The organism is Paenibacillus massiliensis 2301065 = DSM 16942, from assembly GCF_000377505.1.
Classification (GTDB): Bacteria; Bacillota; Bacilli; order Paenibacillales; family Paenibacillaceae; genus Paenibacillus; species Paenibacillus massiliensis.
Map to the genome: position 1 here is coordinate 173015 of NZ_KB898194.1, position 42830 is coordinate 215844.

The window sequence follows — 42830 nt, forward strand, 5'->3', positions numbered from 1 at the left end:
GACTGTGGAACGGAGCTGGAACCCTCTTCCATCCAGACTATTGCGATTGAATTTAGAGAGGTAGTAATCGTATACCTTGGCAGCGTAGGCATGGGCATCGACAGCCGCTCCATCCGTCCAGACATTATCAGAGTCGGTCATCAGCGTACCTGGAAAGACAGTTCTTCTATTCGCTGTATAGGTCAAGATTCCATTGCCACGGGTCGTGTCTCGCAATTGATAGGTGCTGCCGGACTGTGTGGTTGTGAACGACTTGGTATCACCCAATACGCCTTTTCCTGTGCCGGTAGCCATGGTCAAGATATCGTACTGGTACACAATACTTCCGTCCAGGGCATCAATGAAGTAGCGTGTGCGAAGCAGAACAGGCTCAAGCAGGTTGACCTCTGTCATATATACAAGTCGTGCAGAATCCTTTTCGGGATAAATGTACAGCTTTGCAGTAGGCTTCACAGCGTGTTCGGCGACGTCAGGGTCTGAAAGTGAAATTTTCCCATCATTTGCACTCGCTTCGGCGTAGACGTCATTTGTTACCGCATCATTTGTGATGGCTTCCTTCGATACAGCTTCATCCGACACGACTTCCTTGGCGACCGAATCTTCGCTTGCCTGTTCCTTATCAATCAGCTTAAGCTCCTTGGATATACGCTCTGAAGCTTCAGCTTCTGCAATATACACGGCATCTGTTGCGCTGATTTTGGGGCTTGTCCCGCCAGGGATATTTTGATTGGATTTGGTGATCGTGGCGCCGAGAAGGGAAGTAACCTGCTCATTTTTATCCAAATGTACAGTCTGTACTGCGCCATAGACCGGGATGCCATCAATGTATTGCTGCAGACGATAATGATTCAATCCGTTGCTATCCTTCTCATGATTAATGATTTTCAGTTGCTTCTGTACATCTGTGCTGTTCAAGCCGAGTGATTTGGAGGAGTTCTGCAGATAATTCCATACCTTCTCCTCATTAGAAGCGGATTTCGGGGCATTAGCAACCTCGGCTACAAAGGCTGGCGTTAACTCAAATGGGCTGTCGCCTGAAGGCGCAGCACCCGCACCTGATGCAAGGGCGCTGAACAGCAGCGTACCTCCTGCTATAAGTGCAGTCGTTTTTTTCATTTGCATGGTTTATACACTCTCCCAAAAGAAAATTAGTTGTCTCTAATCTGCCGATCTAGCATCAGTAATGCTAGACGGTCACTCTAAAACGAAGCATCTTTAGCAGGTACGGGAAGAAAAGTGAAGTAACGCGTGAAGAGGAATAACTAAGGTGCAGAAGAGTTGTGAATCTGAATACAGGAGTAAGAGTCGTGGCAAGTAAGCCGGGCACTCCTCCCTTCAAGGATCGGATGGGTGCGGAGCTGGGATGAAGAAGGGGTTAAGGTTCGTTGATACATAAAAGTAATTATTTGTAAACCCTTCGAATCTGAAATTGATAGTATCATAGAATTATAGTTTCGAAAAGAGGTTTTTTTGAAATTTTTTGTAAAAAATCCGTTATAAGGAGAATGTAGTGTGTGTCGAAACAAGAGCTGAAAGGAAAACAAGCTGAATTTCCTGCTTCCAGCGAATGATGGGATGATATGGCGTGGAGGTGTAATGCCATTGTGAACGAAGGGAAGCGGTAGGCTCGATAAAAAGCCTGCAAGAGAGAATCCTGCAAGCTCAATGACTATATTTCTTCTCTTTGCTTCTTCGTAGCAGTTGGGGCATTTCGAGCAACAATTTATCCATGGTGATTGGATCATCGAAGTTCCATTTATTCTCGGAGTAGAACATTCGCTCCCTTTGAAGCGTTCTCCAGTAATCACTTTGCAGCATTTGACGGTACTGCTGTCGAGTCAGCGGATGATTGTCAGTCAACAAGAAATATATATCTGCTTCGTAGATTTGGGCATAAGCAATGTCCGTCAGGTGGAAAGGTATTCCGTCATTAATCAATTCCTGTACTTTGGTAGAAGGCCTCAGCCCTCCTGTGTGATAGACAGTTAGCGAGAAGCCTTTCATTCCCATAACGTACAGGCTCCCCTCGACCATGGAGAATACCGTGGCAGTCTGTCCCACATCCATATAGCGAGCTGCTTCATGCCACATTTCCTGGCAAGCTACCTGATGGAACTGAACCCATCGCTTAGCCTGTTCTTTTTTTTGAAATAACTCGGCAACCTTCATAATCCGCTGGTATACAGGCTCATAGCGATTGATTAGTACCGTAGGCGCGATCAGAGCCAGCTCATCTATCCACTCCTGTCGAAAGCCGCTGTGCACGATAAGATCTGGCTGTAGCTTGCGTATTTTGGACGGCTCACCCAGCAGGCCAATATCTTGCACACCGCTTAATTGATCCTTGTAAATAGCTCGCTTCCCGATAATATCCGTATCCGCCCCGATCGGCTGCACCCCCAGAGACAGCATGTCTCCAAGGGAATAACCCACAGCGACCACTCTATTGTACTCTGTAATAGCTGATGATTTGACGAACAGCTGCCTGGACGTTGATGCAACGTATTGCCTCGGTGTTACTCCTTCGATTTGCCTAAATTTTCGTATAAAATAGCTCTCATCCCTAAAGCCAACAGACTGCGCGATGTGTGAGAGGGTATCGTTTGTTTGCAGCAACAGCTGTTTGGCATGACGAATGCGTGTCTCCGCCAGATAATCCAGAGGCTTTTTTCCAGTAAGTGTCTGGAATAGCATGCTATACTGCCATTTCGCCACGCCAGCAATGCGATACAGCTGCTGCGCTGTGATCGTCTCATAGTAATGCTGGTCAATATAGGCGATGGTCTGCTCAACAGCCTGTATGCTGTCAGAGACGGTCTGATTTCTTTCCCGATTTTCCATAAGAAGGACTATCAGCTCTTGCATATGAATCTGTTCTTTTAACTTGGATACCTCGGATATTTCAGACTGGTCGTGTAGCGACTCATATAGAAGGTCCAGCAATTGAAGCAGCTTGGCTTCATCGGCAATATCGATTCGGGTCTCGTAAGAAAGGGAGGAATGGATCTCGATGGCAGGTTGAGATATTCCGGGCTGGAAGACATAGAATTCAATAATGACAGCTCCGAGCTCTGGGGCTGCCGATTCCAAGCCTGGGCTGTTCACATCTGAGTCGGAGAAGGGAGTGAACCGGATACTTGCGTGTGCTTCGGGAGCCAACAAGTAGGCTTGATTATAGTCAGCTTGTATCAGATGCTTCCTTAATTGCAGCACTCCGTGGGATGCTCTGAACAGAATAATTCTATGAGTTCCCGGGCGAGCCGGTATGACCTGTTCGCAGGATAGCTGCTGTATGTTAAAGATATTTGCAGGAATATATAAATAGACACCATCGAGGCTTGTTCGATCAGTGACTTCATCCTTGCTATAAGAATAACTCATCCCCACATCTCCTTTTCTTGGCTGAACATAGCTGTTCTGTTATCAGGAGCTGAATTTTGTGCTATGAAAAATCAGAAATCCAGTCATTGATCAATTATAGCAAACCCCATACTATAAATTGAAGATGATTTTCATTATCAATAGAGAGCCTGGGGGAGAAGCTACAAAATGAATTGCACAAGAAATCATAAATTATGGGTCAGTCTGATGCTCGTCGCTGTAATACTGGTGATAGCAGCATGCTCGAATACAGGGGAGAAGACTACCAATAGCCAGAAGGTACAGAACGAAAATGGTGAGCAATCCATTACCGTGTCATGGATGAGGGATCTGGGGCCGTCCAATCCACATGCCTATTACCCTTCACAATTGTTCTCACAGTCGATGATCTATGAGCCTTTGGTGGCTTACGGAAAGGGTGGGGAAATCAAGCCTCATCTGGCAAAGGATTGGAAGATCAGTGAAGATGGGAAGGAGTATACATTCTTCTTGCGTGAGGATGTGACTTACTCTGACGGCACACCATTTAATGCGACTAGTGTAAAACGTAATATGGATGCCATTCTGCAAAACAAGACCACGCATAGCTGGCTGGGAACTGCAAAATTGCTGGAGCGGGCCGAGGTTGTGGATGAATTTACTGTGAAGCTTGTTATGTCTGAGCCGTATTATCCTGTACTGCAGGATTTGACAACTGTTCGTCCATTCCGTTTCCTGGCTGATGCAGGTTTTCCCGAGGATGGCAACACACTGGAGCATATAGTGGCACCTATTGGGACGGGACCCTGGATCCTTCAGGAATACAAGCAGGATGAGTATAGTGTGTTTGTTAAGAACCCCAACTATTGGGGGGAACAGCCTGCCTTGGACAAAATCACCGTGCGAATTATTCCCGACGCGGAGACGAGGGTGATGGCTTTTGAGAAGGGTGAGCTGGATCTGATTTTTGGCGAGGGCTCCATTAGTCTGGACTCCTTTACCGGACTTCGTGATGATGGACGGTACAAGACGGACCTGTCTGGGCCAGTAGGAACACGCAATCTAATTATCAATACGCAGAACGAGAAGCTGGCGGATATACGTGTGCGATTGGCCTTACAGCATGGATTTGACAAGGTAGCTCTGGTCAAAGGGATTACTTCTGATGTAGAACAGGTGGCTGATCAGGTGATTACCACAGACTATCCGTATGTGAAGCAGACTTACGCGCCACTCAGCTATGATACGGCCAAAGCTGAAAGCTACTTGGAGGAGGCAGGCTGGAGGCTCTCAGCTCCAGGTGGTGTGCGCGAGAAGAATGGGGAGCAGCTCAGCTTTGAATTAATGTACGATACGACAGATCGGATTCAAAAGGCCATGGGTGAGGCGCTGCAAGCGGAATGGTCGGCTATTGGTGTGAAGGTTAAGCTGACAGGAATAGAGCTAGCCGAGCAGACCAAGCGCTTCCGAGCAGGAAATTACGAATTGAATTTCTGGTTCAACTCGGGCGTGCCCTATGATCCTCATACTTTGGTCAACGCTGTGGCAGAGCCAACCTTTGGGGTGGCGGAAGCTCACACGAATATACCTGACAAGGATAAGCTGGACAAGCAAATACATCAGGTGCTGGCATCTGTTAACGAGCAGGAAAGGCAGGAGCTATATGACGCGATCTTAGACACCATTCATCAGCAAGCGGTCATTGTTCCTTTATCGTATATTCGCCAATACACGGTCTACAATGATCGTCTGGACAATGTGACATTCCCGGATAGTCGATGGGATCATCCGTTCAACAGCATCCGCTTGAAATAAGGGCAGCGTATGAGTAGGCGTTCACAGCGGGAAGGGGACTCTCAGTCCATCTCTTCAGGCATGTATCGGCTATATGCTCTTACATTTTTGTTTTTCAGTGTCAATGCCTTCACGCAGGTGGTTCTTCCTTTGTATGGTAAAAGTATTGGTCTGGATAACCGTACGATAGGTGTATTGCTTGGTGCCTATCTTCTGGTCAGCATGTTGTTGCGTCCATGGGCAGGGGCCGTTGTTGAACGAGTGGGAGTTCGGCGTATGCTGCAATGGATTCTGCTCTGTCATCTGCTGGTGGTGCTGCTCTATGCGTGGCTCGATCAGACAGCATACGGTCTCATTCTGATCCGGGGATTGCAGGGGGCGATAGCAGCTTTCTTCTCTCTGACTTTACAGATTGCTGTAGTGGATACTCTACCAGAGCGTGAAAGGGCACAGGGACTATCCCTATATTTGCTGTTCGGTATGCTGCCCTCGGTTATGGGACCTGCGGTTGCGTTATGGATCTGGGAGCATGCGGGCTTTCGCGGATTTATGATGAGCCTCCTGCTGGCTGCTGTTATTACGTGGCTGACAGGTCTCACAAGCCGGCTGCCAATAGGGAGCAATTCACATCGTTTGCCGTCGCAACGACATGAAAATAAGCTGCCGTCGGAGAGAAAAATGCATGCACTGCGCAGGGCTATCGTCAATCGGAGCTTTATCATGAGCAGTGTGGTGATGACAATGGCAGCCACAGGATTTGGTGCTACCACAGCATTCCTTGCTTTGTACGTTGACTACACGAGAGTAGGCCACGCTGGAGTCTATTTTGCGATTCAGTCTGGTGTTATTGTGCTGGTGCGCTTTGCTTTCCGCAAGCTGCTTCCCTCGGATGGTATCTGGCATAGTCGATCTATCGCCGTCCTGCTCGGTTCCATGGCCATAGGACTACTATGCACGGTTATGGCACCTTGGACAGGAAAATCCATTGTTCTGTACATGGGGGCGGTGACAATCGGTTTTGGGATGGCTCATATCTATCCTATTTTAGCAGCCTACCTGAGCATTGCTCTTGAGCAGACTACTCGCAAAATCTGGATGGGATTATTTATATCCATGGCAGATCTGGGAGCGGTCATCGGTAGCATAGGGATGGGGCTGGTCGCTGATTATACCGGATATGCATATGTGTTCGTCATATGTGCGGGCATGCTTGCGTGTACAGGCCTATTGGTTGCAGCAAGCAATGGCTTTATGAAGAAATCAGTCTAAGGCTTCTTGGCCATCATATCGTCCATTGTATATGCAACAGGCTTGATTTGGCTAAATAGTCGTTCGATTTGACTATGGTTCTACCGCAGGGACAGTGCTAGGATTAGCCTATCTGAATACTTGCGAAATGGATAACAGAATTAGATAACAGAAATGAATAGCAATAGTAACCAACATACAAGGAGGCTCTATACAAGGAGCTTCTTTGTGACTTCATTTGTGTAAGCGTTTCAAATGCATTGTGAAAGCCTGACGCTGATATGCTGAGCCATTAACCATGCTCTTATCGAACGTCCGAGCAACGTTATCACGCTATCAATCTGGTAATCCTGAGGAGGGTACATATGATGACTAACCCTGTTTCCGAGCCATTAGAGCACATGAAGGCACATGGCTATGATGCTTGGTTAAGCTACGAATCGTCGTTGCCTATCGCTGTTGCGGCTCAATATCGCCCCTGGTGTGGTGCGATCCATGTCAGCGAGCCACATGCGACCATAGAGGCCGCCGCTACAGAGCTGCATCGGGGGATTATATCCATGCTGGATGTTCATACCGAGATGAGCAGCGCTACAACGGATCAGCCGCATATTGCGCTGGGAACCTTCAGCGGAATGTTTGGGGAAGATTCCAGTTATCCGGCGGAGTTATTTACCTCAACAGATCGTGAATCTACTGGAGTAGAAGGCTTTATCATCCGTACATGTCCTGCTGAGCGCTGCATTGCCATTGGAGCTGCTGAGCCTGTCGGGGTACTGTATGGTGTGTATCATCTATTACGTCTTATGGGAACAGGACGACCATTGGATACGCTTGATGAGGTGGTTGTCCCGGTCAACGGTCTGCGAATGCTCGATCATTGGGACAACATGGATGGCAGTATTGAGCGGGGCTATGCAGGTCCGTCCTTTCTGTACGAGCAGCATCAGTTCACGGCCAATCAGGAACGATTACGCGATTATGCCAGATTAATGTCCTCTATCGGTATCAATGCGATTTGTATCAATAATGTGAATGTCCATCAGCAGGAGACACAGCTGATCACTCCGCGGTATCTTCCAGATGTTGCGAAGCTTGCGGAGGTGTTCCGAATCTATGGTATTCAGCTATATCTGAGCATTAACTTTGCCAGTCCGCTGGAGTTGGGTGGCCCTGAGACGGCAGATCCCCTGAATGATGCAGTCCGACAGTGGTGGACGGAAAAGGCTGCAGAAATCTATTCATTCATCCCGGACTTTGGCGGTGTTGTGGTCAAGGCAGACTCAGAGAATCGCCCTGGTCCATTCACTTATGGGCGCAATCATGCGGATGGGGCGAATATGCTGGCAGAGGCGCTCCAGCCATACGGCGGTATCGTCATCTGGCGCTGCTTTGTATACAATTGCAAGCAGGATTGGCGGGATCGCTCAACAGATCGGGCCCGGGCGGCGTATGATCATTTTAAGCCGCTGGACGGTCATTTCCACGACAATGTCGTGCTGCAGATCAAGAATGGACCGCTGGATTTTCAGGTACGGGAGCCTGTGTCACCGCTGCTCGGCGGCATGGAGCATACTCATCAAATATTGGAGTTTCAGATTACCCAGGAATATACCGGGCAGCAGCGACATGTCTGCTATCTGGTACCGCAGTGGAAGGAGATTCTGGAATTCGATACGTGTGCACAAGACAAATATGCTCCATTGAAGCATGTGGTGGATGGGTCGTTGTGGGAGCGGGCACGAAATGGGATAGCGGCCGTGACGAACGTAGGCGCAGACTGGAACTGGACCGGGCATTTGCTGGCACAGGCGAATCTGTATGGCTATGGACGGCTTGCCTGGAATCCTGACTTGAGTGCAGAGGCCATTGCGGAGGAATGGGTGAAGCTAGTCTTTGGTCTGGATGAACTCGTGGTCAGTGCCATCACGCAGATGCTGATGGATTCGTGGCCGATCTACGAGTCATATACTTCCCCGCTCGGAGTAGGCTGGATGGTGAATCCGGATCATCATTATGGGCCCAACGTGGACGGATATGAATACTCGAAGTGGGGCACATATCACTACGCAGACAGCAAAGGGATTGGAGTTGACCGCACAGTCCATTCTGGTAGCGGCTATAGCTCACAGTATATGGGGGCGAATGCCGAGCGTTACGAGTCACTGGAGCGATGTCCAGATGAGCTGCTGTTATTTTTCCACCATGTTCCCTATGAGCACCGCTTGAAGTCAGGTACAACCGTCATTCAGCATATCTACGATACTCATTTCGCAGGTGCGGACAGAGCAGCAGCGCTGCTGTCCACTTGGAGGGAGCTACAGGGACGCATGAAGCAGACTTATTTCGAGCAGGTGGAGGCTAGGCTGGAGGAGCAAGCGGAGCATGCCAAGGAATGGAGGGACCAAATTAATACGTATTTCTACCGTAAGAGCGGTATTGAGGACCGCGAGCGGCGAATGATTTATTAAGCCTGTCTATGTGGCAATAGCTGCGAACGCGTGGGGAGATTTCCCTCTAGGTAGCACCTTGCCTGAATATGATTTCAGTATGTAGTCTGTAATTATTGTCCTTGGTATGTAATTATAGCCTTGGTATGTAATTATAGCTTTAGTATGTAATGATAACGTAGTATGTAAGATAACTATAGATAGTAAAAAAGGAAGCCTGCACTACTCGTGCAGGCTTATTTCTCGTTGAAGTATGGCTCCAGCAATTAGTTACCTTTGATCCCTCGAACGAGCTTGGGAGTCAGCTCCGTGAGATAGTAGAGCAGTGCGATGAATGGCATTGCCACGCCTATAAGGGCTGTAGGTCCCCAGCCGCCATGTGCGTAAGACCATCCTCCAAGAAAAGAACCAGCAGCTCCGCCCAGGAAAAAGATGGCCATGAACAGCCCATTGAGTCGGCCCCTGGTCTCATTGCCCAGAGAATAGATGGTACGCTGTCCAAGCACAAGGTTACCGGATACGGCCATGTCCAGCGTAATAGCAGCAACGACAAGGAGTGTGAGGGAAAACGTGGAGCTGCCTTGATTCAGGTAGGCGACCAGGAATGACAGAATGGCGATGATGAATGCCAAACCGGTCAATGGCTGGGTCCATCCTTTGTCTGCGAGTCTTCCGGCTATAGGGGCAGCGATCGCTCCCGCTACTCCAGCTAGTGCGAACCATGCGATCCCCTGCTGCGACAGGCCGAAGTGGTCCGTCAGATACAGGGGAACTGCTGTCCAGAACAGACTGAATGCCCCGAATAGAGAGGCCTGATAGGCTGCACGACGACGCAGGGCTGGCTGTGTCTTCAACAAGGTCCAGAGTGATGCGATCAGCCCCTTATAGCTCAGGGATGGTGACGGCTTGCGGGTAGGAAGGGCACGGGACAAGAGGATAGCGAGCACGGCAATGGCTACGGCCGAGATCCAGAATACGGACTGCCAGCCCCAGACATCCGCTACGAAGCTGGCGACAGGCCGTGCGAACATAATCCCTAGCAGTAACCCACTCATTACATTGCCAACGACACGTCCTCGTTGTTCTTCAGATGCCAGATAGGTGGCGAAAGGCACTAATATCTGGGCCACGACACTGCCTAAGCCGAGCAGCAGCGAGAAGGTGAGGAACAACGCTGCGTTCGGAGCCAGAGCTGCACCGATCAGAGCAAATACAACAGCGACTAGGGCGGTAATGACAAGACGGCGATTCTCGAATAGATCACTGAGTGGCACGATGAACAGGAGTCCTATGACATATCCGATCTGGGTAATAGTTACGATGAATCCGGCAGTCTCGGCACTTAAGCCCGTTGCTGCACTGATCGGACCAACAAGGGTCTGGGAATAATAGAGATTGGCGACGATGAGCCCGCATGCGGCTGCTAGCAGGAAGACCAGACCGTTAGAGAGCGTTGCTTCTTGGGGGACACGCTTTTTTATCATGAGAATAACCTCCTCGATTTAATGAACGGTTAGTTCACTAATTTGTATGAGTAAATAATATACTGAACGTTTCGTTTTGTAAATAGGCTGATTTTTTGATATACTACACATATGATTTTAAGGACCGAAGCCACTACGCCACGCGGGAGACTACAGTCAAATGAGAACAACAGCATTCCAATATCACCGAGCAAGTAGATCTACTTATCACCGAGCGAGTTGAGCTAACCAAGAAATCGAGTCCGTATTGGATCTTCGACTGGCGAAGAATTGAAGGAGGATGTACGGTATGAGCGGCAAAAGAGGAAGACCGCGCAATCTGGAGACGCAGCATGCGATTCTCAATACGTCATACGAATTATTGCTGGAGCATGGCTTCGGTGCAGTAACGATTGAGAAGATTGCGGAGCAGGCGCAGGTGAGCAAAGCAACGATCTATAAATGGTGGCCGAATAAAGCAGCGGTGGTGATGGATGGCTTCATGCATGCTGCTTCGGCCCGATTACCGATTCCCGATACAGGTAAGGTCACCGAGGATATACTACTGCATGTATCCAATCTGGTCCGGTTTATGACAAGTCGTGAAGGACAGATTATTACGGAGCTGATCGGGGGAGGACAATTCGACACAGCCCTGGCAACGGAGCTACGTTTGCGTTATATCCAGCCACGTCGCCAAGAGGCAGGACAGCTGCTACAGAGAGGAATAGAGCGCGGAGAACTGCCAGAGCATCTTGATGTGGGAGTCACTATTGATTTGGTATACGGCCCGATTTTTTATCGTCTGCTGGTTACTGGTGATCCGCTCGACGAGGGGTATGTTCGCAGCCTGGTTGATCTTACGATCCGCAGTGTTCATCAATATTTTGCATAGATTCATTAGAGAGCTTCTAATGTACCTGGATGAGAATTGGTTGTGCAAATGCACAATCAATTTCGTCTTTTCATCAATATTTTTTTGTGGCGCAAACTCTTATACTGAAAGCGTGTTCAACAAGAGCAAGCTAGGAGGCTGCAAGGAATGGAAGGATTAATGATTGGATGGTATGGTGCATTGGCAGGGTTGGCGCTTGCAATCATTCTCATACTGAAGAAGCTCAACCCCGTATATGCTCTATTTTTGGGAGCGATTACAGGCGCATTAATCGGTGGTGCGAATCTGGAGGAGACCGTAGGCGTTCTTGTAAGCGGTACACAAAGTGTAATCGGAACCGTACTGCGGGTTCTGGCGGCTGGCGTGCTGGCTGGCGTCATGATGGAATCCGGTGCGGCTGAGACGATTGCACAGGCGATTGTGAAGAAATTTGGCGGGAGCAAGGCCATTTTGGCACTGGCGCTGGCTACGATGCTAATTACAGCTGTAGGCGTATTCATCCCTGTCGCTGTATTGATTGTGGCGCCCATTGCCTTGTCTGTCGGCAATAAAATGGGGATCTCGAAGCTGGCATTACTGGTAGCGCTCTCGGGGGGAGGGAAGGCAGGCAACATCATTTCACCTAATCCCAATACGATTGCTGCTGCTCGCGGGTTCGAGCTTGACTTGAGTCATGTGATGCTCGCAGGGCTTCTGCCGGCAGTCTTCGGTCTCGCAGTTACAGTCATTGTGGCATCGTTGCTGAAGAAGAAGGGAACCATGGTGTCGGGGGATGAAGCGCAATATAGCGAGAACGAGAATAATGATTATCCACCACTGGGGCGAGCGATTGTGGCACCACTGGTTGCTATCGTGCTACTAATGATCAATCCTATTGGCTCGCTGTCTGGCATTGAGCTGTTATCCAATATGAAGGTCGATGCTCTGTATATTCTGCCAATCGCGGGAATCATCGGGCTGCTGGCCATGGGTAAGGGGAACAAGATGCTGGAATATAGCGCGTCTGGTCTCAATAAAATGACGGCAACCGTACTGATTCTGATCGGTGCTGGCGGGATTGCTGGGCTCATCGCTGCTTCGGATCTCTCCACGCAGGTCGTAGCTCTGATTGAGGGATCAGGTATCGCCGGGACATTCCTTGCGCCGATCTCGGGTATTCTGATGGCGGCTGCCACAGCTTCTACTTCAACCGGTGTAATTCTAGCTACGGGTTCCTTCGGACAGGCTGTCCTGAATATGGGGACACCACCGCTAGCTGCATCCGTAATGGTGCACACAGGTGCTACAGTTATTGATTCCCTGCCACAAGGCAACTATTTCCACGTAACTGCGGATAGCATGAAGATGTCGATCAAGCAACGTATGGGTGTAGTTCCTTATGAGGCGATTGTGGGCGGAACGATGACGATTGTCGCTACCGTAGTATACGGCTTCTTACTGTAGTGAAGCGATGTGAGCCACGTAGCCAAGTGAGATAACCAAGCTAAGTCAGCTATAACCTGAGTCAGCTATAAGCTAAATAAGCTACAGGCTAAATAAGCTACAGGCTAAATAAGCTAAATCAACTACGTTAAGCCACGTAAGCTGTGCTAAAACAATGACATGATGATTGAGTGAGACTATACAGATACAAGGATTGTCGACAGTAATGTGTCTACATTAATGATGGGGTGAGAGAGAATGCAATACAAGAATTTTGTACTGGCGCCTGATTCCTTTAAAGAGAGCATGACCGCCAAGGAAGTATGCGTAGCCATGGAGAAAGGACTACGGAAAGTGTATCCTGAAGCCAATTATATTCATGTGCCAATGGCAGATGGCGGTGAGGGAACGGTACAATCTTTGGTAGATGCTTCAGACGGACAGCTGCTGTATGCTGAGGTGACGGGTCCGCTGGGTCAGATGGTAACGGCTTCCTATGGCATTATGGGAGATGGAACGACAGCTGCTGTCGAGATGGCGTCAGCCAGTGGTATCCATCTGGTGGAAAAGTCAGCTCGTAATCCGCTGATTACGACCACTTACGGTACAGGCGAGCTGATACGCGAATGTCTGGAGCGTGGTGTCCGCAAGATCATTATTGGGATTGGTGGAAGTGCGACAAATGACGGTGGCACAGGAATGGCTGCTGCGCTAGGGGCTCGCTTCCTGGATGCTGCAGGCGAAGAGCTACCATGGGGGGGAGGAAGTCTCGGTCGTCTGTCTTCCATTGACCTCACTGGACTAGACCCGCGATTGCAGGAGGTACAGCTGATCGTGGCTTGTGATGTGACAAATCCGCTCTGTGGTCCTACAGGGGCCTCGGTTGTATTTGGTCCACAGAAAGGCGCTACACCAGACATGGTGCAGCAGCTTGATGCCAATCTCGCTCACTATGCAGAGGTCGTGAATCGCAAGCTGGGTAAGAATGTATTGGATGTACCAGGTGCTGGTGCTGCAGGCGGTCTTGGTGCAGGCCTGTTGATTTTTACGCAGGCGGTATTACAAAAAGGGATTGATATTGTCATCGAATACACCGGGCTTAGCGATAAAATAGCTACGGCTGATGTCGTATTCACAGGCGAGGGCGGAATTGACTTCCAGACCAAATTCGGGAAGACACCCTACGGCGTAGCGAGAGCCGCCAAAGCTAAAGGCAAGAGGGTAATTGCTCTGGCGGGTTATGTCGGTGCCGGAATCGAGACGTTGTATAATGAGGGCATTGATGCGATCTTTGGGATTGTCCCTGGAGCTTCTGCTTTAGAGCATTTGCTGGCCGAGGGTCCCGAAAATGTAGAGCGTACAGCCGAAAATATTGCGCGTGTGTTGCAATTCGGCAAGAGCTTATGCTAGAAGAGGATTCACTGACTGCTTCAACTCTGGATTGAAGATCATTTAACCATGACATGTGGACTCATTGGCTTGACCTCCAATCGCTTCATTACTTATTGATGCATCCGCAGTAGCTCATAGATCAACTCGGTGAGCTGTAGTAGATCGCGTGGATCTCGCCCGGTGATGGCATGAATTCGCTTCAGACGGTATTGTAAAGTATTGCGATGTATATTCAGGGATTCGGCGGTCAGAGACATGCTTCCATTGTGATGAATGAAGCTTCGGAGTGTGTCCAGCAGCTCAGGTGTATCCTCCAGCTTGTGAGTGGTATGGGCAGGGCCATCAAGCCTTGCCTGACTCCACTGGATGAGGAACTCCACTTCATCGTAGGTCGTTACCTGCTGTGAAGGCCATAGCGCGAACAGGATGGACATGGCAGCCTTAGCCTGAGCATAGCTACTCGCAATACTGGCTTCGTGCCGTCCCCTGGAGATCCGAATGCTCGGATGATCAAGGAGCAGTCTTCGAATATGCTTATCCACATCCTCAGGCTGCTGCACTAGCAGAAGCCATGTATCATTTTCCACCTGAAAGGCAGTCTTGAATAGTAGCAGTATAGAGTCCTCGCTAGCTAGTGAGGAACTCTTCACATACAGGACCGTTGTCTTTATGACGAGATCTAGCTGATAGGCTATGGCTTCTTTTCTCAGCTTCTGGGAATAGGCTCCATGATGGGAGAGCAGCAGCTCCACAAAGGCCTTCTTGCGATTCGCCTCCTCCGCACGATGCTCCAGCATGGTGCGCTGTTCAATGAGCAGGGACACCGTCGTTCTGACAATACTGCAAAAGGGGCGCACCTCATCAGGATTGCCCGTAATTCCGATGACCCCGACACAGACGTTTCCTATGAAAATCGGCTCGTTTGTTCCTTGCTTCTCGTTGGTCCCATCCTCCCATACCTCAACCATGTGTCCGGTGGACAGAGCCTTAACGGCACCCTGATGGATGGTGCCCACCCGCTCCCGAGTCCCGCTACCCACGATAATCCCTTTTGCATTCATAATGTTAATGTTGTAAGGAATATCCTTCATCATCTTATCGACAATATCCTGTGCCTGATTCTCCGAAAGCTGGAACAAGGAATGGCCCCCTCCACTGGTTCATCTAATAGTAGCTACTGTCAACATATGTATTGTGCATATGAACAACATTATAGCTTTTTCATCCTCCATATTCCAACATGAATACAGACAAGAGAGCCGCATAACTGGAGGAAGACATTGTATTCCTCGAAATTTTCTACTCCTTATAGCCATCACAGGAAGTATAATGGTCGATGACTGTCGTTTTTTGTTGTATGATGGATTTATGAAACGTTGGTTCCCCGAACCTAGGAGGGTGTCTTTTGTTTAGTCCAATGAAGGCCATGTTTCCCCAGCGCAAGAAGCTTAGTCTCACATCATTGCTAATCGGCCTTGTGACGCTTGTCGTAGTACTCACCTCTACGATCCTTCTGGCAGGCTCCTATGTGTCCAAGAAAAATTCGCTAATCGAGACTACCCTACGCTTGAATTATAATAATGCCAGCGGCAAGGCCCAGACATTGAATTCCTTGTTCATCTCCATGAGGGAAAGTCTGCAGTATAGTGCCAATTCACTCACGGATGTGGAAGGCATGACTGCCAAGCAGCTCGCTGACTATCTGAATCTTATGCGTAATTCCAGCAACTTTTTCAATTCCCTGTATCGTATAGATGAGAACGGGCAGATCCGTGGAATCTCTCCATATAATCCCCAGAGGATCGGAGGGCATCTCACCACGAAATATGCACTTGATGCTTTGCTTTCCCAGCGGCCCTATATTTCTTCTCCCTATGTAACACCCAATTCGCACAGACTTATTGTGTTCATGAGCCAGCCCTTATTTGATCAAAATAGCAATTATACCGGATTCGTTGGAGGTTCGCTTTATTTACAGGAGGACAATATTTTATCAAGTATTTTTGGCAACAATTCTGTGGATGATTCCGGTTCATATTATTACATTGTGGATGCTCATGGCCGTGTCTTGTATCATCCAGACAAGCAGGTGATTGGTTCGGATCTGGCCCAGGAGGAGGTCGTGCAAAGTCTGCTAGAGGGCAAAAGTGGACGTCAGCTCACAGTGGACCATCTCGGTCGGCAGATGATCGCTGGCTACTCCTATGTGGATTCGAATGGCTGGGGAGTGGTGGCGGTATCCCCGCTGGAGCGAATCCAAAAAGAGCTTATGGACAACTTGTACACCCAAATTCTGGTGTCTAGTCTGCCATTCATGATTTTGCTCATCGGTGTCATTCTGATTGCGCGTCAATTGGCCCGTCCTTTCGTGTATCTTGCAGATTTAATGAGCAAGCTCGGCAAGGAAAGGGTGGTATTGCCTGAAGCCAAATCACACTGGAACAGAGAGGCTGATCTACTGACGAAGGCGGTATTTCTGGCTGTCGCGGATATCCAGAAGCAACAGGACCAGCTTGCGCAGGATGCTGCTACAGATGGCTTGACCGGGCTACTGAACCGCAGATCCCTTGAGCAAATGATGCAGCAATGGCTGGAAGCGGGCACTTCCTTCTCGCTGATTCTGCTCGATGTGGATCGTTTCAAGCCGATCAATGATACCTATGGTCATCTGGTTGGTGATCGAGTGCTCAAGCATGTGAGTGATAAGGTGTTGAGCAATGTACGTCCGACAGATGCGTGTTTCCGATTTGGCGGAGAGGAATTCATCGTGCTGCTGCCGGATTGCGCTAAGGAGGAAGCTTTCGAGCTGGCAGAGATCATTCGTAAAGACATCGAGAGCAGTGCAGCGCCGATTCCTTCACGAATTACGATATCTCTCGGTGTAGCACATTGCCCTGATGATGCTGCGTCTGCTGAGCAGCTTCTACACAAGGCTGACCAGGCTATGTATTTGGCCAAATCCCAAGGTAGAAACCGGACGATGCTGGCAAAATAAAAAGCGGAAAGTCAACCAAGGCCTATGAGATTAGAAATCATAGCAGTGCCACCTATATGTAGGGGCACTGCTATTTGTCTATGAGAATAGGTGGCTTGTAATAAACTCCGTGATAATTAATTGTATAAATGTTCTAAATTTAATTATTTGTTATAATTATCTATGTAAGCGGTTTCTAATGAATTAATCTAATATGGAGGGATGACACAAAATGAAGGCAGGTATTCGTTGGAGGCGAGGTTGGATGGCCGTATTAAGTGTAGCTCTGTTGGCGGCTACATGGTATGTGCCAGGAACGGGAAGCGAGATTCAGGCAGCAGAGCAGGTCAATGTGCGTGACTTCGGGGCACGTGCGGGGGTGACGGAGGATCAGTCGGCTGCTTTTCACGCCGCGATGAAGCATTTCTATGACAAGGGGCAAAAGGGTACGGTCTATATTCCCGCAGGCACCTATTACGTCGATAACGGTCTTCGTTTCCACGCTGGTGTGAATCTGGTAGGGGATGGAATAGGGCGAACGATTATTAAGAAGACAGGTAATGTAAGCAGCTACGTGGTGGGGAATCCGGTACTGCGCTCCGGCTCCAATAATCTGGAGGTCAGTGTGTCCAAGCTTACGATTGATGGAGATCGCACGAACCGTGCAGCTCGTGGTCTGGGACAAGTCGGGGGCATTAACATGGATGTGGATGTCCGCAATTTGACGTTGTCCAATATGGAGATCAGAGACACCACAATAGGCGCTCTCCTTCGTCGAACCAAGGATTCAACGATTCAGGACAGTGTGTTCGATCGCACAAGTGGACATGCTATCGCAGCCGGACATGAGAGCTTCCCTGTGGGTGAATTCAGAAATGTGACCATCACAGGTAACAAGATTACGAACTCAAGCGGTGGTAGCGGAATCAATCTGTCCCGTGCAGCTCGTGCTACGGTTACGAATAATGAAATTGTGAACAGTGTACAGCAATCAGACACCTATGGAGGCATTCGGATTCCAAATGGTGGCGAGAACAATATTATTAAAGATAATCGAATCGTGAACTATCCACGCGGAATCTTCGTACTTACAGGGGCAACTAATAATACCTTCGAGAATAACACGATTGTGAACTCTCGTATTCAGGGGATGCTGATTGAGGCGAATGACAATACGATCAAGGGCAACATTATTCAGCAGACAGATGCTTCCCTCAGCCCCGAGCTAATTCGTCTGTCTGGCGCGAATGGGAATGAGATCTCCCGCAATCGGATGGAGACGCACTCCCGCTTCAGCAACTTCGGCATTCGCCTGACGAACTCCAGCAATAATCGCATTGTGGATAATATCACCGATACTTCAGGGACTTCCGTCAGTGTTGAGGGTGGCAGTGGCAACACGGTCAGCGGTAACACCAATAGGAGATAGCTAATTAAAGTGGCTATTAGAGATAGTTATTAAATATAGCTGCTAAAGATAGCTACTAAAGATAGCTGAAATCATAGAACGCTTTCCTGAGCTTTGTACGTGCTTAGGAAGGCTTTTTTTATGGAAAAGATAGGACATGTCAAGCTCGGTGGGGAGAAGTCTTGGGTGTGAATTTCTTTGGTGTATAATATAATAAATTTTAGCCGTACACAGGGGCGGAATTTCATTACATATGCTCAGGAGGCACGAAGCCATTGAATTATTCATTTTCCAACCGTTTCACAGCTATGCAACCCTCCATTATTCGCGAGATTCTCAAGGCCACATCAGGTCAGAACGTCATTCCGTTCTCTGCGGGTAATCCCGCACCCGAGACTTTCCCGGTCGAGGCGATCCGGGCCTATACACAGTCCATTCTGGAAGAAATGCCAGTAGCTGCTCTGCAATATGGAATTACAGAAGGCTACGCGCCTTTGCGCGACGTCCTGAAGAATCATTTGCACACCCGATTTGCCAGCGGTAAAGACATGGACGAGCTGATGATCGTCTCCGGCGCGCAGCAGGGTATTGAGCTCGCTTGTAAAGTATTCTGCAATGAGGGAGATACCATTATTTGCGAAAGTCCCAGCTTCATTGGGTCCTTGAATACATTTCGTTCCTCTGGCGCGAGACTGGTAGGGGTTCCTATGGAAACCGATGGCATCCATATCGGCTTGCTGGAGCAGGCGCTTCAGACCGAGAAGAATGTCAAGCTCATCTACCTGATCCCTAGCTTTCAGAATCCGACGGGTATCACGACATCACTGGAAAAGCGCAAAGCGGTCTATGAGCTGGCCCGACGCTACGGGGTTATGATTCTGGAGGATAATCCATACGGAGAGCTCCGCTTCCGTGGTGAGGATGTTCCGACTATCAAGTCCATGGATGAGGAGGGACTGGTCATCTATGTGGGCTCATTCTCCAAAATATTGTCGGCAGGTCTTCGTGTCGGCTATGTGTTGGCCCCAGATGAGGTAGTCTCCAAGATGGTGGTCGCCAAGCAGGGGGAGGACGTGCATACAGCGATGCTTCCTCAGATTCTGGCTCATAAATTCATGACAGAATACGATTATGCAGGCCATATCGCCAATATACGGGATATTTATCGCCGCAAGTGCGACCTGATGGAGCAGAGTCTGGAAGCCCACATGCAGCAGTCTGTCACGTACACGAGACCAGATGGAGGGCTCTTCCTCTGGTGTGAGCTGCCGTCCGGGATCTCCATGCTGGACTACTGCAAGACAGCGGCTGAACGAGGCGTAGCAGTCGTGCCTGGTACCGCCTTCCTGGTCGATGCGACAGCTTCCTGCAATGCCTTCCGTCTGAATTTCTCGACACCTTCGGATGAACAGATTCGACAGGGAATTGAGATACTGGGCCGTATATAGTCTTGTGCTGTTGTATGTACAGGCGAAAAATGGTATAGTATTGATTATTTGCTGAACGGTATTTCCTGTGAGAGTATCCAGTAACGAAGCCGGCTCCGGACTCACGGGGTCGGCTTTTGTGCTTGGCTCCTGCTGGAGCGCATGGACAGCCCGTACGTACATGATTTTAAACAGGTTAGGGGAGAATGAAAGTGTTCGGTAACGATTGGGATGAGGTATTGCATGAGGAAATAAACAAACCCTATTTTAACGATCTGAGATATACGCTCGCTAAAGAATACAAGCTTCATCAGGTATATCCGTCCAAGGAGAATCTGTTCTCTGCGCTTAAGCTTACTTCCTTCTCGGGTACCAAAGCCGTCATTCTGGGACAGGACCCATATCACGGCCCAGGACAGGCTCATGGACTCAGCTTCTCGGTTATGCCTGGTGTCAGAGTACCACCTTCACTGAAAAATATATATAAAGAGCTACAGTCGGACCTTGATCTGCCTATTCCTGACCACGGCTATCTCATTCCATGGGCAGAAGAAGGCGTATTGCTGCTGAACAATGTACTCACGGTACGCCAAGGACAGCCTCAATCCCATCAAGGCATGGGCTGGGAGCAGTTCACCGATGCCGTCATTGCAGCGCTCAATGAGCGTGATGAGCCAATAGTGTTCATCTTATGGGGCAGTCATGCACAAAAAAAAGGTGAATTCATTAACGAGAGCAAGCATCTGGTCATTAAATCCAGTCACCCCAGTCCCTTCGCGGCACATCGAGGATTCTTTGGTAGCCGTCCATTCTCGCGGACGAATGAGTTCCTGCTGAGCAAGCAGCAGCAACCGATTAACTGGGAGCTTCAGAACCTATGACGAACGGAGGGGGGCACATGCGCCACTGGATCGGCCGCCATGTCATTGTGTCCTGCGGACCAGAGGGCAAGCGCAAGCTACGGGGAACCTTGGAGCATATTAATTATTCACAGCAAAGTGTGGTCCTTGCCCCGCGTATGCTTCAGATCCCCTTTCAGGATATTCTGACGATTCAGGCAGCCCCACCGTTAAAGGAACGTCGTCTGCCTTCTGTTGCGGCTCCGCATGTGGTGGGTTATATCATGAAGGAATCCTTGCAATTTGATAATGCGGTGTATTTCCAATCGGTCGTGACGATCTGGGAGGGAGATCGAATTCTGGCCTATGCGTGCAGACTACGCAGTCATGGACCGAACGAAGTGGTGCTGCAGGATGGACGTAGGCTGGATAAGCGGCATTATACATTTGTGGTGCGATCTTTAAGAGGGCAAGGTAATTAGCATGTGTTATCTGAAGTTGTTCCTGGCTATACAATGACAAAAGCAGCATGAGGCCGAATAGGCACCATGCTGCTTTTGTTGACTCTGTTGCTACTATGTGATTACTCTCTGATCTACGATTACTCTACGCCATCCTTGTAATGGTTGGTCCAATTCTTGTCGCCTTTATGCATGAAGTCCTCTACCGTCTTCTCTAGCGTAGCGAGCAGCTGTTGCTTGATGTCATAAATGGTGGTGCGGAAGAGTTCCTCCTCGCGGCCGACCACTTTCTCTCCATATAGTGCCTGGGCAGCGATAAATTTGCGGTGCTCCTCTACCAATTGATCAATGGATTCCAGAGCATGCTCCACATAATGGCTAATTCCTTGTTGCTCGCGTGGAAGTAATGATTTCAAATATTGCACTTTCTCGATAGTAGGCATATCGAATTCCTCCGTTCAATTAGTTAATCCGTAAAAACCCCCGGAACAGCGAACCGTCTCTCATCTTTATGTCACTAATTATACAATGTTTTCGGAAAATTTTCATTACTTTTTTATGGGAATGTGATTTTTTTTATATTCTTATTTTCGAAAAAAAGAAACGAGAGCGTGTGTGAGAGGCTGCGGACCGAGCCAATGGACTACTTGCAATCATGCTTACAAGCAGAACAGCAAAGTTAGAGGGAGGAAGTGGATGCAGGACCTAAGCAAGCTGTAGGCCCTGTGGCTGCCATATGTATGTATCGTAGAGCAGAAGTATGTTTGGCCCGACTGGCAAGGCTGTGTGATCCATGATGCGTAAGGTCAGGGCCAGGCATTTTAGATTTAAGAGGAATTCGTGCTATAATTGCATAAATTTCAGGAAAGGTTGACTGGTGAGATGAAGCTTTTTAAAGGTATGTTTTGGGGAATCCTCATCAGCATTGTATTATGGATTGCCATATTCGGGCTGATTCGGGGACTGCAGTAGCGCTGGCTCAGCTTCGGCAATATCCCACCATTTAGACGATAACCTTGGTAACGCTCTTGATGTCCTGATTGGATAGTTGATACATATTATGATCGTCATACAGTATCCATTGATCCGTTCCTGGTAGCGGTCGTAACCATCCGAATACGATGGTCTCATCAACCAGCTTGAGGATGACTGCCTGGGGATGATCCAGTACGGAATGATTGTGCTCATGATCATGCTCATGCATTACAGTGTGCCTCCTTTCCGATTCATACTATCATTTTCGACGAAAAGCAATTTATTGTTTATAGATATTCAGCCAATGAATCAAATTTTACATATCAGGATTATAAATAATTCCAAATCGCATCCCCAGGCCTCGCTACAAGCTTGTCCACCGTGAGCCCCCACGTAAATGAAGGGGTTATGTTCAACGTTGCCGTCTTCTATTCCATTCGTCCAGCAGCGTGATGTCATACAGATCCGCATTAATAGGCCCTTTCTCGTTACTATACTTGATTTTGATTAAGGACAGCAGATCAAACATGTCGCTTAGTACGCCAAAAAAGGAGCCGAGAATGGCTAGGTCATCCGCCGAAAGATCGTCCAGGAACTGTAAGCCGTTCGATTGTGAAGGAGCTGCTTTCTTGCCGGAATTCCCCTTTTTCGCCAAGTCAATCACCTGCTTCCGGGTAAGTTATGCGGACTTTGGATACTCAGGATAGTATATGTCCGTAGACGGAGACACTCCTATGCCTTTACCCAAAAAAAGCGAGATTTAAGGCATCTTTTCGCTGTGCACTTGTCCGAAATGCGTATGAGTCGGCAACTTACAGTAGCCCAGAATGGCTAACCCGACTATGATTTTGTTCGCAGTCATCCAGCACGGGCCCGTCTATGATGGGAATTGGCTCATTGTATACGCAAAGGCCTACAATCGTGTCAGAGGAGGATGACCATGAGTACGCATGTGTTTTACGTTCCGCCCGTGAATGTGATGGGTAAAGGTTGCCTGCAAGAGATTGGACCTAGCCTCAAAGAGATGAAGCTCTCCAAGCCACTGGTAGTTACTGATGCATTTCTGTTGAAGAGCGGCATTGCCGGTAAGGTACTAACGATTCTGGATGAAGCTGCTATTCCTTATGCAGTCTATAGTGATGTAAGACCCAATCCTACCTGCAAAAATGTGCATGATGGTGTTGAATTCCTGAAGTCGCAAGGCTGCGACTCGCTGATCTCCATTGGTGGAGGCTCACCACAGGATACAGCGAAGGCCATAGGAATCATTGCCACGAATGGTGGACATATCAGAGATTATGAAGGCGTTCACAAATCCGTGCATAAATCGCTCCCTATTATTGCGGTGAATACGACAGCAGGTACCTCCAGTGAGGTCACCATCAACTACGTTATTACGGATGAGGAACGGAAAGTCAAGATGGTCATGGTGGACAAGAATAGCCTTGCCTCCATCTCGGTCAACGATCCGGAATTAATGGTCGATAAGCCGGCGGATCTGACAGCAGCAACAGGTATGGATGCGCTTACGCATGCCGTTGAAGCCCTGGTCACGCCAGGAGCTTATCCTGTCACAGATGCTACGGCTCTGGCTGCCGTGGAGCTCATCTTCCAGTACCTGCCGCGTGCCGTGGCGAATGGCCATGATCTGGAGGCGAGAGAGCAACTGGTCTATGCTGTATTTCTCGGCGGTATGGCGTTCAATAATGCTGGTCTTGGCTATGTACATGCGATGGCACATCAGCTGGGCGGCGTGTATGATCTGCCTCACGGGGTGTGCAATGCGATGCTGCTGCCCTATGTGGAGGAGGAGAATGCCAAGCATGTGCCACACCGCTTCCGCGGGATTGCAAGAGCGATAGGCCTGAATGTTGAGGAGCGGACGGATCAGGAGTGTGCGGATTATGTCATTGAGTCCATCAAGCAGTTGTCACAAGAGGTGGGCATTCCGGCCACATTGTCTGAGCTGGGTGTGAATGAAGTCGATCTGGAGCTGCTGGCTGACAATGCAATGAAGGATGCCTGTGCACCGGGAAATCCTTTTACGCCTACCAAGGATGAAGTTATTGCAATGTTTCGTAAAATTCTGTAATTAACCAAGTGAATAACAGAGAAAACGAAAAAAAATAAAACCGTAATGAACCATAGTGAGGTTTGTTACGGTTTTATTTTGAGTTTGAGAATAAAATCACTTTGAATATTTTTGTTTATTTGTGTTTTCAAAGACAAACAAAGATGATATAGTCTTTTTAAGTTCATGATAACGCTAACAAATAAAAATATTCGGAGGTATGGGTATGGTACAGAGTTTGTGGGACGCACAGAAGGCATCTGGGATCCAGGAGGGACTGGGACAGCTGGTATACCGCTCCAATCTGCTGGGGACAGACCGCCGGGTATGTAACTGGGGTGGAGGCAATACCTCCAGTAAGACGGTAATTCAGGATTTCCGCGGTCGCGATATCGAAGTCATGTATGTGAAGGGTAGCGGCTCTGATCTGGCTACAATGAAAGAAGGTAATTTCACAGGGCTTCGGATGGAGGATGTTCGTCCGCTATACGAGCTAGATGAAATGTCTGATGAGGATATGGTTGCGTATCTGGCGAATTGCATGGTAGATCCGAAGCATCCTCGTGCTTCCATTGAGACGTTGTTACATGCGTTCCTGCCGTTCAAGCATGTGGATCATACACATCCGGATGCGATCATCAGCTTGTGCTGTGCGGATAATGGCCAGGAGATCGCGCGTGAGATTTTCGGAGATAGCTTTGTATGGGTGCCTTACATCCGTCCAGGCTTTACACTATCGAAGATGATCGCTCAAGGGGTACGGAATAACCCGCAGGCAGAGCTTGTGTTGATGGAGAAGCACGGTCTGGTTACTTGGGGCGATACGGCTGAGGAAAGCTACGCCAAGACGATCGAGATGATTAACAAGGCTGAGGCGTATATCGAGGCACGTGTAAATGAGGAGCAACTCTTCGGCGGAGCCAAGAGCAAGCCACTGCCAGCGGAAGAGCGTAGCCATATTGCTGCGGCCCTGATGCCATTCATTCGCGGAGCTGTCAGCGACGAGAAGACGATGATGCTGACCTTTGACGATGCGGACGACGTGCTGCAATTCGTATCAGGTAAGGATGCGCCGCAGCTGTCGCAAGTAGGAGCAGCTTGTCCGGATCATCTGGTGCATACGAAGGTCGTGCCGCTGTTCATTGACTGGACTCCAGATGCCAGCGACGTAGAAGGTCTGAGAAAGCTGTTGGTCGAAGGGATTGCTGCATACAAGGAGCAATACAAGGCTTACTTCGAGCGGAACAAGCATGAAGGAGATGTCATGTTCGAGGCAGCTCCGCGCGTCATTCTGATTCCGGGGATCGGCATGATCAATACGGGTAAGAACTGGAGCAACTCGAAGGTCAGCGGAGCGTTGTACCATCGGGCCATTGCGGTGATGCGTGGTGCGACGGCGCTCGGTAATTTCGTATCGCTGAGCGAGAATGAGTCGTACAACGTGGAATATTGGCCGCTTGAGCTATACAAGCTGTCTCTGGCACCGGCTGAAGCTGAATTCTCCCGTAAGGTGGCCCTGATCACAGGCGGCGCAGGCGGAATCGGTAGTGAGACGGCACGTCGCCTGGTCGAGGAAGGCGCACATGTAGTGCTGGCTGACCTGAACCTGGAGGGCGCTCAAAAGGTTGCCGACGAGATCAACGCCCAATTTGGAGAGCATCGTGCTCTGGCTGTACGGATGGACGTGACGAATGAGGAGCAGGTTACAGCAGCCTATGCTGAAGCAGCACTTCATTATGGCGGTGTGGATATCCTCGTGAACAATGCAGGACTCGCCACCTCCAGCCCATTTGATGAGACATCTCTCAAAGAATGGAACCTGAATATGAATGTGCTCGGTACAGGCTACTTCCTGGTAGCACGCGAGGCCTTCAAGACTATGAAGGAGCAGGCGCTGGGCGGGAGCATGATCTTCATCGGCTCTAAAAACTCCGTATTTGCCGGCAAAAATGTAACTGCCTACAGCTCTGCCAAAGCGCTGGAGGCACATCTGGCACGCTGTATTGCAGCTGAAGGTGGAGAACTTGGCATTCGGGTCAACACGATTCTGCCAGATGCGATTCTGCAAGGCTCCGCGATCTGGAACTCCAACTGGAGAAATGAACGAGCTGCGGCCTATGGCATCGAGCCTGACCAGTTAGAGGAGCACTATCGCAAACGTACGACGCTTCTGGTCAACATTTATCCAAGAGATATCGCAGAGGGCGTTGCTTTCTTCGCTTCCTCCAAAGCAGCGAAGACGACGGGCTGCATGATGACCATTGACGGCGGTGTACCAGCGGCATTTACACGCTAACATGTCGATACAGCGGGAAGTCACGTCCTGAGCGGTGAGATAACTTCAAGATTACGGGGATCAAGCTATTCTCAGAGCATTCATAAAATGATGAATTATTATGTAGTAATGAATCGTTGTGCCATACACAAGCCATACACATGCAGGAGTGGCGGATGGAAATGAAGGACGTTACGGATCATGGTTACACGAAATCAGTTCCGAATATTTCCTTGCATCCGCTGCTCCAGGTCATATAGAACGATAATCAGAGGAGGACTTCAGCATGTCGGATAAGGCATATCAACTATTTGAAGAAATACAGCAGGCCAGAGGAGTTCAGCTGGATGTAGTGAAGGAGAAGCTGAAGCAGCTGCAGATCGAGACCCCATCATGGGGCTATGGAGATTCAGGGACGCGCTTCAAGGTATTCCAGAAGACAGGGGTGCCACGCAATCCGTTCGAGAAGCTGGAGGATGCGGCCCAGGTACACAAGGTAACAGGCTTGTGTTCCTCAGTAGCGATCCATATTCCTTGGGATAAAGTCGACGATTATGGTCAGCTTCGCAGTCATGCAGAGAGCCTGGGGCTCAAGATCGGTGCGATCAACCCGAACTTGTTCCAGGAAGACGATTACATGCTGGGTAGCGTGACGAATGCGGATGCAGCGATTCGCAAGAAGGCCACCGAGCATCTGCTGGAGTGTGTAGACGTGGCCAAGGAGACGGGGTCCAGGGATATCAGTCTTTGGTTCGCGGACGGTACGAATTATCCGGGGCAAGGGCATATTCGCAAGCGCAAGCAATGGATGCTGGAGTCGCTCCAGACCATGTATAATGCACTGACTCCACAGATGCGCATGCTGATCGAATACAAGGCATTTGAGCCGGCCTTCTATCATACAGACATTGCTGACTGGGGCATGGCCTTCAACTACGCGCTCAAGCTTGGACCACAGGCACAGGTGCTCGTTGATACAGGTCACCACCTGCCGGGAGCGAACATCGAGCATATCGTAGCCTATCTGATTGATGAACAGCGTCTGGGTGGATTCCATTTTAACAGCTATAAATATGCTGATGACGACCTCATTGTGGGTGCGATCAACCCGTATGAGCTGTTCCTGATCTTCTATCAGATTTTGGATGCAGCTGGAGATTCGGATCAGGCGATTCAGGATACCGTGAGCAATATTGCCTATATGATCGACCAATCCCATAATATTGAACAGAAGATTCCGGCCATGATTCGTTCTGTATTGAACGTACAGACTCAATATGCGAAGGCGCTGCTGATTAATCATGCAGAGGTAGTGGAAGCAGCGGAGCGCGGGGACGTGCTTGCAGCCGAGGATGCTGTCCGTCAAGCCTTCGAATTCGATGTGGCACCGTTGCTGCGAGCTGTTCGCGAGGAGCAGGGGTTGCCTGCAGATCCAATGAAGGCGTATTTGTCTAGTGACTATGCCCAGCAGATTACTGTCAGAGGCAAGGGCGGTGCCAGCTGGTGAATGTACTCGCCTATGATCTGGGAGCAAGCAGCGGCCGAGCGATCCTCGGACGTCTGACAGACGACCGCATCGAGGTGGAGGAAATTCATCGCTTTTCCAACGACCCGGTCAAGGTCGGCGACCGTCTGCATTGGGATATATTGCGCCTGTATCACGAATTGCTACAAGGATTACTCAAGGCCAAGCATATGCGGGTACAGCCAGCGAGTCTTGCCATTGATTCCTGGGCGGTGGATTTTGGGCTGATCGGGAAGAGCGGTGAACTGTTGGGTAATCCCTATCATTACCGTGATCCCCACACGCAGGGAGTGATGGAGCAGGTCTGCTCTCAGGCGGGTGCCGAGTATATTTTTGAGAAGACAGGGATTCAGTTTCTGCCGTTCAATACCATCTATCAACTGGTGGCTATGCAGCAGGCAGGTTCACCAATGGTTAATGAAGCTGCACATTTTCTCATGATTCCGGATCTGTTACGGTATTTCCTGACGGGCGAGATGCTTAATGAGTTCACCAATGCAACTAGCACGCAGCTCTACAATCCGCGTCTAGGCGATTGGGACCGAGAGCTGCTCGGTCGGGTGGGAATACCTGATTCGTGGTTTGGCTCCGTGGTAGACCCGGGAGCTGACGCTGGTCAGTTGCGACACAGCATCGGAAGTGACCTGGGAATAGACTCTATACCAGTCATTGCAGCAGCTGAGCATGATACAGGCTCTGCGGTAGCTGCTGTGCCGGCTTTGGAACGCTCCTTTGCCTATCTGAGCTGCGGCACGTGGTCCCTCATGGGCACGGAAGTAGAGCAGCCAGTGATTACGGAGACGGCCTTCCGCTATAATTTCACCAATGAAGGTGGTGTGGGTCGCACCTACCGCTTGCTGAAGAATATTATGGGCCTCTGGATTTTGCAGGAGCTGAAACGGGAGTGGGATCGTGAAGGGAGCGTATATTCCTTCCCTGAGCTGGTTCAGCTGGCGGAGCAGGCACCTGCGTTCGCTGCCTTGATCGACCCGGATGATGATCTGTTTCTGGCAGCGGGTAGCATGACCACGCGCATTCAGCAGTACTGCAGTCAGACGGGGCAAGCTGCACCAGAGACACCGGGAGCTTATGTACGCTGCATTTTGGAGAGTCTGGCCTTGAAATATCGCTATATTCTAGAGTTGACGGAGAGGGTGTCGGGACAGCGCTTCAATGGTCTGCATATGGTCGGCGGTGGCATACACAATGCCCTGCTATGCCAGTGGACTGCGAACTCGATTGGAAAAATCGTATGGGCAGGTCCGGCAGAGGGGAGCGCAATCGGCAATTTAGCGGTACAATGGATGGCACAGGGTGTGTTCTCCGACATCTGGGAGGCGCGTCGTGTGATCCGTCATTCTTTCCCCGTCACGGAATATGAGCCTAGGGACATTGAAGCCTGGGAACATGCTTATGGGCGGTTCGTGGATATGGCCGGATTGCAAATTTCAGAGTTGGAGTGAGTGGAATGCTGGTTGCAGAGCGATATGAGCTGATCGTACAGCTGGTCAATGAAAAAGGAAGTATACGTGTATCCGAGTTAAGCGAGCTGTGCAAGGTGACCGAAGAGACGATCCGTCGTGATCTGGATCGGCTTGAGGAGGCGGGAAGACTGCGGCGTTCCCATGGAGGAGCCGTCAGCATCAAGGAGGAGCAGCCAGAGATTCCATTTTCCGAGCGTGAAATCATGCATGCGGAAGAGAAGCGTCGTATCGCGGAAGCGGCGATCCAGCTGATCCGTCCCAAGGACCGTATATTGCTGGATGCAAGCTCTACAGCCTGGTATATGGCTTCCAAGCTGCCGGATGTGCCGCTGACCGTGCTTACGAATTCAATTCGTGTAGCGACTGAGCTAAGCACCAAGGATAAAATTGATGTGATCTCGACAGGCGGACTGCTGGTCCAGCGCTCGTTGTCCTTCGTAGGGCCTCTAGCGGAGCGTTCCCTGGATACGTATTACGTGGATAAAGTGTTTTTATCCTGTAAGGGCGTTCATTTGCAGCGCGGCGTAAGTGAATCCAATGAGCTGCAGGCGAGAATCAAGCAAAAGATGGTTGAAATTGCCGACGAGGTTATTCTGCTGGCGGATTCCAGCAAATTCGGACAGCAAGCGTTGACGCATGTCACTGATCTCTCGCGAGTGAATACCATTGTTACAGATCAAGGAATACACGAAGATATACTTGCCGGGCTGAAGGAACGGTCCATAACCGTTACGACAGTATAGGGGCATTTTCCGGGTTCGCTTGCTTATGCTGTTAGAGTCACTCCGTGTATCGTGGAGTCTGACTCGGCATGTGACGGCGCTAAACCCGGAGAGCTGTCCAGGCTACTGACAGGAGGCCAGGTCCGGTAATGGGCATGGCTTCCTGCTATATCAGGGCTACGAGGCGGCAGCAGATGAGAGAGGTGAGATGATGAAAGTATCCCTGTTTATTACCTGTTTGAGCGATGCAGTCTATCCCCGTGTCGGCGACGCGATGGTCAGACTACTCGCGCGCTACGGCGTACAGCTGGAATTCCCGCAAGTGCAGACATGCTGTGGTCAGCCCGCTTATAATAGCGGCTATTGGGACGAAGCAAGGACAGCAGCAAGAACTATTGTAAGTGCTTTCGAGGATAGTGATTTTGTTGTATCTCCTTCCGGCTCGTGCACCTATATGCTGCACCATTATCCAGAGCTGTTCAAGGATGAGCCTGAGTGGCTGGAGAAGGCGCGGGACTTGGAACGGAAGACCTATGAATTCACACAGTTTCTTATTAAAGTGCTGGATGTAAAGGATCTGGGGGCTGTATTTCCACATAAGGTGACCTATCACCCCTCTTGTCATGGCAGCCGTCTGCTGGGAGTAAAGGACGAGCCCTTGGAGCTGCTTCGCTCCGTCAAGGATCTGGAACTGGTACCTCTGCCATTTGCGGAGGATTGCTGTGGCTTCGGTGGTACTTTCGCGGTGAAGATGCCGGATATATCGGGAGCTATGGTCACGGAGAAGGGTGATCATATCCTGGAATCCCAAGCGGAGGTACTGGTAGGCCTTGATATGGCCTGCCTGATGAATATTGCGGGTCATCTGCGCTATCGCAATGAGCCGGTGCGTGTCATGCATCTTGCAGAGCTGCTGTATGAGGGGGTGCAGTCGTGAGTACAGGCAAAATGATGACCGAGGATGTGAAGGACCGCGCAGAGTTAGCGCTAAATAATGATTTTCTGCGCAAGGCTGTACGTTTCACGACCGAACGATTGCGCAATGGCAAGAAAATGGCCTCTGAGCAGCATGGTCATTGGGAGGAATGGCGCGAACGCGGCAGACAAATCCGATTGCATACAATCGCTCACCTGGACTATTACCTGAATCTGTTCACAGAGCAGGCACGAGCGAATGGGGTTCATATCCATTTCGCTGAGCATGCAGCTGAGGCTGTACAGATCTCCCTTGATATAGCTAAGCGCCGCCAAGCACGAACGGTCGTGAAGTCGAAGTCGATGGTATCGGAGGAGCTCCACCTGAACCATGCACTCGAATCTGTAGATATTGAAGCGATAGAGACGGATCTTGGTGAATACATCATTCAGCTTGCTAATGAACCTCCCTCCCACATCGTAATTCCGGCTATTCACAAGAATCGCTATCAGATCGCCGAGCTACTCTCGAAGGAGGCCGGGGAGACGCTGGAGGCGGATACGACGATCCTGGCTGGCTTTGTACGCAAAAAGCTGCGGGAGAAATTTCTGGAGGCCGATATTGGCATGACGGGCTGTAATTTCGCGATTGCAGAGACGGGCTCTATGGTGCTGTTCGAGAATGAAGGCAACGCGCGTATGGTCTCGACACTACCGAAGACGCAGATTACATTAATGGGAATGGAGCGGATCATACCGTCCTGGGCTGATTTGGAGGTTATGGCGACGCTGCTGCCTCGTTCGGCTACGGGTCAAAAGCTGACCATGTATATGTCAGGCATTACAGGGCCTCGCAGGACTGCCGATGCAGATGGGCCAGAAGAGATGCATATTATCATCGTCGATAATGGTCGCTCTCTGCAGCTGGGGAACCCGGAATTTCAGGAGCTACTGAATTGCATCCGCTGTGGTGCCTGCTTGAATGCCTGCCCTGTGTACCGCCATATCGGTGGGCATGCCTACGGTGGGACATATAGCGGCCCAATAGGTGCAGTGCTGACACCTGCACTTAATGGCAACGTGAATGAATGGAATGATATCGCGAGCGCCTCTAGTCTATGCGGAGCTTGTTATGAAGCTTGTCCGGTCAAGATTCCGCTTCATGACATGTTGGTATACCTGCGTCGGCGCAAGGTGGAGCAGGGACACGGCAACAAGCTGGAGTCTATCGGCATGAAGGGCTTTGCCGCTGTCATGACAAGTTCACGGCGCTTCACTGCTGCTGTTCGACTGGGTCAGCTCGGCCAGAAGCCGCTGGTCCGGCAGGGTGGTATCTCGCTGCGACTGGGCCCGCTTCAGGGCTGGAACAGCTATCGTGTCGCCCCGTCACTTGCGGATCGCTCGTTCCGCCAAGGCTGGCAGACACTGGAGCAGGAGTTGCGTGAACACACCCGGCCAATGCAGCAAGAGACGTTAAGGCGCATGGAGCAGATCAAGCAGGAGCGTATTCAGCAAGCACAAGCAGAGAAGGGAGGCGGCAAGCGTGAATAGCGAGCATCAGGAATGGCTGCAGAAGATGGAGGAGCAATCCAGAAGCAGACAGAAGCAGTTCATGCAGCACATTGCCGACCGACTCGGTCGACCGCGCGTGACGGAGCCTCCTCGTCATCCATTTCGAGGCTCACCTGCCTTCTGGCAGGAATTCGAGTGGAGCGAGGAGGAACGCATTGCTGAATTCACATCCAACTTTCTGAGTGTAGGTGGTCAGGTTGAGCGGCTCACGGATTGGTCAGAGGTGGGGGGATACATCCAGACGCTGGCGGAGCAGATGAACGCACACTATATCGTAAGACAGCATCAAGACACCTTGGCTGCCTTGAAGCTGGAGGAGCGCTTGCCCCATTCCCAAATCTCCGTATGGAATACGGAGAAAGACACAGCCTGGATGAGTCGAGCCGCTGAGGCTGACTTTGGCATCGTCGTAGCAGATCACGCCGTCGCCTACACCGGCTCCGTAACGGTATTATCCTCGGCGGATAAGGGAAGATCGGTGAGCCTGTTACCGACAGCGTTAATTGTCATCATTCCTGTGGAACGATTGGTGACCCGGCTGGGAGAGGTCCTTACGACATTTGATGAGGCCGGGCGTGAGCAGCTGCCAGCCGGTATACATTTTATATCCGGGCCTAGCCGATCTTCTGATATTGAGAATGATCTGACCATCGGGGTACACGGACCAGGGATTGTGCATGCGCTTCTGGTTGGTTAAGATGAAATATACAACTCAACGTAGGATACGAGATCTCCTAGAATCTTGACTGAATATGATAACGACCAAGCCGATTTGGGATCACTGTGGTGATTACTGAGTCGGCTTTTTTGATGTTGGTGTCGAGTCTTCAAGTCCATGTTAATGTGGATGTAGATATGGATGTAGATGTAGATGTAGATGTAGGCTGTTGTCATCCTCGTCTCTCTATGCCCAGACATCAGCGATATGAGTTCTGATATGAACATATTGACATCATAACGATATATCGTATACAGTAATCTTATATTAGCTTTACGATATATCGTAATCAGATACAGATTGAAAGTTCTGATGAGCGTCGTCGTTAGCGGAAAGTGGGAAAGCCTTAGAGAAACGACGAGTCCGCCTTTAAGCTTACTGTTCAACCGCGGTGTTCTCTGCGAGCAAAGAACAGCAAGCTTAACAACGGTCGACAGAGCTCCCCGCTTACAGCGACTCCCGCTCCAATTTGATTTAGTCAAGGTATTAAGTGGTTACTCCTAAGCTATTATTTGAAATGAGGTGAGTTACTTGCGTCATGGACATATGCATTCCAATCGTCGCTTCTTCGGGAAGGGTAGAATTAAATACGCCCTACTGGACCTGCTACGCACTGAGCCAATGCATGGCTATCAGATGATGAAATCACTGGAGATCAGATCGGGTGGACGCTATATTCCAAGTCCAGGCTCGATCTATCCAGTGCTGCAAATGCTGCAGGAACGCGAGCTAATCAGTATGGAGGAGCAAAATGACAAGAAGGTCTATTCTATCACTGCAGCGGGAGCGGCCTTCCTTCTGGAGCATGAGCAGTGTCATCCCGCGGAGAGTCATGTACCCAAGCGTCCGGAGTTCCTAGGCAATACGGATCGTAAGGATTCGGATTGGAAGGACCCAGACACAGAGAGCGGCAAGCTGGTACGCTGCATCGCTGATGCAGAGCTCGACTATTGGGATGAGCCTGAGCGACTGGCCGAGCTGAACCGACTCTTCGGCAAGCTGAGACAAGAACTGATGGAATGGCTGGAGCAGCAGCCTGCCCGTAGCGATAAAGACTCCAATACAGAGAAAGAGGAGCGCTAGTATGTGGAAATTGAGATCGTTCATGAAGCCTTATTGGCTTTTTTGCATTCTGGCGCCCTTGTTAATGGTGCTGGAGGTGTCGATGGACCTATTGCAGCCTCTGTTGATGGCGAGCATAGTGGACGACGGGATTATGAAGGGAGATATCGCACACATCCAGCGGAACGGACTGCTGATGATAGGCGTTGCCTTCGTTGGTCTGCTGGGGGGTGTGGGTTGTAATATTTTTGCTGCCATGGCCTCACAGAATTTTGGTAATGACCTGCGCATTCGATTGTTCGAACAAATTCAGTCGTTGTCTTTCCGTAATCTCGATCGTCTGAAGACTGGCTCACTGATTACCCGGTTAACCAATGATGTGGTGCAGCTACAGAACTTTTCCCAGATGATCCTGCGTATGTTTGTGCGTACTCCCATGCTGCTGATCGGAAGTCTGATCATGGCGATCGCAATTAGTCCGAGCCTGACTTCGGTACTGCTGGTATCGGTGCCTGTGCTGATTTTGATCCTGTTTTTTCTCATCAAGCGTTCGTTTCCCTTATTCTCGGCCATGCAATCTAAGCTGGATGGGGTCAATACGGTGCTACAGGAGAGTCTGCTCGGTGTTCGGGTCATCAAGGCCTTCGTTCGGGCAGATTACGAGCAAGACCGCTTCGATCAAGTGAATAATGAATACACGGGGACTGCAATCAAGGCGGTACGGCTCATTGCGCTGAATCTGCCTGTCCTTACTCTGGTTCTAAATGCCAGTATTGTGGCGGTCCTGTGGTTCGGCGGACTGCAGCACTGGGGCGGCACGCTGGCTGTCGGCAATTTGATCGCCTTCATTAACTATATGACACAACTGATGATGTCGATGCTCATGTTGGGCGGTATGCTGGCCTTCATCTCCAGAGCCAAGGTATCTTCGGATCGTGTCAATGAAGTACTGGCGACCAGCTCTGAGATTACAGAGGAGCCGGATGCAGCAACAGCTGTGATCCACAGAGGGCGACTTGAATTTGAGCATGTGTCCTTTGCCTACGATGAGGCAGGAAGTGAACAGGTGCTTAAGGACGTAAGCTTCACGGTAGACCCTGGCCAGACTGTAGCTATTGTCGGTGCAACAGGCTCCGGGAAATCGTCACTGGTCGGGCTTATTCCACGCTTCTATGATGTGAGTGCAGGTGAAATTCGGATCGATGGAACACCGTTACCAAGTATGCAGCTGGATCATCTACGCGGGAGTATCGGGATGGTCATGCAGCAGGTACTTCTGTTCAGCGGCACGATCCGTGACAATCTTCGCTATGGTCGTCCGGAAGCAACGGATGAGGAAGTAATCACGGCGGCAAAGGCGGCACAAGCTCATGATTTTATTACGAATATGCCTGAAGGCTACGATACGCAGCTTGGACAACGGGGCGTCAACCTGTCCGGGGGGCAGAAGCAACGACTCTCTATTGCTCGTGCGCTCCTGACGCGCCCCTCCATTCTCATCCTTGATGACAGCATGAGTGCAGTGGATCTGGCGACGGAGGCGCGTATCCAGGAAGCTCTTGAGGACTTGATGAAGGATACGACCTGCATTGTTATTGCACAGCGTCTGTCTACAGCGGCTGGAGCTGACCTGATACTCGTGCTGGAGGATGGGCGGATTGCTGCGCAGGGGACACATGAAGAACTGCTGCAAACAAGCTCGATCTATCAGGACATCTACCGATCACAGCATAGGGAGGAGGGGCATGGCTATGTCACAGCCGACGGAGCACAAAGCTAGCGATAATAGAGCTCAGGCAGGCTTGCCACCAGCCCAGAGAATGTTCGTTCCCGGTAGAGGACCTGGTGGTGGTCCTGGCCCCGGGCAAGGTCCGGTCCCCGTAGTTCGTGCGGAGAATTCAATCGCTACGCTAAAGCGGATCTGGACTTATCTGGGACGCCAGCGGGCGGGACTATTTATGGTGTATGCGGCTACGCTGCTGGGAGCCTTGGCCACGCTTGCAGGCCCATATTTCATCGGGCGAGCCATTGATGATTATATTATCCCACGTGATTATTACGGCTTGGTGCGTATATGTTTGCTGATCCTAGGGGTGTACCTGCTGAGTAGCGCCCTAACCTGGATTCAGGCCTATGTCATGTCCAGCGTCTCCCAGGGAACGGTCAAGGAGCTGCGTCGTGACCTTTTCGCCAAATATCATCTGTTGCCTGTGCGGTTCTTCGACACTCGCAGTAATGGTGAGCTGATGAGCAGGGCGACTAATGATATTGAGAATATATCCAACTCCCTGAATCAGAGCGTTACACAGCTATTGAATAGTGTGATTACGCTGATCGGCTCATTGGTTATTATGCTGCTCTTGAATGTTCCGCTTACAGCCGTGGCGCTGCTAAGCATCCCACTGGTGCTGCTGGTTACCCGTCAGATTACACGTGCAACCCGAAAGTATTTCAAAGAGCAGCAGCGCCACCTTGGAGATCTGAACGGATACATCGAGGAGATTGTCGGTGGTCAGAAGGTCGTTAAGCAATACGGGCGCGAGCAGGACGAGATCACTCGCTTTCGCACCATTAGTCAGCAGGTCAACAGAGTAGGTAAACGAGCCCAGATCTATTCCGGTATGGTCGGGCCCGTGATGAACCTCGTGAATAACTTTACCTTTGCGCTGATCGCAGCTATTGGAGGCTGGATGGCCTTTCATGACTGGACTACGGTCGGTGTCATTGTGAGCTTCCTGAACTATTCCAAACAATTCGGTCGCCCCGTAACCGAGCTTGCCAATCAGTATAATCTGATCCAATCCGCAGTGGCCGGCGCGGAAAGAGTGTTCGAGATTATGGATATGAAGACCGAATATGATGAGCGACAGACCGAACGGGAAGAGCATCATGACAGGCATTCTGATCAGAACCGTGTGATCCAGCATGCGAGTAGGCCATCCCATGCTCTAGCGCACACTAGAGAACAGGTCCAGTTGACCAGCACTAGTAAGCTAAAGGGTGATGTCGTCTTCAGCAAGGTGTGCTTCAGCTATAGTGCAGACAATCCTATACTGACGGATGTATCCTTTGAGGCGAAGGCAGGGCAAAAGATTGCTCTTGTGGGACCTACGGGCGCTGGGAAGACTACGATCGTCAACCTGCTGACACGCTTCTACGATATCGACAGCGGAAGTATTCGTATTGATGATATACCGATTGAGGAAATGGACAAAAATAGCCTCCGCAGACAACTGGGCATGGTGCTGCAGGACGCGCATGTCTTCTCGGGCTCCATCCGGGAAAACATTCGCTTTGGACGACTGAATGCGAGCGATGATGAGGTGGTACAGGCGGCACGTCTGGCGAATGCTGATGCTTTTATCTCACGTCTGCCTGATGGCTATGATACCGATCTGGGAATAGCTGGAGGCAATCTGAGCCAAGGGCAACGTCAATTATTAACGATTGCCAGAGCGATTCTGGCCGATCCTGCCATTCTGATTCTGGATGAAGCGACAAGTAGCGTGGATACGCGTACCGAAATGTATATTCAGGATGCTATGAAGACATTAATGGAAGGCCGAACGAGCTTCGTCATTGCCCACCGTTTGAGTACCATTCAGGATGCGGATCTGATTCTTGTTATGAAGGATGGCCGAATTGCTGAGCAGGGTACGCATCAAGAGCTGCTTGAGCGTAAGGGGTTCTATGCATCGTTGTACACAAGCCAATTTACAAATGTCAGCTAATGCGTATGATTCATATCAGAAGCGGTAGCTTTGAACTCTTAGTCTAAATGGGGCTCGTCAAGGCTGGAATCATTCTATATAATGAGAAGAAGTGTCAATACCATTAGCTGTTAGCTATACAGCGACTGTGCCATTTTGATTGCAGAATAAGCTTATGGTCAGTCTGTACAGATTCAGCTCACGTAAGATTTGTGAAATGTTGGCATAGCTTGTATAGCTAGAACATTTTTAGAATTCAGGTGCCTTTGTGATCTCACAAAGGGTAACAGGGAATAGGGTGAGAATCCCTAGCGGTCCCGCCGCTGTAACCGGGGAGCACAACTCCAAGACAAGTCACTCTGCCAATTGGCCGGGGAAGACAGGAGACTGTGTATAGATCCGGGAGCCAGAAGACCTACCTGAAGTCGATAGCAGCACCCCCTTCGAGGAAAGGAACGGTGTACATAGCATCTCGTAGCTAGTGTGGGAAAGCCCCGCTATGCCAGATGCCGGAGGAAGGATTGCCTAATGCTGAGCCCCCTGTTGTGGTATCTCAGTATGGGCAGGCTTATTTCCGTATGTACACACCCCTGATCCGATAAGGATGCAGGGGTGTTGTTGTGTGTTGAGGGGAATCAATTGGACAGGAGTGAATGGGCAAATGGAACAGGTGACAACGAAACGAAGAGTATTAGGACAAGTGATGGTCTGCAACGGCTGCTGCTGCGGACGAACGGAGAAGGGCAAGCCAGGTATTCCCATGGATCGGCTGAAGAGTAGATGGAAGGAAGAGAAGCTGCTGAAATCCGTACAGCTCACGATTACCGGCTGTCTTGGCCCGTGTGACATTGCGAATGTCGTATCCATCCAGACACCGGAGGGCCCGATCTGGCTCGGGCGAATTGAGGAAGAGGCGGACTATGATGCTCTAATCGACTGGGCGATTGCCTCTAGAGACGAGGAACGCTTGCAGGCTCTGCCTGAGCGACTGCTCAAGTACAGATTCGAGCGCTTCAGTGCTGAGGCTGTTGCCAAGTAGGGAGGAAGGCCTTCGAGTGAGTAGCTATGGAAGCCGTATACGTCAGAGCTGTAACGGAAATTTCATGGACATGAGAAATCTGTAGCAGTTATTCCGCCTGTACCCCGCATGTTGTATAATTCAGGCAAACGGGTACAATGAGGAGGAGCTACAGTGATGGAAGCCAAATCGGAAGAAGCCCAACCTTTTTTTACGAAATATACCCAGCAGGTGCCAGATGGAAATATCGTTACTATTCTGGAAGAGCAGATCGAGAAGACATATTCACTGCTTCATCCTCTAAGCGAGGCACAAGCGCGCTTCAGGTATGCCACTGATAAATGGAGCATCAAGGATGTCGTAGGGCATATTACGGATAACGAACGGATCTGGGCGTACAGACTGCTGCGGATTGCGCGAGGAGATAATTAGCGTTATCCAAGCTATGAACAGAATCAATTCGCGAGAGAGGCGCAGTTCGATCGGATTCCGTTCGCAGATGTGCTAGCCGAGTTGAAATGTGTTAGAGCATCTACGGTATTCCTTCTTAAGTCCCTCCCGGCAGAAGTCTGGCAGTACCAAGGTCTGCTTAATGAGGACCCCTTATCGGTGCATCAGGCGGCCTATGCTATTGCAGGTCATGAAATTCATCATAGACGGATACTCACGGAACGGTATCTATCTTCATTCGAGCATTAGCATGGATCCAGCAAGAGATGTTTTTTGAAAAAAGTCTATAGATACAATGTTTCTGTAAGAAGATAAAGGGCCAGAGTCATATCACATGTGATACAGTGAATGACCTCTGAGCCCCTTTTTTTCTTTACATTGTTTTCTTGTTCATGAATTGTAGCTGTTAGTGCAACTGATCAAGCTGCTGATGCTGAATAGTGCAGTCTGAGGAGATTGCTTCTACATGAGCTGCTCGACTTATTGAGGGAACAGTGTGCTGATACGGTTTTTGATCTGGCTCAAAATATCAGCATAGACTTCCTCGCTCAGGCTACCAATTCCACCAAAGAGAAGGTGGTCCACGGATTCAATACCGACAAAATCAAAAATACCAGTCGTGGACGTAATCTTCAGACCATCCGTCATGCCAATGGAGTCGTATACCTCCTTCGGTGTTCCGTGCGTATTAATGATAAGGCCTTGTTTACCCTTGAGCAGCTTGGCAATGCCTGCCTTTTCATAAGCATATGCGTAGCCGTAGGCAAATACCCGATCTACATATCCCTTCAGAATGGCTGGCAGCCCTGTCCACCAGATCGGATAAATGAAGGTCACGACGTCTGCTGCCGTGATGTAGTCTTGCTCGGTCTTAATATCCTCAGGTGTCTGTCCTGCTCTCATCGCAGCTGTGTCTGCAGAAGTCAGTACAGGCTCAAAATTCAGTTCATACAGGTTACGAACGATGACCTCATGGCCGTTACTCTCCAGGGCCTGAACTGTAGTGTTCAGAATGGCGCGGTTAAAGCTGTCTGTATGCGGGTGTGCAAATACGATTACATGTTTCATCTAGATTCCTCCATTAAATTGAATATAGGTACTATATTATATGAGCATTTTGCTAGCTATCCAACATGGCGGCTTTGCCTTGAAATGGGCCAATGCCTTCGCTCCTGAAGTGCTTGTTTGCAACCTCTGTTGCGCAATGATCGTTCAACCTCATTTCGACGAATGGCCTGTGGCGCGTGCATCCTGCAGCATGATAATCATTAATTGCATAGACATCAATGTATTTCGCTAAAAAAAGACAGCGAACATCTTATGTCGATAAACGCTGCAAAATATCGCCTAGCCATACTTCCAGTTGCTCCTGCTCGGCCGGGCTTAGACTGCCATAAATGGCTTGATTCAAGGTGTCTGAAATGTCTCGAAATACAGGCTCTAGTCCTCTTCCCTTATCCGTCAGATGAATTAACGTTACACGACTATCCTGATGGCTCTTGATTCGCTGAACGTAGCCGAACTTTTGTAGCTTATCTACCAGGACCGTCACGGTTGGTTGGGTACGGTGAATTCTGTCAGCCAGTGTCTTGATGGACAATCCATCCTCTTGATAGAGATGAAGCAGGATATCTCCATGAGAGGGGACGATATCAAAAATCTGATGCTTCTCAAGCTCGGCTACAATCAGCTTGTTCATGGCATCTCTTGTTTTCCCAATAAGGGATGCGGCATTAAAATGTATCATATTTTGTATAATACATAGACATCTATATAAATGCAAGTGTTTTATGACCCGTGAATAAAGTAACAAAAATGTAACCGTAGTCCCATAAATATATATCGTTGTTTGCTGAATTTATAGAGGCAAGGACAAACTGTTTACCCATTTTTGAAGCAGGTTAAGCTGGGAACTTGTTCCTGAAAATTGGAGCAGGCAGGTTAGGACCATGGAAGGTTATCCAGCGGAAAAGGATATGTTACACTGCAACGGATGTGGCAGATGGTTCATGTGAATGGAAGGAATGTGCGCATGAGTCTGATCATGAATGAATCAGAAGGAAGAAGAGGAGATAAGCTCATGAGAAAATGGATCGCTATGATGACGCTTCTGTGCCTGTGCAGCCTGCTAGTGATGCCCAATACGGCGCAAGCTCAAGCACTAAGTAAAGGAATGCAGAGCGAGCATGTATTGAAGCTGCAGGAGCAGTTGCATGCGCTCGGATATTTTCATGCAGGTTTTACAGGCTACTTTGGTGTCAGGACCGAGGCGGCCGTCAAGCAATTTCAACGGGATCACCGTCTGACAGCAGATGGTGTCGTGGGATCTGCAACACAAGCCAAAATGGACTCCTATGGGGAGGTGAAGCAGACGGTATTGGAGCAATTGGCCCGCATCATTCACGGTGAAGCGAGAGGGGAGTCGTTCGAAGGGCAGGTAGCAGTGGGAGCGGTTGTTCTGAATCGTGTTCAATCGGATCTATTTCCAAGCTCGATTCCAGATGTCATATTGCAGCCACGACAGTTCACGGCAGTACAGGATGGGCAATATCGTCTGGCTCCCAACAAAAGCGCCTATCGTGCAGCGAGGCAAGCTCTGAACGGAGTAGACCCGACGAATGGATCATTATTCTATTACAATCCGGCGATTGCCACTTCCGAGTGGAGCATCAATCGTCCAGCCGTCATGTCACTGGGGAGACATACATTTACGAACTGAAGGGGCTAGGTGCAGTGTCTGCTATTATCAATGAGTGATAATGTTGCCAAGTGGCCGATGAAGCTAATTTAACTAAATGTAGTTAACGAATATAGTAATGGATTCAATGCTCTCCCAAAGCGAGGTTAGTTCGACATAGCATAAGCATTAGAGCAAGGGATCGCCTGCGAGGCGGTCTCTTATTATTATGGCTTTAGCCAGTTGAGTGCGTGAAGCGCGCGAAACAAAAAACCACCCGCTATGCGGGTGGAGGGATTGAGGGTTTGACCACCATGACCATTCCAATAAAATTGAGATGTTCAGGCTCAAAAGAGAGGAATGGTCATCAATGGCAACCAAGAGCTACAGCCTAGCTCACACAAAATGGATGTGCAAATACCATATTGTGTTCACCCCGAAGTATAGACGGAAAGAAATCTATAATCAAGTGAGAAGAGATTTAATTGAAATCTTCAAACGTTTATGTAAGTACAAAGGAGTA

Annotated in this window: 35 protein-coding genes and 1 riboswitch (1 of these 36 cut by a window edge); of the genes, 26 read left to right on the forward strand and 9 right to left on the reverse strand. The window is 49.7% G+C overall.

The features are described from left to right. Together D328_RS0120200 and D328_RS0120205 are read right to left on the reverse strand one after the other, a co-directional pair. Positions 1-1116 carry the 5' portion of a M4 family metallopeptidase gene (locus D328_RS0120200; protein WP_026281288.1) on the reverse strand. It extends 624 nt beyond the left edge of the window, so only the first 1116 of its 1740 coding nucleotides appear in the window; its start codon is at positions 1114-1116; its stop codon lies off the left edge, out of view. Positions 1117-1662: 546 nt separating this feature from the next. Beyond that, a complete protein-coding gene (locus D328_RS0120205; RefSeq protein ID WP_018886857.1) occupies positions 1663-3381 on the reverse strand; it encodes an AraC family transcriptional regulator in 1719 nt (572 codons plus the stop codon). Between the two features lie 168 nt (positions 3382-3549). Here D328_RS0120205 and nikA point away from each other — a divergent pair, with 168 nt between their 5' ends. The 3 genes from nikA (at position 3550) to D328_RS0120220 (ending at position 8873) form a co-directional block, all read left to right on the forward strand. After that, a complete protein-coding gene (gene nikA / locus D328_RS0120210) occupies positions 3550-5175 on the forward strand; it encodes a nickel ABC transporter substrate-binding protein (protein WP_018886858.1) in 1626 nt (541 codons plus the stop codon). A 9-nt stretch (positions 5176-5184) separates the two neighbouring features. Next, a complete protein-coding gene (gene cntE, locus D328_RS0120215) occupies positions 5185-6423 on the forward strand; it encodes a staphylopine family metallophore export MFS transporter CntE (RefSeq protein ID WP_081625316.1) in 1239 nt (412 codons plus the stop codon). A 344-nt stretch (positions 6424-6767) separates the two neighbouring features. Then, entirely contained in the window at positions 6768-8873 is a 2106-nt protein-coding gene (locus D328_RS0120220) for an alpha-glucuronidase family glycosyl hydrolase (protein ID WP_018886860.1), read from the forward strand. 245 nt (positions 8874-9118) lie between these two features. Here D328_RS0120220 and D328_RS0120225 read toward each other — a convergent pair whose 3' ends face one another. Next, positions 9119-10336, reverse strand: a complete 1218-nt coding sequence (locus D328_RS0120225; protein WP_018886861.1) for an MFS transporter — start codon at positions 10334-10336, stop codon at positions 9119-9121. Positions 10337-10625: 289 nt separating this feature from the next. Between D328_RS0120225 and D328_RS29455 the strand changes: the two genes are divergently transcribed. The 3 genes from D328_RS29455 to D328_RS0120240 all read left to right on the forward strand — a co-directional run bounded on the left by D328_RS29455 (position 10626) and on the right by D328_RS0120240 (position 14042). Then, complete coding sequence (locus D328_RS29455; protein WP_018886862.1) at positions 10626-11210, forward strand: TetR/AcrR family transcriptional regulator; 585 nt, start codon at positions 10626-10628, stop codon at positions 11208-11210. Positions 11211-11357: 147 nt separating this feature from the next. Further along, a complete protein-coding gene (locus D328_RS0120235) occupies positions 11358-12653 on the forward strand; it encodes a GntP family permease (RefSeq protein WP_018886863.1) in 1296 nt (431 codons plus the stop codon). A gap of 237 nt (positions 12654-12890) precedes the next feature. Next, positions 12891-14042, forward strand: coding sequence for a glycerate kinase (locus D328_RS0120240; RefSeq protein ID WP_018886864.1), 1152 nt, complete (start codon positions 12891-12893; stop codon positions 14040-14042). A gap of 92 nt (positions 14043-14134) precedes the next feature. Here D328_RS0120240 and D328_RS0120245 read toward each other — a convergent pair whose 3' ends face one another. After that, on the reverse strand, positions 14135-15163 hold the full coding sequence (locus D328_RS0120245) for a CdaR family transcriptional regulator (RefSeq protein WP_018886865.1): 1029 nt from the start codon (positions 15161-15163) through the stop codon (positions 14135-14137). A 266-nt stretch (positions 15164-15429) separates the two neighbouring features. Here D328_RS0120245 and D328_RS0120250 point away from each other — a divergent pair, with 266 nt between their 5' ends. The 5 genes from D328_RS0120250 to D328_RS0120270 all read left to right on the forward strand — a co-directional run bounded on the left by D328_RS0120250 (position 15430) and on the right by D328_RS0120270 (position 21154). Beyond that, positions 15430-17019 (forward strand): sensor domain-containing diguanylate cyclase, encoded by a 1590-nt coding sequence (locus D328_RS0120250; protein ID WP_018886866.1) that lies wholly within the window; start codon positions 15430-15432, stop codon positions 17017-17019. 244 nt (positions 17020-17263) lie between these two features. Next, entirely contained in the window at positions 17264-18427 is a 1164-nt protein-coding gene (locus D328_RS0120255) for a glycosyl hydrolase family 28-related protein (protein ID WP_018886867.1), read from the forward strand. Between the two features lie 254 nt (positions 18428-18681). Next, positions 18682-19854, forward strand: coding sequence for an aminotransferase-like domain-containing protein (locus tag D328_RS0120260; RefSeq protein ID WP_018886868.1), 1173 nt, complete (start codon positions 18682-18684; stop codon positions 19852-19854). 191 nt (positions 19855-20045) lie between these two features. Then, positions 20046-20714: a uracil-DNA glycosylase gene (locus D328_RS0120265; protein WP_018886869.1), complete on the forward strand. Its 669-nt coding sequence runs from the start codon at positions 20046-20048 to the stop codon at positions 20712-20714. Further along, positions 20711-21154, forward strand: coding sequence for a hypothetical protein (locus D328_RS0120270; RefSeq protein WP_133567291.1), 444 nt, complete (start codon positions 20711-20713; stop codon positions 21152-21154). Before D328_RS0120265 ends, D328_RS0120270 begins: the two co-directional genes overlap by 4 nt. Before the next feature lie 119 nt (positions 21155-21273). On the opposite strand, the gene D328_RS0120275 is transcribed toward D328_RS0120270, so the two are convergent. The 3 genes from D328_RS0120275 to D328_RS29460 all read right to left on the reverse strand — a co-directional run bounded on the left by D328_RS0120275 (position 21274) and on the right by D328_RS29460 (position 22763). Beyond that, a complete protein-coding gene (locus D328_RS0120275) occupies positions 21274-21576 on the reverse strand; it encodes a restriction endonuclease subunit S domain-containing protein (RefSeq protein WP_018886871.1) in 303 nt (100 codons plus the stop codon). A 560-nt stretch (positions 21577-22136) separates the two neighbouring features. Continuing rightward, positions 22137-22337 (reverse strand): hypothetical protein, encoded by a 201-nt coding sequence (locus D328_RS0120285; protein ID WP_018886873.1) that lies wholly within the window; start codon positions 22335-22337, stop codon positions 22137-22139. A 183-nt stretch (positions 22338-22520) separates the two neighbouring features. Continuing rightward, entirely contained in the window at positions 22521-22763 is a 243-nt protein-coding gene (locus D328_RS29460; protein ID WP_018886874.1) for a hypothetical protein, read from the reverse strand. 285 nt (positions 22764-23048) lie between these two features. Here D328_RS29460 and D328_RS0120295 point away from each other — a divergent pair, with 285 nt between their 5' ends. From D328_RS0120295 to D328_RS31915, 13 genes are all read left to right on the forward strand, one after another. Beyond that, the gene (locus D328_RS0120295; protein WP_018886875.1) at positions 23049-24200 is read left to right on the forward strand and encodes an iron-containing alcohol dehydrogenase; all 1152 of its coding nucleotides are present in this window, start codon (positions 23049-23051) and stop codon (positions 24198-24200) included. A 205-nt stretch (positions 24201-24405) separates the two neighbouring features. After that, positions 24406-26475, forward strand: coding sequence for a bifunctional rhamnulose-1-phosphate aldolase/short-chain dehydrogenase (locus tag D328_RS0120300; protein WP_018886876.1), 2070 nt, complete (start codon positions 24406-24408; stop codon positions 26473-26475). 265 nt (positions 26476-26740) lie between these two features. Continuing rightward, complete coding sequence (rhaI, locus tag D328_RS0120310) at positions 26741-27961, forward strand: L-rhamnose isomerase (protein WP_018886877.1); 1221 nt, start codon at positions 26741-26743, stop codon at positions 27959-27961. Further along, positions 27958-29442 (forward strand): rhamnulokinase, encoded by a 1485-nt coding sequence (locus D328_RS0120315; RefSeq protein WP_018886878.1) that lies wholly within the window; start codon positions 27958-27960, stop codon positions 29440-29442. The genes rhaI and D328_RS0120315 overlap by 4 nt, the downstream gene beginning before the upstream one ends. Positions 29443-29447: 5 nt before the next feature. Beyond that, positions 29448-30206, forward strand: a complete 759-nt coding sequence (locus D328_RS0120320; RefSeq protein ID WP_018886879.1) for a DeoR/GlpR family DNA-binding transcription regulator — start codon at positions 29448-29450, stop codon at positions 30204-30206. 190 nt (positions 30207-30396) lie between these two features. Beyond that, complete coding sequence (locus tag D328_RS0120325; RefSeq protein WP_025677380.1) at positions 30397-31122, forward strand: (Fe-S)-binding protein; 726 nt, start codon at positions 30397-30399, stop codon at positions 31120-31122. Positions 31123-31133: 11 nt separating this feature from the next. Continuing rightward, positions 31134-32651, forward strand: coding sequence for a LutB/LldF family L-lactate oxidation iron-sulfur protein (locus D328_RS0120330; protein WP_033413344.1), 1518 nt, complete (start codon positions 31134-31136; stop codon positions 32649-32651). Continuing rightward, positions 32644-33369: a LutC/YkgG family protein gene (locus D328_RS0120335; RefSeq protein WP_018886882.1), complete on the forward strand. Its 726-nt coding sequence runs from the start codon at positions 32644-32646 to the stop codon at positions 33367-33369. The genes D328_RS0120330 and D328_RS0120335 overlap by 8 nt, the downstream gene beginning before the upstream one ends. Positions 33370-33921: 552 nt before the next feature. Then, positions 33922-34473 carry a PadR family transcriptional regulator gene (locus D328_RS30385; RefSeq protein WP_018886883.1) on the forward strand — a complete coding sequence of 184 codons (552 nt, stop codon included), beginning with the start codon at positions 33922-33924 and terminating at the stop codon, positions 34471-34473. A gap of 1 nt (position 34474) precedes the next feature. Then, entirely contained in the window at positions 34475-36232 is a 1758-nt protein-coding gene (locus D328_RS0120345; RefSeq protein ID WP_018886884.1) for an ABC transporter ATP-binding protein, read from the forward strand. Beyond that, positions 36204-38183, forward strand: a complete 1980-nt coding sequence (locus tag D328_RS0120350) for an ABC transporter ATP-binding protein (protein WP_018886885.1) — start codon at positions 36204-36206, stop codon at positions 38181-38183. The genes D328_RS0120345 and D328_RS0120350 overlap by 29 nt, the downstream gene beginning before the upstream one ends. Positions 38184-38403: 220 nt before the next feature. Further along, a riboswitch (cobalamin riboswitch) is annotated at positions 38404-38599 on the forward strand. Positions 38600-38823: 224 nt separating this feature from the next. Next, positions 38824-39201 carry a (2Fe-2S) ferredoxin domain-containing protein gene (locus tag D328_RS0120355; protein WP_018886886.1) on the forward strand — a complete coding sequence of 126 codons (378 nt, stop codon included), beginning with the start codon at positions 38824-38826 and terminating at the stop codon, positions 39199-39201. Between the two features lie 156 nt (positions 39202-39357). Then, a complete protein-coding gene (locus tag D328_RS31915) occupies positions 39358-39612 on the forward strand; it encodes a DinB family protein (protein ID WP_018886887.1) in 255 nt (84 codons plus the stop codon). A 498-nt stretch (positions 39613-40110) separates the two neighbouring features. Here D328_RS31915 and D328_RS0120365 read toward each other — a convergent pair whose 3' ends face one another. Both D328_RS0120365 and D328_RS0120370 read right to left on the reverse strand, forming a co-directional pair. After that, a complete protein-coding gene (locus D328_RS0120365; protein WP_018886888.1) occupies positions 40111-40698 on the reverse strand; it encodes an NAD(P)H-dependent oxidoreductase in 588 nt (195 codons plus the stop codon). 250 nt (positions 40699-40948) lie between these two features. Beyond that, entirely contained in the window at positions 40949-41329 is a 381-nt protein-coding gene (locus tag D328_RS0120370; protein WP_018886889.1) for a MarR family winged helix-turn-helix transcriptional regulator, read from the reverse strand. A gap of 381 nt (positions 41330-41710) precedes the next feature. Between D328_RS0120370 and D328_RS0120375 the strand changes: the two genes are divergently transcribed. Beyond that, a complete protein-coding gene (locus D328_RS0120375; RefSeq protein ID WP_025677397.1) occupies positions 41711-42349 on the forward strand; it encodes a cell wall hydrolase in 639 nt (212 codons plus the stop codon). A 328-nt stretch (positions 42350-42677) separates the two neighbouring features. Then, a partial coding sequence (locus D328_RS30800) for a transposase (RefSeq protein WP_205622138.1) occupies positions 42678-42830 on the forward strand: 153 nt, incomplete at its 3' end.

Bases quoted from the DNA above. Each gene is read 5' to 3' on its own strand.
- D328_RS0120255 (WP_018886867.1), top strand. From the start codon at position 17,264: ATGGCCGTATTAAGTGTAGCTCTGTTGGCGGCTACATGGTATGTGCCA.
- D328_RS0120300 (WP_018886876.1), top strand. From the start codon at position 24,406: ATGGTACAGAGTTTGTGGGACGCACAGAAGGCATCTGGGATCCAGGAG.
- D328_RS0120285 (WP_018886873.1), bottom strand. From the start codon at position 22,337: ATGCATGAGCATGATCATGAGCACAATCATTCCGTACTGGATCATCCC.
- D328_RS0120345 (WP_018886884.1), top strand. From the start codon at position 34,475: ATGTGGAAATTGAGATCGTTCATGAAGCCTTATTGGCTTTTTTGCATT.
- D328_RS29455 (WP_018886862.1), top strand. From the start codon at position 10,626: ATGAGCGGCAAAAGAGGAAGACCGCGCAATCTGGAGACGCAGCATGCG.
- D328_RS0120225 (WP_018886861.1), bottom strand. From the start codon at position 10,336: ATGATAAAAAAGCGTGTCCCCCAAGAAGCAACGCTCTCTAACGGTCTG.
- D328_RS0120350 (WP_018886885.1), top strand. From the start codon at position 36,204: ATGTCACAGCCGACGGAGCACAAAGCTAGCGATAATAGAGCTCAGGCA.
- D328_RS0120320 (WP_018886879.1), top strand. From the start codon at position 29,448: ATGCTGGTTGCAGAGCGATATGAGCTGATCGTACAGCTGGTCAATGAA.
- D328_RS0120235 (WP_018886863.1), top strand. From the start codon at position 11,358: ATGGAAGGATTAATGATTGGATGGTATGGTGCATTGGCAGGGTTGGCG.
- D328_RS0120270 (WP_133567291.1), top strand. From the start codon at position 20,711: ATGACGAACGGAGGGGGGCACATGCGCCACTGGATCGGCCGCCATGTC.
- cntE (WP_081625316.1), top strand. From the start codon at position 5,185: ATGAGTAGGCGTTCACAGCGGGAAGGGGACTCTCAGTCCATCTCTTCA.
- D328_RS0120330 (WP_033413344.1), top strand. From the start codon at position 31,134: ATGATGACCGAGGATGTGAAGGACCGCGCAGAGTTAGCGCTAAATAAT.
- D328_RS0120205 (WP_018886857.1), bottom strand. From the start codon at position 3,381: ATGAGTTATTCTTATAGCAAGGATGAAGTCACTGATCGAACAAGCCTC.
- D328_RS0120355 (WP_018886886.1), top strand. From the start codon at position 38,824: ATGGAACAGGTGACAACGAAACGAAGAGTATTAGGACAAGTGATGGTC.
- D328_RS0120275 (WP_018886871.1), bottom strand. From the start codon at position 21,576: ATGCCTACTATCGAGAAAGTGCAATATTTGAAATCATTACTTCCACGC.
- rhaI (WP_018886877.1), top strand. From the start codon at position 26,741: ATGTCGGATAAGGCATATCAACTATTTGAAGAAATACAGCAGGCCAGA.
- nikA (WP_018886858.1), top strand. From the start codon at position 3,550: ATGAATTGCACAAGAAATCATAAATTATGGGTCAGTCTGATGCTCGTC.
- D328_RS0120240 (WP_018886864.1), top strand. From the start codon at position 12,891: ATGCAATACAAGAATTTTGTACTGGCGCCTGATTCCTTTAAAGAGAGC.
- D328_RS0120295 (WP_018886875.1), top strand. From the start codon at position 23,049: ATGAGTACGCATGTGTTTTACGTTCCGCCCGTGAATGTGATGGGTAAA.
- D328_RS0120365 (WP_018886888.1), bottom strand. From the start codon at position 40,698: ATGAAACATGTAATCGTATTTGCACACCCGCATACAGACAGCTTTAAC.
- D328_RS0120370 (WP_018886889.1), bottom strand. From the start codon at position 41,329: ATGAACAAGCTGATTGTAGCCGAGCTTGAGAAGCATCAGATTTTTGAT.
- D328_RS0120325 (WP_025677380.1), top strand. From the start codon at position 30,397: ATGAAAGTATCCCTGTTTATTACCTGTTTGAGCGATGCAGTCTATCCC.
- D328_RS0120220 (WP_018886860.1), top strand. From the start codon at position 6,768: ATGATGACTAACCCTGTTTCCGAGCCATTAGAGCACATGAAGGCACAT.
- D328_RS0120375 (WP_025677397.1), top strand. From the start codon at position 41,711: ATGAGAAAATGGATCGCTATGATGACGCTTCTGTGCCTGTGCAGCCTG.
- D328_RS31915 (WP_018886887.1), top strand. From the start codon at position 39,358: ATGGAAGCCAAATCGGAAGAAGCCCAACCTTTTTTTACGAAATATACC.